Here is a 57,671-nt window from a genome sequence, read left to right as displayed (position 1 = left end):
GGTTTTCTAGAAGCGAGCCGCCAATACTTTGAAAGTAAACGGGACGAAACGGATAACAAAAAAAGCTGATATTAAGATGACGTTTCATCTTCAGTTTTATTTAAATAATCCACGCCATGCTGCTCAAGATAGCCGCGCATAAGTTGACGTACAACTTGGGAAGGGGTTAAGTCCTGTGATGCACACAGTTGCTCAAACGCTTTCTTTTTTCGTGGATCAAGCAAAACAGTGAAGCGAGCAGTTTTAGATTCCATGTTTGTTTCCGTCAGCTGGATATTATAATTTGATTATAATATCCAGCCTAAAAGAAAGGAAGAGCATCCGCATACGGAAAGCTTCAATCCCCTTCCAATCACCCATCAAAAATAGATATCCAGCGGCATAACAGCACAACCCCCCAGCCTCAAGACAAAACAGCAGCATCCGCTTCCATGCCGCGTGCAAACGCCATACTCTAAACTAGAAAAAATCCACCCGCTGCGACATTTTGTCTCGCCTTACTTAACCTGCTCTAGGGTATAATAGGCACATGGCTAATCATCGCGAAAACCTCTTACAGCTTTCTTATATACGTTCAGTCACACTGTTTGGTCAGTGTCTTGCTGTTATCTTTGCTATTTATGGCTTACATGCCGATTTGAACGTATGGAAAATCAGCTCCACCTTAGGCACCTTAGCTTTTCTTAATTTAATCACTTATGCGCGACTCTTCTCCCCGTGGCCTGTAACGGAGCCCGAATTTTTCACCCAACTGATCGCAGAGATGTCCCTCTATGGCGCACTGCTATTCCATATGGGGGGCGCAACCAACCCCTTTATTTTTCTCTTATTAGTCCCACTGATTATCGCATCAGCCACCCTTTCAAAACGCTATGTTTGGCTGATTGCTGTGATGATTGTCGCTATATACAGCTCACTCTTGTTCTACTACGAGCCTATTCTAAAGCTCAGTAACAGCCACCAGCATCGTATTATGGAGCTGTTTGATATACACATTGTGGGGATGTGGATTAACTTTTTACTCACCGTGTTAGTTATTACTTACTTCATTGTCAGAATGCGCCAATCCATGCAGCAGCAACAGGATAAACTCGAACAGGAGCGAGAAAAGCATATCCATGATCAACAGCTACTCTCCCTAGCGACAATGGCCGCAGGTACTGCCCACGAACTGGGCACCCCCCTAAGTACGATGCAAGTATTACTAAAAGAGTTGGAACATGAGCACCAGCACACGCCCGACCTGTTAGAAGACCTCCAGCTGCTATATCAACAAACCGAAGTCTGTGCGACACGCCTCAAGCAGATGACTCAAAGTGTTAAAGAGGAGCATTCGACAACCCAATGGCTGCCCGCCACTGAGCTGATCGAAGAAACACTTGAGCAGCTGATGGTACAACGTCCAGATGTTAGTCAAACCTATACCGTGATGGGACTCGGGGAACCGCCTTACTTAAGCTGTACAACCTCGCTCAAGCAATCGCTGCTAAATCTAATCAATAATGCAGCAGACGCTAACCCCAAAGACTTACAGATTGAACTGGACTGGGATCAACAACAAACCTATTTCCGTATCCATGATTGGGGGCCCGGCATAAGCCTTGAGCAAAGCGACAATCTAGGCAAACCCTTTATCACCACAAAAGGAAAAGGCCTAGGAATAGGCTTATTTTTAACCGCGACAACACTGGCACGCTATGATGGCGATGTCCGGCTCTATAACCACCCTGAAGGCGGTACCTTAACCGAAGTAACGCTACCAATAAGGCAAAAAAATGACTGAACGCTTCCTTATTGTTGATGATGACCCAACATTTACTCGCGTACTATCACGGGCCATGACCCGACGGGGGTTTGAGGTTCAAGTGGCACGTAGTGCCGAAGATACGCAGCTACTGATCGAAAACTGGATACCCGATCTAGCCACTGTCGACCTAAAAATGGAGGGTAACTCTGGCCTCAGCCTTATCCCCCATTTGAAGGAAAAGAATGCGGATATGCATATTCTAATGCTAACGGGCTATGCCAGTATCGCAACCGCAGTAGAGGCGATTAAATTAGGTGCGACACAGTATCTGCCCAAACCGGCTGACGCCGATCAGATCTTAGCCGCACTCAACCAAGTCGATGCCGACGCAGAGATCGACGTAAGCGAGCAGCCGATGTCGGTTAACCGTTTAGAATGGGAACATATTCAAAAAGTACTTAATGAGCATGAAGGGAATATATCGGCCACAGCAAGGGCCTTAGGGATGCACCGTCGAACATTACAAAGAAAGCTCGCTAAGCGCCCCGTTAAACGTTAGCAGCCCCTATTATTGATCATCGATATACGTTTTAGCATCAAAGCCTCTCACCCAGTCGGGATGAAACACCAACATACCTGTGAGAATAATCCCATTCATTAGCCCCTCGGGGAACATAATGAGCGGCAGGTAACGTACATACTCTAAGATAATTTTATCGAAACTGTATACGCCATCCAGAACCAAAATACTGCTTGCCGCAAGCCCAGCACCCGCCGATGACAAACCTGCACCAAAAAAACCACACACAAAGAGAAAGACAAAAAAGTTTTTACTCAGCTTTTTATCCACAAACCATTGGATTAAACAGGTAATAGCGACAGGACAAAGCACCGAGCATGTACCACTGAGAAACAGGCTATCCCAACTCTCTTTACCTATGATTGCCATACCCAAGAGCGCCACTGTGCCCGACAGAATTGCTAAATCCCAACCAAAGACAAGCGTCATCATCGTCACACCCAGAAAATGAATGCCTAACCCCGGTGAAATACCCGCACGCATGGACCACAACACAACAAGCAACACTGTCGCGCCACCTAACATGTGCTGCAAGGTTTTGTTATGTAAAAAGACGTTCCAAGGTGTGTTGCGCAACGCAAAGCATACAGCGAGAAGGTAAATGACACCCCCGAAGATCAGCCAAGGCGTCGTTATTAATCCATCAGTAAAACTCATAATACGTCTTCATCTTAGTGTATTGAAGGGACTCTAAAGCATCAAACTCAGTAGTAACGCATCCTCTCGCTCATCCGGAGAGCTGGGTACAGGGTAGTAATTTTTACGCCGCCCCTCTTCAACAAAGCCAAAACGCTGGTAAAGGGATCGAGCAGCCGTATTGGACTCCCTAACCTCTAACATTAATCGCTCGACAGCCTGCCCTTTCAGTAACGGTAAACACGCGGTGATAAGCTGGCCAGCCAGCCCTGCGCCTCGACATTCAGGCATAATCCCTATCTGTAATAGTTCCGCCTCATCCAACACGGTACTGATAAAGATAAATCCTACCAACTTAGGTGTAAAAACGCCTAAGGATATCCCGCGAGGATGTGCTAACTGCCGCACGATCTGCGCCTGTGACCAGTCTCCGCAATCCTTTAACTGAACAAGATCCGAGAGATCCCCAGCAGTCAGCGGCCTACAGTCCACCATCACCCTATGACAGCGCCGTTAGTAGGGGCTGCATGTCGGTCCAAATTTGCTTTTTGATACCCGGCAACTGCATCGCTTCCGTTAAACTGTGACTCGCAATCGCTTTAACCCCCGAACGCAACTCAAAACAGATACCTTTAAGCTGTTCCAGTGGTTCTTGACGTTCCATCGCCATCTGCACCGCCGCCTCGCCAAACAACAACACGGCTTTAATCGGGTAAGCCTGTAACTCTTTCGATAACTTATGCTGAACAGCGATAGAAGCCTGCTTATAGCCCTGATCTAAGGTTTTACTCGCAAACATCGGCCAAGGCAGCATAAACGCAGGGCCCTGTTCACCTTCAATGCCTAATGCGCTAGCGATCGCTTTCGCTAATGCTTGATAGTTATCGCCAAAATGCCCCCCCTGCGGAGGTACACTGTCCACCACCAAAAGCTCACCGACCCGTAAAAAAGCTAATTTAAAGCGTGGAGGCTCAAGGTTAGCCTCAACACTCGGCTCTGCCACGGCGTCATCAACAGACTCAGCGCTGAGCGGTGGCGATAACGAAGAAGGCTCTGCCACAGGTGACAAGGGCGCTGGTTCTACTTTCGGTGTTGATGCAGGTTCTGCCCCTAAACCCAACGCGGCACGCGCTTGCGACATACTTTGTTGCGCTGTCGCTCGGGCAGCGGGAGTTGTAGGGGCACTTTTGGATAGAGGTGATACGGAGGGGCCGGATGCCGCCAAAGCAGACCGCGCACTTGCGGCACGATCTGACTCAAAAGGGATCTCCGGTGCAGGGTATCTAAAATCAGAAACCCAAGCAGCCGATTCTGCCGCGCCCGGTAATACAGCACAAGGCAGCCAACTAGAAACCCCTAGCGCTTCTAGATATTGATGACGCAGCTGCTCTTGTTCCATATTAACGACCCCTTCACGAATCATTAAACCTGTGGATGTGCTTTCTGAATATTAGCATCGAGCATATTCAGCGCATGAATGTACGCCTTTGCCGATGCAATAATAATATCCGTATCTGCACCTAAACCATTCACTATACGCCCACCCTTCTCCAAACGAACCGTCACCTCACCTTGAGAGTCCGTCCCTTCAGTCACCGCATTAACAGAGTAGATCTGCAAGCTAGCGCCGGAGTTGGCAATAGATTCGATCGCTTTAAACGTTGCATCTACGGGACCGCTGCCATCCGCTTCTGCTGTTTGTTCTTGATCATCAATCTGCATCACGATTTTAGCCATCGGCGTTTCACCCGTCTGAGAGGTGACCGATAAGCTACTCAGCTTAAATAGCTCACTGCTTGCTGATGCGCGGGTATCACTCACTAACGCCACTAAATCTTCATCAAAGATCTCATGCTTTTTATCCGCGAGTTCTTTAAAACGAGAAAACGCATTGTTGAGTTCAAGGTCCGATGACAGTGACGTGCCTAGCTCTTCTAAACGGCTCCGAAATGCAGCCCGTCCTGAATGTTTACCCAACACCATGCGGTTGGTATGCCAGCCCACATCCTGCGCCGTCATAATCTCGTAAGTCTCACGATGCTTCAGCACACCATCTTGGTGAATACCGGATTCATGGGCAAACGCATTGGCACCGACAATCGCTTTGTTCGGCTGTACAGGAAAGCCTGTCACACTAGACACTAAACGCGACGCGGGCACAATCTGGGTTGTATCTATATTGCTCGACACGCCGAGCGAGTCTTTACGTGTACGGATCGCCATGACTACTTCTTCAAGCGACGCGTTACCTGCACGCTCACCTAAACCGTTAATCGTACACTCTACCTGACGCGCACCCGCGCCCACCGCAGCAAGCGAGTTAGCCACAGCCAAGCCTAAATCATTATGGCAATGTACAGAGAAAACCGCTTTATCCGCATTTGGAATACGTTGAATCAACTGACTAATCGTATTCGCAAACTCACCTGGCACCGCGTATCCCACAGTATCGGGAATATTAATAGTACGGGCACCCGCATCAATCACTTTCTCAATGATCTGACACATAAAGTCCAGCTCAGAGCGGCTGGCATCTTCTAATGAAAATTCCACATCATCGATCAAATTACGTGCGCGTGTCACAGCCTTAACCGCTTGCTCGACCACCTGATCAGCACTCATCTGAAGCTTATACTTCATATGAATCGGCGAGGTAGCGATAAACGTATGGATACGCCCCATCGCAGCATTTTTCAGCGCTTCACCTGCACGATCTATATCTGCATCTAAGGCACGGGATAGTGAACAGATACGGCTTTCAGTCACCGCATCCGCGATCGCTTTAACCGACTCAAAGTCACCCGGGCTAGCAATAGCAAAACCCGCCTCGATCACATCCACCCGCATTTTCTCTAACTGCTTTGCAATACGCAGTTTTTCATCACGGGTCATGGAGGCGCCAGGGCTTTGCTCACCATCACGCAAGGTTGTATCAAAAATTATTACACGATTATCATTATTCATCAGGAGCGCTCCAAACCAACTCACTAGCGATCAATACTACTATTATCACTGCTCACTAAATTCTTTACAAAAACTGGACAAAAATAGGTATGAGAGAACTATACTCAAAGTTCCAATAAATAGTTTTCAATAGATAAAACTCTCTATTTAATGGGAATAGTAATCTGCGTTGTAATACTCTTTTGATAGCCTATGACTGGGCTATAAAAGTAGGGATTTGCGTGGTTATCCAGTGACCACCACTATAGCGCCAGAGCTATGTTTTGCAACCAAAGTTTGTCTCTTCATACAACAAAAGAAGATCATCATGGATAAAGAATTTGATCGCCCAATAGACCGAAAAGGAACCGCTAGCCAAAAGTGGGAAAAGTACGGTGATAGCGACATTTTACCGATGTGGGTTGCCGATACCGACTTTATGTCCCCCCCTTGTGTACTTGATGCGCTGAAAGAGCGTATAGATCACGGCATTTTTGGTTACACCGTTGTACCTAGCGAATTAAACCAACTCGTTATTCATCGCATGCAAACGCTCTACCAGTGGGATGTAGATGCGGACGCCATCATCTGGCTACCCGGATTAGTATGCGGACTTAACCTTGCCTGTCGCGCTGTAGGTAAAAGCGGTGATACGGTCATTTCCCCCAAACCGATCTACCCTCCATTTATGTCATCACCGCGACTCTCAGATAGGGAGGTCTGCACCGTTCCGCTTAAACAGGTGGATCAGCGTTTTATTATTGACCTCAACGTACTTGAGAACAGCATTACTGATCACACCCGCCTACTGCTTTTTTGCAATCCCCATAACCCCGGTGGCGCGGTTTACAAGCGAGAGGAGCTTGAAGCCCTAGCGGCCCTTATCCTCAAACATGATCTTTATGTCTGCTCAGATGAGATCCATTGCGACCTGATTTTAGAGCCCGGCTTAAAACATACGCCGCTTGCCTCTCTAGGTGAGGAGATTGCGCTACGCACCATTACGCTTATGGCCCCCAGCAAAACATATAATATTGCGGGACTTGGCTGCTCATTTGCGATCATCAAAGACAAAAAACTACGCCAACAATTCATGAACGTCCGTAAAGGCATCGTTCCCGATGTAAACTTGCTCGGCTATACGGCAACGATGGCCGCCTATAAGGATGGGGATGAGTGGAACAAAAAACAGCTCGACTACCTACGTAGCAACCGTGACTACTTGCAGCAAGAAATCAACTTAATCCCTGGGCTTAAACTGCTCCCGATTGAAGCGACCTACCTTGCGTGGATCGATATATCCGGTGCAAAACTAACCAACCCTGCCCACTTCTTTGAACAAGCCGGTGTCGGCATGTCACCCGGTCGAGATTTTGGTGATGGAAACTATATGCGCTTAAACTTCGGCTGCCCAAGAAGCACCCTTGAAGAAGCGGTACACCGTATCAAAACCGCCTTACTCAATGAACTACCCGCGTAAAGCGACTGAAGTAATAACGCGTAACAAACACCCAATGGAGACAACTCTCTATTGGGTGCGTTACCCAGCACACTAACCGATTAACACACTATGCCCGCGTATGATCAAAGGGGATCACCTCTGCAATAGACGTGGCATCCGAAGCGAGCATTAACAAACGATCAACCCCTAAGGCAACACCGGCACAATCAGGCAGTCCAGCGGCAAGGGCATCTACGAGTCGATCATCTAAAGGGCGTTGCGGAAGCCCTAAACTACCTCGCTGCGCTTGATCTGCCCGCAAACGCCGCGCTTGCTCTTGATGATCCGTCAGCTCATGGTAACCATTAGCTAACTCGACCCCCTTAATAAACAACTCAAAACGCGCCGCCACCTGCTCGCCTGCCCCATTCAACCTAACCTTCGCCAACGCGGCCTGTGAGGCGGGGTAATCGGTCACAAAAATTGCATCAACGTGGGCCAACTGCGGTTCAATCACATGGGAGAGCAAAAGATTTAACCATGTGTCAGGGTCATCATCCTCTAACTCAATATCCACATGTTTTTTAGTTTCAGCCACCAATTCAGCAAGCTCGACCTGCTCTGGTCTAAATCCTAAATAACGCATAAACAGGTCAGAATAGGTCACACGCTCAATAGACGTTAGGCCTAATACCGGCTGCACTAAGGCTTCCACCTCATCCATTAACTGCTGATCATCATACCCAGGCTGATACCACTCAAGCATCGTGAATTCAGGGTTATGACGACGGCCACACTCGCCATTTCGGAAGACCTTACCCATCTGATAGATCGCCCCACTCCCCGCCGCAAGTAGGCGCTTCATGGCATACTCTGGCGATGTTTGCAGGTAATACTTCTGAGTATCAATCCCTACTACAGGGCTATAATCCAGCTCAAAACTATCAATAAACGGGTCACTCACTGCACACTGGGACATCACAGGTGTATCAACTTCCAACACATTTAACTGTTGGAAAAAGTGACGGATATACGCAAACAACGCTGCCCGCTGGGTTAAACGTTCAATCGTTGCCGATGGCTGCCAATCACTCATCTTTATTTACCCATTACCAAAAAAGCCATTACCAACCACACCGCACCAACAAAAACGGCAGCCTAAGCTGCCGTTTCCATTAATCACTCGCCATACTATGCACGGGAAACATATTCACCCGTACGTGTATCAATTTTTAGCACTTCGCCTTGGTTGATAAACAACGGCACACGTACAATCGCACCTGTCGCCAACGTAGCTGGCTTAGAGCCCCCTTGCGCAGTATCACCTTTAAGACCTGGGTCTGTCTCAACCACTTCCAACTCAACAAAGTTCGCTGGCATAACAGCAATCGGATTACCGTTAAACAAGGTTACCGTGACGGAATCCTGCTCTTTTAACCATGGTTTAGCATCAGAGACCGCGTTTTCATCCGCACCCACCTGCTCAAACGTATTTGGATCCATAAAGTACCAAAGCTCGCCATCGTAGTATGAATACTCCATTGTCGTATCCATAACATCTGCTGCTTCAACACTTTCGCCCGATTTGAAAGTACGTTCCCAAATACGACCTGACATCAAGTTACGCAACTTAACACGTGTAAATGCTTGTCCCTTACCCGGCTTTACAAATTCAACGTCAACCATTGAACATGGATCACCATCGATCATTACTTTCATACCGTTCTTGAACTGGTTAGAAGAAAAATTCGCCATAATGTCCTACGCATCTCTTATAATTTGCTATTCAACTAACAACATCGCTGTCAGCAGTAAAATTGACAGACATTCTACTAGAAAGGAGAATGCGAGCAACTTCCAGCTGCCATTCTGCCGAAAAACACTATGAATTCTTTCCAAAAGACGGCCAAAATCAACAAAATACCGCTTCAAAGTGACAAAAACGCCTCGTGGCAGCAGCTATTAAGCCATACAATTAACTCCCCACAAGCCTTGATTGAACGGCTCGAATTACCCAACAGTTTTCTTCAAGGTGCCCTCGATGGCGCAAATGAGTTTGCCCTTAAAGTACCTGAGCCCTATTTAGAAAAAATAAAAAAAGGCGACCCTGCTGACCCTTTACTACGACAGATCCTCCCGCTAGATGCAGAGCTAGACACAATCCCGGGCTACGTTACCGATCCTTTAGCCGAGATGGGTGCCAACCACCGGGATGGACTTATCCACAAGTACAAAGGCCGGGTACTTCTGATTATTAGTGGCGCTTGTGCAATCAATTGCCGCTACTGCTTTCGCCGTCACTTTCCGTACCAAGAAAACCGTTTAGGCCCCGACCAATGGCAAGGCATACTGGATTATCTCACTGCAGACCCAAGTATCAGCGAAGTGATTTTCTCTGGAGGCGATCCGCTCGCCACATCGGATGAACGCTTAATTCGCATGATTAAAGACCTTGAAGCCATCCCCCATTTAAAGCGTTTACGGATCCACACACGCCTGCCGATTGTGATCCCACAACGCATAACGACCGCGCTAACATCAATTTTAAAAGCCTGTCGATTTAATACGGTGATGGTACTCCACGCCAATCACCCCAATGAGTTAGATGCGCAGACCGGCGCCGTCGTCGCTGAACTAAAACAAGCCAATGTCACCGTATTAAACCAAGCCGTCTTACTAAAAGGCGTCAACGACAGCGTTGAAACCTTACAACAACTCAGCGAAACGCTTTTTCACTATGGCATTTTACCCTATTACCTTTTTACCTTAGACCCCGTACAAGGCGCGGCACACTTCAACGTCAGCGATGACACCGCATTAGATCTATTTGAACAGCTCCAAAATCTATTACCGGGGTATTTACTGCCTAAATTAGCCCGAGAGGTCCCTGCTAAAGGGTCTAAGACGCTCCTAAAACGCTAATATCACCCTCCTCCCCTAATGAAACCTTTTCATCTTTAAAAAATACCCCTTTTAAAACAACAGAAACGGCCGATAACGATCATCTCAGGTGCAAAAAGGTGACGTTATGCGTATTTCCGCTTCAGATATTTCGTTTGACACGCAGAGTGACAAACTCACACACACCCATGTGACAGAGGAGCTGACTGAAGGTTACGTTCCCTCAGGAAGCACGTTCAGCAAAGAAAACCTCATAGCAGGAACCCACACTGAGCACTCAAAAACCGACAAGGTCCACGACAGCAGCACAGAGAAGCCCACCTATTCCGACCTTAGGAAAAAACTGGCACAAGACAACACCGGTAAATACTCCCTCGACCAACTCCTCAACAACGTCAGCAAACGCAGTAACACAAACCTGTTTGAGCTCACCCCTGAAGACAAGTTAAAGATCATGCTCCTTAAAAAGATCTACGAAAGTTTGACTGGAAAAACCTTCCATGTCGGCATTCTAGACCTCGCCTCATCAAACAGCAGCTCAACTCAGGCAAACCCGGCCATCGCCTTAGCCAACGAAAGCGGTGCATTAGCATACGGCCTTGATTACCGTTACGAAGAAACAATCGAGCAACAGGAGCGTCTTCAGTTTCAAGCCCAAGGCCAAGTCAGAACCGCTGACGGCAACGTGATAGATTTAGATCTTGAGCTCAATCTCAGCCGTTCGGTTAGCGAAAGCCAACATTTCCGGATACGCATGGGCGCTGCGCTTAAAGACCCTCTTGTCATCAATTTCTCAGGACAAGCAGCTGAACTCACCTCACAGCAGATCAGCTTCGACATAGATATGGATGGCGAAACGGAGCTAATACACCAACTTTCAGAACAAAGTGGTTACATCGCCCTCGACCGAAACGGAAATGAACAGATCGACGATGGCAGTGAACTGTTTGGCGCTGCCACGGGTAATGGGTTCGACGAATTAGCCGCTTATGATGATGACGGTAACGGCTTTATCGATGAAAACGATGCGGTGTGGGATAACCTGAGAATCTGGGTCCAACAGGATGATGGCAGCAGCAGTCTGTTCACCTTAGCTGAAAAAGGCGTAGGCGCACTCTATCTCGGTTATGAAACCACAGAGTGGGAACTCACAGCCGGCCCCAACAGCAACGAAATCGCAGGGCAGGTAAGAGCGACAGGGCTGTTTTTAACGGAACAAGGGGAAACCGGCACCCTGCAACAGGTTGATCTTGTTATATAAAGATGTAAATAGGTTACAACTTAGCTTGACGCTACCCACGGGGTTTAATAGCATGCTTTAGTATATAAAAAGATAATGTATACACATCATGGACGATTTTATGTCAAATACCCCTCAAGCTTCTTCCAAGAGCTACGCTATCGCGGTTTCGCTCTCTGCTATCTTCGGCGTATTAGGTATACATCACTTCTATTTAGGTCGATATATCGAAGGCATTATCGATTTCAGTCTCGCGGTTTTAACCATGTATTTTTATTTACACGGCGAAATACTCTGGGCTGTTGCGTTCTTCGCTATCGACACGCTTCACACATTTATTATTACCATCATGCTCCTAACTGGATCATTTAAAGACGGCCACGGAAAGTACGTTTGCTACCCAGGCCAAACGCTAAAAACCCCCTTTCAAGGATAAGACAAATGACTGAACCAACAACAGTAAACGCAGCCCCTCAAGTAATTATTAGTGAAAAAGGATTTGTACCTACGTTACTACTTTGCTTTTTCTTAGGCGTATTAGGTGTTCACCGCTTCTATGTCGGTAAAATTGGTACAGGCATACTTATGCTGCTGACATTGGGTGGGTTAGGCATCTGGTCACTTGTGGACTTCATCATGATCGCTGTTGGATCTTTCAAAGATAAAAACGGTCATACGATCAAGCCAGCATAATACAACTCGGCGCTACGTGTTTTATAGCGCACGTAACGCCGAACCTCTCTCGATTACAAATCTACTTGCTTCGGCACGGTTCGGCCTTCATACCAATTTTCCTTATCGATCCGCGCATTAATCGTATCAATCCGGTGCTGTAGTTTTGGGTGACTCAGCAACCATGTCGGCAGCTTGTCAGTGTCCTCTTTCGCTTCATACTCCTCCTGCATAATCGTGAAAAACGTCGTCGCGCCCGCAACATGTCCATAATGACGCTGCAACGTATCTAACGCGGCTAAATCAGCACTTTCCTCCTGCCCCCGACTAAACACCAACATGCCCAACTCCGAACCTGTATTAAAAATAGTGCCGGGATCACCCGCAAAAAAGCTATAGGCCACCTGTAAAGCAAGACCACGGCTGACGCTCACAATAGGATCTCTATGTTTTACGTGGGCGATCTCGTGGGCCAGTACCATTGAGAGTGCATTTTCATTGGGCATCGCCTCCACCAACCCACGTAAAACAAAAATATTGCACCCTAAGGTTGCAAACGCGTTGATCTCTGGCGTATCGAGGTAATGTACGTTGATACGTACAGGCTCATCAAATCCGCTTTTAGCAGTGAGGTCATCCACTATCGTTTGCAAATACCGCTCTACACGCTGCTGCTCCGCATCAAGCGTATTATATTTTTCAAATAGCGCTTCATAAGGTTTAACAAAACGCGTTTCTGCACTCAAAGGTACATGAATAAGTAAACGATCAGCGAACCAGATCAGGGCAGCAACCGCCACAACAAACAGCGTGACACCGATAACCAACCAACGCATAAAGGCTTTAACCTGCTGGTCATGGCTGTCGGGAAATTGGTAATTATTGGGTGCGCTATCAGGCATAAGAAAATCCTTTTAAATGTGCAGGCGAATCATAGAGAGCGCGCCATATTACCACTCCCTAAAGCAGATCGCCCATCTCCCTCATACCTTAGGCATAGGCGGCATAGGAAACGCAGCAACCGAGCCCTTAGCTTCCGTAATTTTTGCAACCCCTTCGCGCTCAACTTCATCGATACGAACAATGGCATTTTGCGGAATAAAAGAGCGTTTCACCCCACTAAATTTTGTTTTTAGTTTCTCTTCACCGGGATCAACGACCAAGCCAGAACGGTTACCAAAGACAAAGCCCTCGACTTCGACAAATCCCCAAAGATCACTTTGATAAACATGTTTAACATACAGCTCAAACACCTGATCCTGATTGACAAACATGACACGATAAAGACGATCATCCTTAGCCATTGAATACCTTTTATTATGAATTTCTCTAAAAACGGAACGAAAAAACCACTCACTATAAAGATAGATAAGGCCAACACTCACTTTTTCAAGTCCGTATCCAGCGCTCGCCATAAAAGCAGCCCACAAAAAAAGCCTGTCCCTAAGGCCGCTCTTAACTGTTCATTATCTGGCCGCTTCAGTATAATCCCGGTCCTTTGACAGGCTGAATGCTGTAAACGCACTCAGTTAATGAAACACGCTAGATACAGGTGAACAATGGCGAAGAAGCTATTTATTAAGACTCACGGTTGCCAGATGAACGAATACGACTCTGCGCGTATGGCTGACCTTCTGGGAGAAAGTCATGAGCTCGAGTTAACAGAAGATGCTAATGAGGCAGACGTTCTGTTGCTTAACACCTGTTCTATTCGTGAAAAAGCACAAGAAAAAGTGTTCCATCAACTGGGACGCTGGCGCAAATTGAAAGCAAAAAACCCTGATATCAAAATCGGGATTGGCGGTTGTGTTGCCAGCCAAGAAGGGAAAAGCATACTCAAGCGTGCGCCCTATGTGGACATGATTTTTGGACCACAAACCTTGCACCGCCTGCCTGAGATGATCAATGAGTCCAATGCCGGCGGCGTTGGTATTGTGGATGTTTCATTCCCTGAGATCGAAAAATTCGACCACCTTCCTGCCCCTAAGGTAGAAGGCGCCGAAGCGTTTGTTTCCGTAATGGAAGGCTGCTCCAAATACTGCACATTTTGTGTTGTACCTTACACCCGTGGTGAAGAGGTTAGCCGCCCACTGGATGATGTTATTACCGAATGCGTCGAACTTGCAGAGCAAGGGGTACGAGAAGTTAACTTACTCGGGCAAAACGTCAACGCTTACCGTGGCGATACCCACGATGGCGATAGCGCCGATTTAGCCGAGCTTATCCGCTGCGTAGCGGCTGTTGATGGCATCGACCGTATCCGTTTCACCACCAGCCATCCGGTGGAATTTACGGATAGCCTTATCGAAGCCTATGCCGAGGTACCGGAGCTCGTTAGCTTCCTTCACCTTCCCGTTCAAAGCGGATCCGATAAAATTTTAATGGCGATGAAACGTGGCCATACCGCGCTAGAATATAAATCGAAAATACGCCGTATCCGCAAAGCCCGCCCAGATATTGAGATATCCTCTGACTTTATTATCGGTTTCCCCAATGAAACGGATGCCGACTTTGAAGCAACCATGAAACTGATTGAAGATATAGGCTTTGATAACAGCTACAGTTTTATCTACAGCCGCCGCCCAGGCACACCAGCGTCAGATCTACCAGATAACATCGATGACGAAACAAAAAAACAGCGTTTAAAAATTCTACAAACACGTATTGTACAAAACGCACAGCAGATCAGCCGTAAAATGGTGGGTACGGCACAACGTATCCTCGTCAACGGCTACTCTAAAAAAGACCCTGGGCTACTATCCGGCAGAACAGAAAACAACCGTGTCGTCAATTTCCGTTGTGACAACCCTGATTTAATTGGCCACTTTGCCGATGTAAATATCCTCGACGCGTACGCTAACTCACTGGTCGGTGAACTCATCTGCTCGGAACTGGACGATAACTTCCCACAAAAGGCGGGCTTAGCTTGAGCACTGCACAATCGATCAAACTTACACTTGAACCTGAGAATGCTGCCTTTTTGGCGAACCTGTGCGGACCGTTTAATGAACACATTAAACTGTTAGAGAAACGTTTAGGTGTTGAGATCCGCAACCACGGCAACCATTTCCAATTATTAGGCGATATCGACATTATCCAAACGGTTTCGGGCATGCTTAAAAGCCTTTATAACGAAGCGGTCCAAGATAAACGTTTATCACCTGAGCAAATACACCTACTGATTCAGCAAAGCGGCATAGATCAGGTTACGAGTAACCCAACAGTGACGGATATCGATATCAGTATCCGTACCAAAAAAGTGTTAATTCGTCCCCGTGGAGAGAACCAGCAAGGCTATGTCCGTTCTATTTTGCAGCACGATATTAACTTTGGTATCGGCCCCGCAGGTACAGGCAAAACCTATTTAGCCGTAGCCTGCGCGGTTGATGCTTTAGAGCGTGAAGAGGTTGACCGTATCCTCTTAGTTCGCCCTGCCGTTGAAGCGGGTGAAAAACTAGGTTTTCTACCGGGCGATCTAAGTCAAAAAGTCGATCCTTATTTACGCCCTTTATACGATGCACTCTACGAGATGCTAGGGTTTGAGCGCGTAGGCAAACTGATTGAACGCAATGTGATTGAAGTCGCACCTTTAGCATTTATGCGAGGCCGTACGCTCAACAACTCATTTGTGATTCTAGATGAGAGCCAAAACACCACACGAGAACAGATGAAAATGTTTCTCACCCGAATTGGGTTTGGCACAACCGCTGTGATCACCGGTGATATAACCCAAGTTGATCTCCCTAAAGGCACACGCTCAGGCTTAATACACGCCATGCACGTGCTAGACGGTGTAAAAGGTATAGGCTTTACCCAGTTCACCGCGAAAGATGTTGTACGCCACCCACTTGTTCAACATATAGTGCGTGCGTATGACCGTTTTGAAAAGCAAGACAGTACTCAGGATAAACGTCTATGAGTTTTGATTGCGACATACAGTATGAAACGGCGGGTGAACTACCCACCGAAGCCCAATTTAACGCATGGGTCCATGCCGCCTTATCGACACAGCTCAGCGAAGGCGAACTTTGTATTCGGGTGGTCACACCAGACGAGAGTCAAACGCTCAACCATACCTACCGAGGCAAAGATAAGCCCACAAATGTGCTATCGTTCCCGTTTGAGGTACCAGAAGGCATCCCGCTGCAGCTACTAGGTGATCTAGTTATCTGTGCCGATATCGTCAAGCAAGAAGCGGAAGAACAGAAAAAGGCGCTATTCGACCACTGGGCCCACATGGTTGTTCACGGCTGCTTGCATCTTATCGGTTTCGATCATATAAATGATGAAGAAGCGGAAGAGATGGAAGATCTCGAAAGAAAAATACTTGCCAGCATAGATATTGCTGATCCCTACCGGGAAGAAAACTAACTAAGGACGAATAGACACACCATGAGCGAAGATCGATCGGGACAAAATAAAGGCTGGTTCGACAAACTAACCCACGCATTTAGCGATGAACCCAGAAGCCGAGAAGACCTGTTAACCGATTTACGTCAGGCCTCTGATGACAACCTGCTAGATAGCGAAGCACTCACCATTATGGAAGGGGCGATGCAAGTGGCTGACATGCAAGTACGTGATGTCATGATTCCACGCTCGCAGATGGTAGTCGTTGAAGCGGATCAAACACCAAAAGAGTTTTTACCGATTATCATCTCCAGTGCCCATTCACGCTTCCCCGTGATTGGAGAAACACCGGATGAAGTGCAAGGTATTTTACTGGCGAAAGATCTGCTGCCTTTAATACTCGAAGGCAACTTAGAACAGTTTGATCTAAAAAGTAAGCTCCGTAACGTGACCTTTATACCGGAGTCAAAACGCCTTAATGTGCTGCTGAAAGAGTTTCGCGTTACCCGCAATCACATGGCGGTTGTCATGGATGAATATGGTGGTGTATCTGGCTTAATCACCATCGAAGACGTGCTTGAACAGATTGTTGGCGAAATCGAAGATGAACATGATAGCGAAGAGGATGATGGCAACATCAAACCTTTCGATGACAACGCATTTATTGTAAAAGCTTTAACACCGGTTGATGATTTTAATGACTACTTCTCTATCTCTTTCCCCGATGAAGAGTTTGATACCATTGGCGGTATCGTCACTCAACAGTTCGGCCACCTGCCGAAAAAAGATGAGTCGGTACAGATAGACGGTTTCCACTTTAAAATCCTATCCGCCGATACACGCCGCATTCGGTTACTTCAGGTTTCCAGAGAAGAGTAAACATGATGCCTCTGCAATTTATCTTATGTTTAATTGCAGGGGCATTGATTGCCCCTAGCCTTGCCCCTTTTGACATCCCCTACCTTGCACTTGCCCCGCCGGCACTGCTTTACTTACTCAGCTATCAAAAAAATACCACTCAGGGCGCCTTATTGGGCTGGGCCTTCGGTCTTGGTTTTTTTGGCAGCGGCGTATCTTGGGTTTTTGTCAGCATATCAGAGCACAGTCAAACCCCCCTGCCCTTAGCTGTTGGCTTAACAACACTCTTTGTCGCCGCTTTAGCTTTACTGTTTAGCGTGCAGCTCTACCTGTGGAAAAAGCTTTTTTCCGCACGGATGCCTGTACTCAGTTTTATCGGCTTATGGATACTATTTGAGTGGGTTCGAAGCTGGCTTTTTACCGGCTTCCCTTGGTTATATTTAGGCAATGCTTCCTTAGATACCCCTTACCAAAACCTTCTTCCCATCGGCGGAGTCTGGCTCGCTAGTAGCGCTATTTTAATCACCGCCTTAGCGATTGCCGAGCTAATTAGGTCACGCAGCCTTCTTCCCTTACTTATAGCGCCTCTCCCTTTAATTGGCTGCTACTTATTACCCCCCTTGTGGACTGAACCTAGCGAAAACAGCTTATCCGTCGCGATTGTTCAACCCAACATCGCACAAGCGATCAAATGGAATCAGGGCTACCGTGAAGACATATTGACTCAATATGAAACGCTCACCCGCAATCATCTTGATGCTCAGCTGGTGCTTTGGCCTGAAACCGCCATCCCTGCCCTGTTTCGTTACGCCGCAGCACCTTTGGCTGAACTGCTCAATGACCTCGATAGCAGTGGCACAACGCTCATCAGCGGCTTACCCAGCGCCATACCCGATAGCGAACACCCTAAGGGTTACCTTATCCATAACAGCTTAGCCATACTCACCAATGGCAGCGGGGTTTACCATAAACAACGGTTAGTGCCCTTTGGTGAATACGTACCAATGGAAAAAAGCATTCGGGGTTTATTTGATTTTTTCAACCTACCGATGTCTAGCTTCTCATTACCAACGTCACAGCAACCGCTGCTCAGTGTTGGCCAGACAAAACTCAGCGCCGCAATCTGTTATGAAATCGCCTACCCTGAGTTAGTCCGCACCTCATCGAGTGACGCGGATATGTTACTCACAGTATCGAATGACACCTGGTTTGGTCGCTCTATTGCGCCAGCACAACACCTCCAGATCGCCCGCGTACGGGCAGTAGAAAATGGGCGCTGGGTGATTCGAGGCACGAACAATGGCATCACCGCACTCATCAACGCACAAGGCGCAATCGTACAGCAGTTGCCACAGTTTCAATCAGGGGTATTACGCGGTACCGCGCAAGGTATGCAGGGGCAAACACCCTATCAGCAATATGGGGCGCTGCCTGTTTTATTACTTGCCCTAATCCTCACGCTGATCCCTTTAGGTCAGCGCAGAAAACGAGACAGCCGAGAGCGCTACCCTAACTTTAGGTAAGCGCCACCCTACTGTCTAATTACTTAGGCCAGGGAGCTGAAACGCGCTTAAAGTACACGTTCCCACAATCGTTACACGGCTTAATTTTTTCCGTTTTATACAGATTAAATTGAGTACCACAATTTAAGCATTCAAGGGTACCGACCGTCGCCAGCTCGCCCGCCATATATTGTTCATCCGTATGATCTAAACGCTCTCGAAGCGCCTCTTGCCCTATACGGGTTTGATCGGCAATCAACTTCAGCTGCTCAATCAGCGTCTGCTCCAGCACATTCAGATCAAAACCTAACCATGCAGCTAAACCTTCGCCGGTTTCATTCGCGTAATACCCTAGTTTTTTCAGGTCTCTCGCTAAATAAGCCTTAAGCAGATCAAGCTCATCCCGCGTCATCTCCTCCGCGGCCAGTTCAAGTTCAACAGCATCATGGATCTTCTCTTGTAAAAGATCCCAAGAACCCGCTTCGGTATTTTCAAGGTCTTTTGTAAGGCGTAATAAGACCCTATCGTAGTCCTCAGAAGCTAATTTCTTTTGGTTATCATTATTTTGCGACATAAAACCACCTCGTTATGAGCGGAAACTCTGTTTGCTTACCTGTATATATTGTATGCTATACGCCAATAAGCAAACTTTTATTAACCGGCATCAAGAGATGCCGGTTTTTCTATCAAAGGCATCACGATTTACGAACATGAACGAACAATACCGCCCACAAAAGATTGAGCCACAGGTCCAGCAACATTGGAAAGATAACGATAGCTTTAAGTGCGAAGAGGATCAGCAGAAAGAAAAGTTCTACTGCTTATCCATGTTTCCGTACCCAAGCGGTCGACTCCATATGGGGCATGTTCGTAACTACACTATCGGCGATGTAGTTTCCCGTTACCAGCGTATGCAAGGTAAAAATGTTCTCCAGCCTATGGGTTGGGATGCATTTGGCCTGCCCGCTGAAAACGCAGCGATGAAAAATAACGTAGCGCCGGCTAAATGGACCTACGAAAATATCGATTACATGCGTAATCAACTCCAATTGATGGGGTTTGGTTATGACTGGAACCGTGAACTCGCCACATGCCATCCTGAATACTACCGTTGGGAACAATGGTTCTTTACTAAGTTGATGGATAAAGGCCTCGTTTACAAAAAAGAAGCTGAAGTAAACTGGGACCCCGTCGACCAAACCGTACTCGCCAACGAGCAGGTTATCGATGGCCGAGGCTGGCGTTCAGGTGCTTTAGTTGAGCGTAAAAAGATCCCCCAATGGTTCCTTAAAATTACAGACTATGCTGACCAGCTACTCTCTGATCTAGATAAACTAGATGAGTGGCCGGAGCAAGTTCGCACGATGCAGAAAAACTGGATCGGGCGCTCAGAAGGTGTTGAACTCACCTTTGATGTAGCTGACTACGGTCCGCTAGAGGTATTCACAACACGCCCTGATACATTGATGGGGGTAACCTACGTTGCCGTGGCAGCCCAGCATCCGCTTGCACAGCAGGCCGCGAAAAATAATCCTGACCTTGCTGCATTTATCGACGAGTGTAAAAACATTAAGGTTGCCGAAGCAGATATGGCAACCATGGAAAAGAAAGGGATGGCGTTAGGTATCAACGCTATACACCCGCTAACGGGCAAAGAAGTCCCTGTATGGACCGCTAACTTTGTCCTAATGGATTACGGTTCAGGCGCAGTCATGTCTGTACCCGGCCATGATCAACGGGACTGGGAGTTTGCAACAAAATATGGACTAGAGATCAAACAAGTGATCCGTCCATTAGATGATTCCCCCGTCGATCTGAGCGTTGAAGCCTACACAGAAAAAGGCGCGTTGGTTAACTCTGGCAGCTATGATGATTTAGACTTTGAAGTGGCCTTTAAAGCCATCGCAGCGGACCTCGAAGCCAAAAACAAAGGGAAAGTCACTGTCAACTTCCGTTTACGTGACTGGGGCGTATCTCGCCAACGTTACTGGGGTGCACCCATCCCCGTCATCAACTGCACACGTTGTGGCGCGCTACCGGTCCCTGAAGAACAGCTACCCGTCGTACTACCAACGGATGTTGAGTTTGATGGCAGCGGCTCGCCGATCAAAAAAATGGAAAGTTTCATCAACACCACCTGCCCAAGCTGTGGCGGTCCGGCAGAACGTGAAACTGATACATTTGATACGTTTATGGAATCCTCATGGTATTACGCGCGCTACGCTTCACGCGGCAGCGAAAACGCCATGCTCGAACCGGAAAAAGCTAACTACTGGCTGCCTGTTGATCAGTACATTGGCGGTATAGAACACGCCATTCTTCACTTATTATATTCACGCTTCTTCCATAAGCTGATGCGTGATGAAGGCTTAGTCGATAGTGATGAACCGTTCAAACGCCTACTTTGCCAAGGCATGGTATTAGCGGATAGCTTCTACTATGAAGACGATAAAGGCGGACAAGTTTGGATTGCACCTAACGAGGTTGACATTGAAACCGATGAGAAAGGCCGCATTACCAACGCCACCCATCGCGCAACAGGCAAAGCGTTAAAGCATGACGGCATGTCTAAAATGTCAAAATCAAAAAACAACGGTATCGATCCTCAAATAATGATCGATAAATACGGTGCTGACACTGTCCGTTTGTTTATGATGTTTGCTGCACCGCCAGAGCAATCATTAGAGTGGTCTGACACCGGTGTAGAAGGGGCTCATCGCTTCCTTAAACGCCTATGGAAACAGGTTCATGACCATCTAAATGTAGGTGGATCATCAGCAGCTATCGATAAAGATAGCCTGACCGATGTGCAGAAAGAGCTTCGTCGAAAAGTCCATTCGACTATCCAAAAAGTAAGTGACGATATGGAGCGCCGCCAAACGTTCAATACAGCGATTGCCGCGGTAATGGAGCTTTCCAATACCATCGCTAAATTCGTTGATATTAGCGAACAAGGCCGCGCAGTTATGCAAGAGGCGCTTGAAGCAGCCGTATTGCTACTGTCACCTATTGTGCCTCACATTAGCCATCAGCTATGGCAAGAACTAGGTCATACTGAAGCACTGACCGCCCCATGGCCGACGGTTGATGAGTCTGCTCTTGTCCAAGATACTGTTCAGCTTGTTATCCAAGTCAACGGTAAAGTCAGAGCTAAAATAAACGTCGCTGCTGATGCAGATGAAGATGTTGTTTTGCACACTGCGCTAGCGGATGAAAACGTACAAAAACATATGGTAAATAAAACAATTCGTAAAAAGATTGTTGTACCGGGTCGCTTAGTTAATATTGTTGTAGGCTAAAACCAAGTCGCCGGTTAAGGAGTAAAGATGATTAAACAGTGGAAAGCAGGAACAGGGAAACTCATTTTAATAGTGACGCTGTTCAGCCTTATATCAGCATGTGGTTTCCACCTTCGGGGAATACAGGATGTATCTGAAGATAAAAAACTGGTCATACTGACGCCCGGCAATACTGATAATCAATTACTCCGTAGCCTGCGACGTAACATGAAATTTAACGGTATTACTGAAGCAGCCAATGCTAACTATCAGATCCGTTTATCAAATTTCCGTTATAAGCGACGTGCCGCCACCATTAGTAGCAGTGCCGACGTAGATGAGTATGAGATCTCGGTTGAGGTATCCATGCTGATCTTAGATAGGCAGGGGCAACCACTAACGCAGAACATTAAGATCCAGCGTGACCGAATCTATACTTATGACAAAGATGCCGCCGCGGCCAGTTCAGAGCAAGAAGAACTGCTGCGTGGAGAGCTATACGACTCCATTGCCCAAACCATCTTACGTCGTTATTTAGCCAGTAATAACACGCAACAATGAAGCTACGCCCTGAGCAACTGAGTGCCCAGCTAAAAAAAAGCTTATCGCCGGTCTATTTTATTACCGGTGATGAGCCGCTTATTTTAGAAGAAAGCACCGACCTGCTCCGCCACCATATTCAACAACAGGGCTTCAATGAACGCGAAGTACTCCATGTGGATGGCAGCTTTAGTTGGGAATACTTACTAGAATGCGCCAACGCCCTCTCCCTTTTTGCCGAAAAAAAGATTATCGAGTTACGGCTGGGCAGCCAAAAGCTCAACAAAAAATCCAGTGACATTCTACAAAGCTACCTCAGCAATCCTGCACCCGACAATATTCTCTTAATCACTGCCGACAAATTAGACGGTGGAGCGAAAAAGAGTGCCTGGTTCAAAGCGATTGATAACTGTGGCGTGATTGTCGAGATATGGCCCGTAGAAGCGACCCAACTCCCCAACTGGATAAGACAGCGGGCAGCGCAAACTGACCTGCAACTCAACGAAGAAGCGATCCAACTCTTATGTGACCGCATTGAGGGCAACTTACTCGCGGCGAAACAAGAGATTAGTAAGCTAAGCTTGCTGTTTCCACATCAAGTCGTGACCGCTGATGATGTGATCGCTTCCGTATCCGATAGTTCTCGATATGATATTTACGGCTTAACCGATGCCGCCTTAAATGGACAAGCCGCCCGCTGCTGCAAAATATTACAAGTCCTTAGACAAGATGGCACCGAGCCCCCTATTGTGCTCTGGGCTTTATCAAAAGAGCTCCGTAGCTTATCGGCGATTCAACAAGCCCAGCAAAGCGGGCAGTCTTTTGATACGGTTTGCCAACGGGAAAGAATTTGGGGCAAGCGCAAGCCCTTAGCACGGCAAGCTGCACAACGTATTTCAACGGTACAAATCAATCTCGCCTTACAACAGTGTGCCGAGGTCGATAAGATTGTTAAAGGCCTCGCTAATGGCGACGCTTGGCTTCTGCTGTCCGCCATATCCCTTGCGCTTGCAGGACAACCTCTCACCCTACTAAACCCAGCATCTTACGCATAAGCCAGCACAGCCCTAACCGCGGCCCACGACTCAGCTAGCCCAAAATCAATATGTTAGCTATGATAACAATAAACATTTAAGGCCCATTATCGCCCATGCACTCAACCTTTTTTAGATCAGCACTACTGTTATCAGCCCTACTCCTCAGCGGCTGTGAAGAAACGCCCCCAGAAAGAATGAAAACAGGTGAAGAGATCTATAGCTATTACTGCAAAAGCTGTCATGAGCAGAAAGGGCCCGGCGCAGAGATGGAAAGGTATTCAGGTACAACGGCACCTAAACCTTACAAAGTGATGCTGATGATTAAGTTCGATAAAAGCACCACCAAACACCACACGACAACATTCAATCAATTGTCAGACGAACAAGCTGAAGCGGTGTCTGAATACAGCGTAAGCCTTATTGAAAAGCAGCTACAAAAATAAATACCGGTGATCACATATAGGGCTGATAATATGCCTGTATGCGTTTTAGGTCACTGTCGTAATCACCCGTGGTATGAAACACACCTAAAATGCCACCACACTTATGCTTATAATCGATAAACCCAAGCACAACCGGCACGTTTGCCCCGTGGGCTATATGGTAAAACCCTGACTTCCAATGGGAAACGTGCGAACGGGTGCCCTCCGGCGCCATCATTATTTTTAGATCCGAATAGAGCGTAAACTTTTCCACGGTTGCTTCAACCATGTTCTTCGTTTTAGCACGATCAACCGGAATACCGCCCATCCAGCGCATCAAAGAACCAAAAGGGAATTTAAAAATCGTGGCCTTACCGACCCAATGTAAAGGCATCTTCAGCGCAAAAGCGATCATAAGCGAAAACGGCATATCCCAATTAGTCGTATGGGGCGCAGCAATTAACACACACTGCCTCACCTCTTTAGGAAACACCCCTTCAACCTTCCAGCCACAGAGTTTTAAGACCATGATAGATAGGAGCCGCAAAAGCGAACTAATCACAGGGGTTGTAAACATTGTGTTAAGCCACATCCAAAACACGCCTCTATTTTATGAAAGAGATAGATTCATATACTAAGAATAATGAAGGATTTTAAGCGTTTTGTCTGTAAACCCTTGGCAGGTTAAGTGGGGCGCTAACATTTCCAGCTCACACCCCTGTGCCAGCCCCCTAAAGTAAGAGGCAGCCGTTACGATCAAACCAAACAGTGCACCACATCCGTCGCCAATTTTATATTGTCATGCAGTGGACAGCGTTCACACACCTCATTTAGAAACACCTGCTTCTCGGCCTCCGTCAGGTCCGCATCAATAGCCGCTTCAACCCGAATCTGCTGAAACCCTGTACGGTCATCAGTTGGCTTACCCAGTAGACCCATAGAGTTAAGATCAGCTTCCACTTTAATGCTCATCCCCCTAAGGTTAATTTTTTGCTGGCCCGCAGCAATCTGACCAATACTGCCGATACACCCCGCTAAGGAAAACAAAAAATATTCCAAAGGCGTGGGCCCCTCGTTACCACCCCCATTCGCCTTTGGCTGGTCAATCACAACATGATGTTCACGAATATCTGCGCTGATTGCACAACCAGAACCCATATTTGCCGTAACCGTGATTGTTTTTACACTCATCAACGCGCTCCTAGAAAACAATTAAATTAGATATATCTAATACAATAGATTCATCCATATAAAAAACAATGGCTAAGATCAAAAAGGCGTTATCTATTTTGGTTACGAAAACATAAGAGACAAGATCAAGACGGTGTTCATTCGACGTGATAGTGATGGATTTGCTCGGGCTGATCGACGCTACAGCAAAAAGCACAGGCATAAAAAAGCAGCCAACAGGGGCTGCTTTAATGGATTGATCACACGCGCGTTTAAGCGATTAGCTTACTTTCTCGCCTTTCGCCTGTAAGTCAGCATGGTATGAGGAGCGCACCAGTGGGCCGCAAGCTGCGTGAGAAAAACCAAGCTCTTTCGCAATACGTGCAAACTCATCAAATTCGGCAGGCGTCACGTAGCGTTCTAGCTTAAGGTGATTACCACTCGGTTGTAGATACTGGCCTATCGTCAGCATATCCACATCATGGGCACGAAGATCTTTCAGTACGTCGATAATCTCTTCATTCGTTTCACCGATACCCACCATTAACCCTGATTTTGTTCTTACATTTGGGTTTTTCGCTTTGTATTTTTTCAGCAAACGTAACGACCACTCATAATCAGAACCGGGACGTACCGCTTTATACAGGCGCGGCACCGTTTCCATATTATGGTTTAAAACATCGGGCGGGGTTTCAGACAAAATATCAATAGCCACATCCATACGACCGCGGAAATCGGGCACCAAGATCTCCATTTCAATCGTCGGCACCTGTTTACGGGTTTCACGTACGCAATCGGCAAAATGCTGAGCACCGCCATCACGCAGGTCATCACGGTCAACGGAGGTCACCACAACATAGCGCAGCCCCATATCAGCGATAGCATCCGCCAACTCTTTAGGCTCATTCTTATCCAGTTGATTAGGGCGACCATGGGCCACATCACAGAAAGGACAACGACGTGTACAGATATCTCCCATGATCATGAAGGTCGCAGTGCCATGGCTAAAGCACTCGCCTAGGTTAGGGCAACTTGCTTCTTCACATACGGACGCTAATTTATGCTTTCTGAGCTTGTCTTTAATACGCTTTACTTCAGCATTGGAGCCCATCCTAACGCGTAGCCACTCAGGCTTACGTAGCATCTCGTCTCTCTCAGTTGGGATCACCTTTACTGGGATGCGATCGACTTTATCAGCGCCACGTAATTTGACGCCTTGCTCTACTCGTTTTTTCGCCGTAACTTTATTATTTTCAGACATTTAGACTCAATCCAGAGTGGTTTTTCGGGTGACTTCTGAATACCCGAGTTTACTAATCAAATGGTTAAGTAAGCACTGGCTTGCTTGGGCCTGATCAAGGCCCTCTACCAACATACCTAACTGTGTCATTTCCATGCCCGCGTATCCACATGGATTTATTCTTAAAAAAGGCTCTAAGTCCATCGCGAGGTTCAATGCAAGACCATGAAACGAACAGCCACGCCGAACTCTCAAACCCAGCGAAGCGATCTTTCTATCATCAACATAAACCCCAGGCGCATCCGGCTTGGCATACGCTTTAACCTGAAAGTCATTCAGTGTGTTGACAACGGCATCTTCCATTATCGTCACCAACTCACGTACGCCAACTTTTTTACGCTTAAGATTAAGCATTAAGTAGACGATCGCTTGCCCAGGACCGTGATACGTCACTTGACCACCACGATCAACTTGCACAACCGGGATATCACCCGGATTTAAAAGATGCTCCTGCTTACCCGCTTGCCCCTGTGTAAACACAGGCTCATGCTGTAAAGACCAAATCTCATCGACGGCGTCTGCGTCACGCTCATTAGTAAATGCCTGCATACGTAACCACGTAGGCTCGTAAGGCAATAAACCAAGATCCCGTACAATTAGCTGATCTGACAGCATCAAATCACCATTTTTACGCGATCAGAAGCAATTAATGCTTCATGCAGTGCGGCCAACTGCTCCACACCTTGAGCGGTAATCGTAAATCGTACTGATTGGAACGTACCGTTACGACTGTCTTGTATAGTGACAGAGGTAAAGTCGAAATCAGGCACATGGACCTGAACAATATCAATCACGAACTCACGAAAATCATCATCGTTCCGGCCAACCACCTTAATAGGGTAGTCAGGGCACGGAAATTCAATTTTAGGGGGTTCCTGCTGCTTAACTGTCATTATAAATACCACTGATCACTAACATTCACTCACCCCTCATCAACTTACGTTGAAAAGCAGCAAAGAATTCAAACATTTTCTGCCATATAGGCCCCGGATGACCGTCACCAATCACCTGCCCATCAACTTCCACCACCGGCACAACACCACGCGTTGAGCTAGACACCCAAACTTCGTCTGCAGAAAGAAGCTGTTCATAATCTATATCGACTTCTTGAAACTGAATCGCATGCTTATCTGCTAACTCAAGCACCAGCTCACGGGTAATGCCCCCCAAAATCTCCGAACTGCGCTTAGGCGTATAAAGCACACCACGCTTCACTAAGAACAGGTTGCAGGCGGAACCTTCCGTAAGCTTATCGTTACGTGAAAATAGGGCTTCTTGAACGCCTTCATCTTTTGCTTGCTGCAATACCAAAATATTCGGTAACAAACAGGTCGATTTGATATCACAACGGTGCCAGCGTAGATCTTCTGTGACGATCGCTTTTAGTGGAACAACACTCTCCGCGCCCTCACCCCAGACATCTTTTATCGGCGTACAACAAGCAAAAACCGTTGGTTCTAATGAATCATCATAAGCATGGCTTCGTTTACCCGCATTCCCACGGGTCACTTGTAGGTAAACCGATAAGTTACCGCCGCCATTTTTCCGAACAAGCGTATCTAGAATCTCATTCCAGTTACCCTCGTTTTTAATCCGCACCGCGCGTAAACTGTGGTTCAAACGCTCTAAATGCGCTTGCAGCCGAAAGCCCACACCCTGATAGAAAGGGATAACCTCATACACACTATCGCCAAACAGAAAACCACGATCAAAGACCGAGACCTTTGCTTCATCTGCCGGTAAAAACTCGCCATTGAGATAGACTATATTCATATTACCTAAACGCAAACACCCGCATCTATGTTAGAAGCACTGGCAAAAGTAGTAAACTTTCGCTTCGGCTTTTACTATAAATGCGGGCGTCCGTGCAATTTTTAAAGGGCTAGCGTCTAATTCTTACCCAATTAGACTGGTAAAGAACAACAAGATCGCGTGCCAGATACGCTTCAATAAGCCCGCTTCAGGAATCGCTTCCATCGCCACTAACGGCACTTCAGTAACGAGTTCACCATCTAAGGTAACACGGACTTTACCAAGTTCTTGACCTTGAGCAATCGGTGCGGTGACAACACGATCAACGTCCATTGTCGCTTGTAACTTATCAGCCTGACCACGTGGAATAGTAACCGACAGTGATTCAGCAATGCCCATCCGTAGCTGGTCTTGCGTCCCTGACCACACTTTCGTTGTGTTCAAGACCACATTACTTTTATACAGCTGATGTGTACGGTAATAACGGAACGCATAAGATAATAACTTCTGGCTCTCACGTGCACGCGCCTCTTCATCTGAGGTACCCAGTACAACGGAGATTAAACGCATACCATCACGTTTTGCCGACGCAACCAAGCAATAGCCCGCCGCATCCGTATGACCCGTTTTTAATCCATCAACGGTTTTATCACGCCAAAGCAGTTTATTACGGTTAGGCTGACGGATTTTATTATAGGTAAAATACTTCTCTGAATAGATACCGTAATGCTCAGGGAAATCTTGAATAATCGCTTTAGCCAATAACGCTAAGTCAAACGCAGACGATTCATGACCTTCAGCCGGTAATCCTGTCGCGTTCATAAAGTTAGTATTACGCATACCTAAAAGTTTAGCGTGTTGATTCATTAGATCAGCAAACGCCGCTTCACTGCCCGCAATATGTTCTGCGGCAGCAACAGACGCATCGTTACCCGATTGAATAACGATCCCCTTCATCAGGTCACCCAAGCGAACTTGCGTTCCCTCACGAATAAACATGCGCGAACCTTGTGTACGCCACGCTTTCTCGCTGATTAAGACTAAGTCTTCTGTGCTTACATTGCCTTTATTCAGTTCGTACTCAAGGATATAAGCCGTCATCATTTTAGTCAGGCTGGCCGGTGCAAATCGCTCATTCTCGTTTTTAGCCGCGATAATCTTGCCTGTATCCGCATCGATAACAAGGTATGCCGTGGCAGCAATCTGCGGCTCCGCTGGAATTAAGCTCGCCCCGTGTGCCACATTGACGATAGCAACCGTCAAAAACAGCAGTCTTAATACTTTTGAAATTTGACTAGAAAACACCTTTTTAAACCCAACCTTATTAAACATGTTCATCCAAAAACGATTAAAGAAACCTACGCAATTTCACTGTTTATTATCTACTACAACAGACAAAATCACCTAAGTTTCAGAATTACTTTAAGTCCACTCAACGCCGCAGGTAACTGTACTTAAGCTATTAAGGGAAGTCCACCAAGCGAGGGGTTGCATAGCCCATTTGTTCGACCTGTTGAGTTAAATCTGTCAGCGATGTTGTACTCTTTAAAGGGCCTATTTGAACCCGATGCAACACAACACCCTGACTATTAGTAACGGGACGAATAATCACCGCTAACTCTTTAAGCAAAGGCCTTAGCTGGCTTTCCACATACTCGGCCGACGCACGACTAGAATACGCGCCTACCTGTAAATACTTTCCAGCCACGGACGTCTGCTGCTCAGCCACCGGCGTGGCGATAACCGCACCCGTGTTTTGCCATGCACGCGGATCAATGGCTTCAATTTTCACATGCGCAGTACCTTTGCTTAACATATCAAGCTTGGACGCAGCCGCATAAGAAAGATCGATCAAACGGTCATCATGGAAAGGGCCTCGATCATTCACTCTCACGATAACTTGGCGGCCATTAGCCAGATTGGTGACACGTAGATAAGTAGGCAACGGCAAACTTTTATGGGCCGCTGACATCTTATACATATCATACACCTCACCATTAGAGGTTTGGTGACCGTGGAATTTACGACCATACCAAGACGCTGTCCCGGTTGCGATATACCCCAGAGAACTCGACATCACAGAGTACTGTTTGCCTAATACCGTATAAGGACTCTTATTTCCTCCTCGGCTTTTAGACTCGATGCGTGGCACAGCATCCTTCACATGGGACACATCAACCGGCGCGTCCGGCGCTTTATCGTGCCTCATTGAGTAGCGGCCACTATTTTCACTCGTTGAGGAGCAACCCGCCAGCAATCCAATCAACCCAAAAACAAGGAGCTTTTTATACATAATTAACTCTACTTCTTATTTTTTACTGTAGATTCGACCGGAGTGGCCTTTTCATATGCCATTTTCACCTGCTCACTTAAACGATAGACCGCCATCGCATATAGCTTGCTGTGATTATAACGCGTGATAACGTAGAAATTATGCAGCCCTAACCAATACTGCTCATCCTCACCCATCTCTAAACGCATCAAAATCGCTTTACCTTCGGGTGGAAGTGTCAGTTCAGGCTCAACGCCTCGCTGCTGCCAATCAGCAATCGTGAGCTCTGGAATCAACCCTGCACGGCCTTGGCTAAACCAAGACTCATCCGTTGGCTTGTTAAATGAAACTCCGCTAATGACAGGCTCGCCCGCAGCCCACCCGTGTTTAGCAAAATAGTTAGCAACACTACCGATCGCATCGGTTTTATTGTTCCAAATATCCCGTTTACCATCATTATCAAAATCGACAGCAAAACTACGATAGCTGGATGGAATAAACTGCCCAAAGCCCATTGCCCCGGCATAAGATCCCTTATGCGCAGTAATATCGGTGCCTTCCTCTTTCACAAGACGAAGATACTCTTTTAATTGGCCAAGAAAAAATTCACTGCGTCGCGGGTAATCAAAGCCTAAGGTTGCCACCGCATCTAACACACGATAACTCCCCATAATGCGGCCATAACGTGTTTCAACACCAATGATTGAGACAATCACCTCGGCAGGCACACCATAAGTTTGCTCAGCACGGGTCAACGCTTCCTGATTTTCCTGCCAGAACTGGACACCCTGCTTAATGCGTTTATCTTGTATAAAGATCTTACGGTATTCGCCCCATGTTAAGCTTTTTTCAGCCGGACGGGAGATCGCTTTTAAGATTGACTGCTGGCGTTTGGCCTCGCCTAACACCTCTTTTAAATAGGCTTCACTAAAGCCTTCCGCGCTCATCTCAGCAATAAACTCTTTGGCTTGTGGATAATCCACATATGAACCAGTCAGAGGGGGTTCAACCAATGTTTCTTCTACTGCGGGTTTAACCGGCTTAGCCTGCTTCACCGTAGGCTTCGATACCGGCTGACTTGGTTTTACCGCCGAACTGTCCACGTCTTTTTTTACACTTTCCTTTTCTGTCGCAGCAGCGGATGGCTCTGTTGAAGTAGCACAACCATTAAGAAAAAGACTGACCGACACAATAACCGTAAATAATAAAGACTGATTCACTCTACACTCCCAAAAACAATAGACACACGATAAACACATCAATACCCGATGCTCACACCAACCCGCTTAGGCTCATACACCTAGACAACCTTATTTTAGAAGCATGGTTCTATAACTATAGACCGACATAATCATCCCAAAGCCCGCCATCAGCGTAACAATAGATGTACCACCATAGCTAACCATAGGAAGCGGCACCCCCACAACAGGTAACAAGCCACTCACCATACCTATATTGACAAAAACATAAACAAAGAAGGTTAAAATTAGACTACCTGCCAACAAACGACCAAAACTATCAGGCGCTCTTGCCGCAATAACCAGCCCGCGCGCAATGATCAGCAGGTATAACGTTAATAATATGAGTACGCCAATGAGGCCAAGTTCCTCAGCAACCACCGCTATAATAAAATCGGTATGTGATTCAGGTAAAAAATCGAGCTGTGATTGCGTGCCACTCAGCCAGCCCTTACCGTCAATGCCCCCTGAACCAATCGCTGTTTTCGACTGAATAATATTCCAACCGGACCCTAACGGATCGCTTTCGGGGTCAAGAAAGGTCAAGACTCGCTGCCGCTGATAATCTTTCATCACCGCCCATAAGCCAGGCAGTGCAGCCGCCCCGATCCCTACAGCAATCAGGATATAACGCCATAAGATGCCTGAGAGTAAAAGAACAAACACACCCGATAGTGCAATCAGTAAGGAGGTGCCAAGGTCAGGCTGCTTCATAATCAATACGGTTGGCACACCGATCAGCGCCAAACTAATAAAAACATGTTTAAAGCTCGGCGGTAGCGGCCGATGCGCGAGATAATAGGCAACGGTTAGCGGCAATATAAGCTTCATAATCTCTGAGGGCTGAAACCTAAAGCCTGGGAGCGCAATCCACCGCTGCGCACCTTTTGCCCCAACCCCAAAGAGCATGACACATACCAGTAACGCGACCCCGATAACATAAAGCCAAAGTGCCCAACGGCCAAAAAATCGCGGTGTCAGCTGGGCTAGAAAAACCATCACCACAAAGCCCGCACACATACGTATCGCTTGGCGGGTGACATACCCCATATCTTGGCCCGAGGCGCTATAAAGCACAAACAAACCAAAACCACAGAGTAAAAACAGCAGCAAAAGCAGCCAGCCATCTAAACGGGTGTAACTCCAAAGACTCGGGCGTTGACGAAGGTGATCATGCGCTTCTGGCATATAGCGCTCAAATTCACGATTACTTATCATCCTTAGCCTCAACTAATGGATCCGTACCGAGGAGGTACGCATCAAGAATCTTACGCGCAATAGGCGCTGCCGTACTTGAACCGCCACCACCGTTCTCAACAATCACAGCGATCGCAATTTTAGGGTCTTCCACTGGCGCAAATGCAACAAACAACGCATGGTCGCGATGAATCTCTGCTAATTTATCAGCGTCATACACGGCATCCTGTTTAATGCCGACCACCTGCGCAGTCCCCGTTTTACCGGCAATTTCATAACTAGAATTAGCACCCGCGCGTCGGGCTGTACCCCGTTTAGAGTGCATCACGTCACGCATGCCTTTAATAATGTCATTCCAATGCTTATCTTTATTAAGCACCACATCCGCTGGCGGTAGTTTGCCACCCGAAAAATCGGGTTTCTCTAACACTTCGGCACCGGCATCATTAATGATCTTTGTGCCTTTTAACATCCGCGGCGCAATCCACTCACCTCGGTTAGCAATAACCGCCATCGCTGTCGCTAACTGTAAAGGCGTAGCCACAAAGAACCCCTGCCCGATACTCATATTTAACGAGTCACCGGTATACCAAGAGGTTTTACGTGATTTTTTCTTCCACTCTTTAGACGGTAATATCGCGCCAAGCGCTTCAGGCAGGTCCAAACTGGTAACGTGACCAAAGCCAAACATACCTAAGTATTTTGACATAGGGTCGACCCCCATTTTATGGGACACATCATAGAACCAAGTATCACACGACTGGGCGATCGCATCATACATATTGACCCGACCATGCCCGACCTTTTTCCAATCTCGGTATTTACGACCACCGTGGGTTAACGAGTACCAACCGGGATCAAAAATTGTATAACTTGGGGTGACAATGCCGCTATCAATCGCGGATAGAGCAATGATCGGCTTGATGGTGGAGCCGGGCGGGTAACGACCACGGATAGCACGGTTAAACAGTGGAAGGTCCGGTGATTCCCGTAACGCATTATAATTTTTCGACGAGATACCGGTCACAAACATATTAGGATCATATGCGGGAGTAGACACCAAGGTCAAAATCCCGCCTGTTTTAGGGTCGATCGCCACAACGGACGCGCGTCGCCCCTCCAACAACTTTTCGGTAATCTGCTGTAAGCGCAGATCCAGATGTAAAACAATGTCACTACCTGGACGCGGATCACTCCGCTCCAATACGCGCATGACACGGCCACGGGCGTTAGTTTCTACTTTCTGAAAGCCCACTTCACCATGTAGCTTGTCTTCGTAAAACTTCTCAATCCCCAGCTTGCCGATGTAATGGGTTGCGGCATAGTTGGTGGGATCCACACGGCCCAGCTCTTTCTCATTAATACGCCCAACATAACCCATCGCATGAACCAGCGAAGCGCCATAAGGGTAATAACGTATTAATTCGGCCTCGACACGAACGCCGGGCAAACGGTGATAGTTTACTGAGATTTTGGCAATTTCATCTTCCGTTAAACGGAAACGAACGGGAATCGATTCAAAAGGTCTGCGGCGTTGATATAAGCGCTTTTTAAAACTTTCAATTTCACGCTCAGTCAACGGAATGAGGGATTGCAACTCAGCCAAAGTGGCATCAAGGTCGCTAACCTCCTCTTTTAAGATCGTAACACTGTAACTTGGCCGATTATCGGCCAGCAGCACACCATTGCGGTCATAAATCAGCCCCCGTGTAGGCGGTACGGGCTGCAACTGTACGCGGTTAGCTTCCGACATCGCCGCATAGCGGTCATGCTCTATCACTTGCAAGTAATAGAGCCGTACCACCAGCACACATAACATCACAATCACAACAAAAAATGCCAGTACGGCACGCGCTTTAAACGTGCGACTCTCTTTTGAGTGGTCTTTTAGGCGCTCTGCTGCCATATCCGTTAGTGCTTCTTCATATCGATACGTTAAACAATCTTATTTATGATAAGGATGACCTTGAATGACAGTCCAAGCACGATAAAGTTGCTCAGCTAGCATCACACGGACCAATGGGTGGGGTAAGGTTAACGCAGACAGTGACCATTTTTGATCCGCTATCGCGGAACAACGGCTATCTAAGCCATCAGGACCACCGATTAACAAACTAATGTTACGTCCATCCATACGCCAATCTTCAACTTGTGCCGCGAGTTGCTCAGTTGACCAGTTTTTCCCTAAGACTTCTAAAGCGATAACACGGTCCCCTTTGGGGATCGCCGCAAGCATTTGGTCGCCCTCCTGCTTTTTGGCTTTCGCCACGTCACTGCTTTTGCCTCGATGTCCTAAAGGCAACTCAATCATCTCTAATTGAAAGTCATTAGGTAGGCGCTTCTCATACTCGCGATAGCCTTCATTTACCCATGAAGGCATCTTTCCACCAACAGCTATGATCCGAATTTTCATAAAAAGTTTTATGCGTCTTTTTCAACGCCCCATAGGCGTTCTAAATCATAGAAATCACGCGCATCCGGCATCATGATATGTACAACCACATCGCCTAAGTCGACCAGTATCCAATCACTGACACTTTGGCCTTCAGAGCCTAAAGGCAAAAGACCGGCCGCTTTAATTTGAATACCCACTTCTTCCGCAATCGCCCCCACGTGACGTTTAGAGGTACCACTCGCAATAACCATATAATCGGTAACGGTGGAGCGGCCTCGCACATCAAGATCAACGATCTCTTTTGCTTTCATATCTTCTAGGGCGTTATGAACAATCTCAATTATTTTTTCAGTTTGCATTATTTCGCTTCAATTAGTTAAACCGTACAGACGGTTGTCTTGGATATAGTGCCAAACTTGATCTGGAAACAGATAACGCGGGGAATGCCCCTGCGCTATAGTTTGGCGAATCTGGGTAGCTGAAACCCCAATGGGGGTCAACTCGTGGAAAAGCACAAACCCAGCAGGCGTTGACAGAACTTGCTGTAAATTCTCAGCTTGGTGCTTTTCAGTAAACATCGTTAATTCATCACACTGCGGCATACTATAACCGGGCCGCTTAACCACAATCAGGTGGGCAAAATCAGTAAAGCGTTGCCATTCATGCCAATGGGGCAACGTCTGATATGCATCCATCCCCATAATCATGCAGATCGGCACATCGGCACCGAGCTCACTACGGATCGATTCTAACGTATGTAATGAATACGATGGATTTTTGGACTTAATTTCTCGGTCATCTGCCGCCAACGCAGGCTCATCGGCAACCGCCAATTCTACCATTTTTAGGCGTTGCTCTGCGCTTCTACCTGGGGTTGCGCGATGGACAGGGTCTTTTGAAGGTATTAAACACACCTTCTCAACACCCATCCACTGTTGTAGCTCTAACGCAGTCCTTAAGTGGCCGTTATGGATAGGGTCAAACGTCCCCCCCATAAACACATAAGCATTAACCGTCATACACTCATTACTGCCTAATATGCCCATCACCCAGAACAACATACTTTTCTGAGGTCAAACCATTCAGGCCAACAGGGCCACGCGCATGAATTTTATCGGTCGAGATGCCAATTTCAGCGCCTAAACCATATTCAAAACCGTCAGCAAAACGGGTGGAAGCATTCACCATCACTGAACTTGAATCCACTTCACGTAAAAACGCACGTGATTTTGTATAGTTTTCAGTAATAATCGAATCGGTATGGTGTGAGCCATAACGATTAATATGGGTGATCGCTTCATCCATCGAGTCGACCAATTTAATCGACAAGATAGGGGCTAAATATTCAGTTTCCCAATCCGCTTCAGTCGCTTTATTAATCAGCGGTAGTAACGCACGCGTCCGTTCACAGCCTCTTAGTTCGACACCCGCAGCTTGATAGCGTTCAGATAGTTCTGACAAGAGTTCAGGTGCAATGGCGCTATGCACTAACAGGGTTTCCATTGTATTACAGGTGCCATAACGGTGAGTTTTTGCATTCAACGCAACATTCACCGCTTTACCCGCATCCGCTTGATCATCTATATACACATGACAGATACCATCAAGGTGTTTAATTACCGCCACCTTAGCATCACGCGAAACACGTTCGATAAGCCCTTTGCCGCCTCGAGGTACAATGACATCCACATATTCGGGCATTGTAATCATCTGACCCACCGCTTCTCGATCCGTCGTTTCAACCACTTGGACTGCATTTTCAGGTAAGCCTGCGACCTTTAAACCTTGTTTTATGCAGCGAGCGACAGCCTGATTAGAGTTAATCGCTTCAGATCCCCCGCGCAAAATGGTCGCATTACCCGATTTAAGGCACAGACTCGCAGCCTCTACCGTTACATTAGGACGGGATTCATAAATAATACCGATCACACCTAAAGGCACGCGCATCTTACCGACTTGGATACCACTCGGTAGATATTTAAGATCATTAATCGCGCCAACAGGGTCAGGCAGTGTAGCCACTTGGCGAAGACCTTCGATCATTGTATCGATTCGTGCGTCCGTTAGTTCTAAACGATCTAACATCGCCGAATCTAAACCGTTATTACGGCCATTATCTAGATCTATAGCATTCGCCGCATGCAGTTCCGGTCGGCTACTGTCGATCGCATCAGCCATTGCCAACAATGCCTGATTCTTCAAGCGGGTATCTGCCTTTGCAACTAAGCGAGCCGCAGCACGTGCGTTTTCGCCTAATTCGATCATGTATTCTTGTACGTTCATCGCCGTCCTTCCTATCAATAAGCCCAGTATTATACCCGCCATACAACGTGCGGTCATGGTCAGAATGCAATTGATATTCACACTCGCCGTAATGAACTGTTATTATCTGACTTTCGATCTCTTTTGAGCTAATTTTGCCCTGTGACCTTTAGTCGATTCAATAAAAACCGTTCAACACAAAACCTTTTGGTTATTGTCGGCTTAATTCTATTTTCCGGGTTAATTCTCGGCATCACGTTTATGCAGTTTTCCACGGCTAGACAAGCCGATACTGAAACCCAAAACCTCGGCAAAGCACTCGCACAAAATAGCGATATTTTAATTCGCCCCTTGCTCCTCTCGAATGATCGCGTCAGCCTAAACTACCTGCTAAATGAGCTACAGCAGATACCTTATATCAAAGGGCTACAAGTCACCGATCCATCCGGTGTCGTCATTGCCAGAGCGGGTGATGTCAGCGACATCAAGCTACAACAACGCTTAATTCAACAAGAAAAAACCATCGCCACCGTCACGTTATGGCTAACACCCGAGCCTCTGGAGGCCATTCTACGCAGTCAATTTTGGCCTCTACTCTTATTGGCTTGCGCCATTGCCGCACTTACATTATTGGCGATCTGGCTCTTTGGCCGCACGACTAATACCGACAATCAAGACGAAGAGACGGAAAACAACCCAACACCCGATCGTCTATCCGGTTTAACCTTCTCAGAATCGCTGGCTATACAGAGTGAAACCTTCACCTTCGACAGCCCAGAGCCCTCTCAACCTGCGCCAACCCATGAGACAACGACTAAACCAATCCCAGCGGAAGCAGCAGACAATACACCGTCTGAGCCCACGCCAGCGGTCAGCAACAATAATGAGCCTGATACTGATACCGACTACGACAGCTCAATCGATGAATTGAATCAAGGTGATCAATTACACACCAATGCGTTAGTCGACCTGCTCAAACCGGAGCCAAACAATGCACCCAAAATGCCGAAGTTTGAGCATCATCCACAAGAGTTAGAGCACACCGAACAAACCGATACAGCCGATGAGTTCTCGGTTGAAGAGGAGCCGATCAACAAGGCTCCGGCCCCTGACACCAACACAATAAAAACAGAGAATCCACTCTTCAAAAGTGCCGACGCTGAAGCCGCACGCGGACGGAAAGAGATACAACTGGGCCTCTACTCGTTTGAAGATGAACTGGAACTCTTTTTAGCGCCCCAAGATGCGATCTACCTTTTTTATATTGATAGTACGACCGCCAGCTCAGACAATATGCATCCAGACGAGAAAGCGACCTTACTGAATGTTTACCTTCACTTGGCGAAACAGGTCGCGCGTATTTATAACGGTGAAGCTGAGCAACTCGATAATCAGGATATCTTACTGCGCTTTGAGTTAAGAGATGACAAAGACAGCCACGGCATTAACGCACTCTGTGCAGCCATGCTCTTTAGCCTGCTGTACAAAGGGTTCAATCAGGCGCGAATTAAAGGTTTCCAGCCGGTGTTAAGCTTACAGATGTCGCTCTCTCGTGGACACTACGACAAATACACATTAGTAAAAGAGGAAGCTCACTTCCTTACTCGAACCACCAATAGTAATGAGCTGATTAGCCATACAGCGCTTACTGAAGCCCCGCTCCTAAAACGCGCACTCCTACAGCAGGCTGATATTCGTCGTGAAGATGAAGACAAAGTATTACTGTTAAAGGTCACGCCTAAGCATCAAGCGCTGCTGCAAAAACAAGCGAACCACCTACTCACCAAAATCTTTAAAAAATCATAATCCCAGATAGGTTTACTTAACAAACCGTTTTTTAAACTCAGTCGGGGTCTGGCCGGTAATTTTAGTAAACGTTTTTCTAAACGCACTTAAATCTTCATACCCGACCTCCGCCGCGATCTTCTCAAACGAGGTTGTGCTTGTTTCAATAATCTCACACGCTTTCTGAATTCTAAGACGCTGCAAATATTGGGTCGGCTTTAGCCCGGTCGCTTTCACAAAGCGGCGTAAAAAGGTTCGCCCAGTTAGATGGGATTGATCCGCCAACTGCTGAATAACAACGGTCTGCTGAAAGTTACGCTGTAAGTGATGTTGCGCTTTAATAATAGCCTCATCACCATGGTCAAGTTTTGGCGAAAAACTCTGGTAATAGCTTTGCTCTCGCGGACCCGTGTCCACAATCAGAAACTTACCCAACTGGCGCATAATCTTAGAATTAGTAAACTGCGCGACCAACTCCAAACCTAAGTCGATCCAGCTCATTAAGCCGCCCGCCGTAATAATATCCGTATCGTTTATGAGCAGTTTATTCGTATTAAGCTCAACCGCCGGAAATCGCTTCGCAAAATCATCCGCTAACGCCCAGTGCGTCGTCACCTTACGGCCATCTAACAAACCGGTTTCAGCCAATACAAATGCACCAGCACAGACCGAGCAGATGATCGCTCCATTTTTATGCTGCTGCTTTAACCACGCCAGCAGTGCGGGTTGAGGTTTTGAATAGTAGCTATCATCTAAACAGGGCGGTAAAACAATGACATTAAGCGGCTTAAACACCCCCTGATCACCCTCCTTAAGCTGCTGGCTATCACACATTGAGGTGTTAAATACATCACCTAGCTCGTGCTGTCGGCAGATCTGATTCGCAAGATAAAACTGCTCAGCAATCCCTTGAACCGCCGAAAGCAATGCGCCAGGATAATGCACTATACCTATCTCAACCTGCTTTATTGTCATATTCAACCTCTTTTATGCCAATTTCGCCCTCAGTATATGGTTTAAAATCATCGAATAATAGGGATCGAGGATCTAACCATCGTTCCACACTTAGAATTCAATTAGCCACATAAATTGATAGGAAAGTTTTTATGACAACGTTAACGACTATTCGCGATCTTGCCGGTCTTGGACATGAAGCAAGCTCAGTGCAGGAATCCGCCCTAATTATCATTGATGCGCAAAATACGTACTGTGAAGGGGTCATGAAGTTAGAGGGCGTAGAAGCCGCATTAGTTGAATGCAGAAAGCTTTTAGAGCGTTTCCGTCAAGCGGGCCGACCTATTTTTCATATTAGACATGATGCTGGCCCCGGCACACCTTACGACGTTACAGCGCCGATTGGCCAAATTGCTGATGTCGTTGCACCGATTGACGGCGAAGCGGTTATCACGAAGAACTACCCAAACTCCTTTGCACAAACGGAGCTAGAGGAACTGCTGCAGAAAGCCGGCGTTAAAAACCTAATCTTAGCCGGGTTTATGTCTCATATGTGCGTAAACTCCACGGCCCGCGCCGCTTTCACCTTGGGCTACAACCCTACAGTCGTAGCCTCTGCAACAGCAACACGCGCACTACCATCAAAAGTAACAGGGAAAGATGTTCCCGCTGCACAGATCCATGAGGCAGCTTTAGCGGCCCTATCCGATCTACCCTCAGCGGTTGTGCCAGCCGTCAGCGATGTTCCTGATTAAGGGATGCCTGACTAAGCTATTCCTGACTAAATAGGCATGCATAAGCACACCTGAGTAAGTCATGACACAGAGAGCGTAAGAGCGAGTCCACAGGGCAGGCTCTTACGCTTGATGTTCGCCCACCTCACTGCCCAGCAGCGCAATTATAATAAGCGACATTGAGTGTTGTTGAATCCAGCAGTTGTTTAAGCCCAGCTTTTAAACGCATCGTATCCGAAGCCCCTTCAGGCGTTAAACGATAGCGTTTTGTCATCGTCGCCTGAACCGGCGTCACACTGTCCCTACCCGGCACAACAAAATCAGCCCAACAGTTTACCTGCACATCCGTTTGCTGACCCGTTTTACTTTGCACCGCAAACGTCACATCTAAATAACACAGAGAGCCTCCCGTAATCATCGAGCGTCCCTCACAGACGGGCTGCGCAGCCGATACGTTAATAGCAAACGCGCTCTCAGCCACCGTATCGGGGGTCAAGGTTTGGGGCTGAATATAGCGGTTATACACCCAGCCCTTAACATTCGCCTTATGGCTATCTAAATAGAAGATCTCTGACCAATCTCCCTCGCGGCGAGTTTCCAGTACTAACTGGTGCTGCGGGGCTTTGGTGATAATATGTCCACTATGGCTCGGCCCTTGCCGAACATTTAGTGAGTCCACCATCACCATATAAAAATCCACCGCCATAGCGCTGTTTGCTATGAGAACAAGACAACCGCCCAGCACGCATTTAAGCCATCGCACTTAATCCACAGCCTCCGCTGATTCCGTTTCTGCACGTTCAACATCTAAACTATCCACACGCTGATAACCCCGTGGAAGTTTATTGCCTCGACGGCCACGCTCCCCTCGGTAGTGTTCAATATCGGAAGGTTTCAGTTTTAAATGCTGTCGACCTGCATGCACAAGTAAAGTGTCATCCGCCGATAAGATCGCAATGGCAACCACCAGCTCCTCTCGGCTGGCCGCGCGCGCAGAAGGAATATTAATAATCTTATTCCCTTTACCTTTGACTAATTCAGGTAGCTCCGCCACAGGGAAGACTAAGAGACGCCCCTCATTCGTGACCGCAGCCAATAAGTTAGCTGAGGTATCATTCACCAGCGTCGGCGCTAAGATCTGAGCATTTTTAGGCAGCGTGAGTGCCGCTTTACCATTTTTAGTTTTACTGGTGAGGTCACTAATCTTAGTAATAAAGCCGTAACCCGCATCGGATGCCATTAAGACCTTATCGCTGTCTTTACCCGCGATGGCCGCATCGATAGTCGAGCCTTTTGGCAAAGTAATACGGCCAGTAATCGGCTCACCCTGCCCCCGGGCAGACGGTAGATTATGTGTATCAACCGTGAAACTTCGTCCCGTTGTATCAAAAAGAATCGTCGGCTGGTTCGTTCGGCCTTTGCACTCAAGTTTAAAGGCATCACCGGATTTATAATTTAAACCCGCGCCATCAATATCATGGCCTTTGGCTGCACGCACCCAGCCCTGTTTAGAGATAACGACCGTTACAGGATCGGAAGTAAGTAGGTCTTTCTCACTGAACGCTTGCGCTTCTTCGCGTGAAACAATCGGTGAACGGCGGTCGTCACCATAGATCTCTGCCGCTTCTTTTAACTCTTGCTTAATCAGCTTACGCATCTTGCTGTCAGAACCGAGGATCGCCTCTAGCTTTTGACGCTCTTCATCTAACTCGTTTTGCTCTGACTGGATCTTAAACTCTTCCAGCTTAGCTAAATGACGTAGTTTTAAATCGAGAATCGCATCCGCTTGAACTTCGGTCAGCCCAAAACGCTTAACCAGCTCGGCCTTTGGATGGTCTTCGTGACGGATAATGGCGATAACCTCATCAATATTGAGGTAAGCCACCATTAAACCTTCAAGGATATGCAACCGATCCAACACTTTCTCTAAGCGGTGCTGCAAACGTTTCCGTACTATATTGGTTCGCCAGCCTAACCACTCCACCAAAATCTGGCGCAGGTTTTTAACTTGCGGCTTACCATCAACACCAATCATGTTCATATTGACACGGTAGGTGCGCTCTAAGTCTGTTGAGGCAAACAGGTGTGCCATCAACTGCTCAACATCAACACGGTTAGAGCGAGGAATAATCACAAGCCGTGTTGGGTTCTCATGATCGGATTCATCACGTAGATCGCTGACCATCGGCAGTTTTTTCTGCTGCATCTGCGCCGCAATCTGTTCCAGAATTTTAGCGCCAGACACTTGATGGGGTAGCGCGGTGATAACAATTTCACCCTGCTCTTTCATATACACAGCACGCATACGCACGGAGCCTCGCCCCGTTTCGTAGATCTGTTTAAGATCGCGACGGGCCGTAATAATCTCTGCATCGGTGGGCATATCAGGCCCAGGCACAAACTCACAAAGCTCATCCAGATCGGCACGCGGGTGATCCAATAGATGGATACAGGCCCGGGTAACTTCATTCAGGTTATGAGGCAGAATGTCAGTCGCCATACCGACAGCGATACCGGTAGTACCATTGAGTAACACGTTCGGCAGACGGGCCGGTAGAATCATCGGCTCCTGCATTGTGCCATCAAAGTTAGGGGCCCAATCGACTGTTCCCTGTGCCACTTCAGCTAACAACACTTCAGCGTAAGGGGATAAACGTGATTCGGTATAACGCATGGCCGCGAACGACTTAGGATCATCTTGTGACCCCCAGTTTCCCTGACCATCAACTAAGGGGTAGCGATAACTAAAGGGCTGCGCCATCAACACCATCGCTTCGTAACAGGCAGAATCACCATGGGGGTGAAACTTACCCAATACATCACCCACGGTACGGGCTGACTTTTTATATTTGGCGGTTGCCTTTAAACCCAGCTCAGACATCGCATATACAATGCGGCGCTGTACGGGTTTCATGCCATCACCAATATGGGGCAAAGCACGGTCAAGGATGACGTACATGGAGTAATCCAGATACGCCTTCTCGGTAAAGTCTTTAAGTGCTATGCGCTCATGGCCATCTTCGAACGTTGTTTGTACCGTCATATCTACGTGTTACCGCTTATCAATATCTGTTTCATTAATGAGTGGAGGTTTAAAACCCTTAAACGATTAGGTCCGTTTTAAATAGCTCCACTGGCCGTCAAGAGTAAACCTCACTGCCGGGTTTAAATATCCGCCAGATTACCCTTACTCTGCAGCCATTCTTTACGATCGCCAGAACGTTTCTTAGCGAGTAGCATATCCATCATTTCGTTGGTGCCATCACCGGGAGCTACCGTCAACTGAACTAAACGACGGGTATCCGGTGACATGGTTGTTTCTCGTAGCTGTAACGGGTTCATCTCACCCAACCCTTTGAATCGCTGTACACCAATCTTCGCGTTCTTACGCTCAGCACGAATACGTTCCATAATGCCATCACGCTCCGAATCATCGAGCGCGTAATACACCTCTTTTGCCACATCGATACGGTAAAGCGGTGGCATCGCTACATAAACATGCCCCTCGCTAACCAGATGCTTAAAGTGCCGGACAAACAGTGCACATAACAGTGTCGCGATATGCAAACCATCGGAGTCGGCATCCGCTAAGATACAGACTTTACCGTACCTTAAACCTTCCAAATCATCCGAGCCGGGCTCCACACCAATAGCAACCGATATGTCGTGAATCTCTTGGGAGCCAAGGACTTCGCTGGGATCGACTTCCCACGAGTTTAAAATCTTACCGCGCAGGGGCATAATCGCTTGGAACTCACGCTCACGCGCTTGTTTTGCGGAGCCGCCCGCCGAATCACCCTCGACCAGAAACAGCTCTGACTGCATAGTATCTGCACCCGAACAATCGGCCAATTTACCCGGCAGTGCGGGGCCTTGGGTGACTTTCTTACGGATCACTTTTTTGTTTGAGCGCATACGCTTTTGCGCATTCGCGATGATCACTTCGGCCAGTTGCTCACCCTCCTCCACATGGCGGTTAAGCCATAAGGAGAACGCATCTTTTATTGCGCCGGAAATAAAGGCCGCAATTTGACGTGTAGAGAGTCGCTCTTTTGTTTGTCCCGCAAACTGAGGGTCCTGCATTTTGGCCGATAGCACATAGCAGCACTTATCCCACACATCGTCTGCGGTGAGCTTTACCCCCCGTGGCAATAAGCTACGGAATTCACAAAACTCACGCATCGCCTCCAACAAGCCGGTACGCAGCCCATTAACGTGGGTCCCGCCTTGTGCGGTAGGGATCAGGTTTACGTAACTCTCGCAGGTCATTTCGCCACCTTCAGGTAGCCACTGCACGGCCCACTCCACCGCATCCTCTTCCCCTTGCAAGGAGCCGGAGAAGGGTTCTAACGGCAGCGATTCAAACACCTGCGTCGTCCCTTTAAGATAATCGATTAGACCATCTTCGTAGTACCACTCCTCTTTCTCACGCTTAGCACCGGTGAGATCGGTAAAGGTCACTTTTAAACCGGGACAAAGCACCGCTTTAGCCCGTAAGTTATGCTTTAAACGGGAGACACTGTATTTTGGCGAATCAAAATACTTAGGGTCGGCAAGAAAACGCACCGTTGAACCTGTATTGCGTTTGCCACAGGTATCGATAACCTCAAGCTCAGATACTTTTTCACCATCGGCAAAACCGATTCGATACACCTGCCCATCACGGCGAACTTGTACTTCCAACAGCTTTGACAAGGCATTAACAACGGATACCCCAACCCCGTGCAAACCACCGGAGTAGTTGTAGTTATCATTGTTAAATTTACCCCCTGCATGCAGCTTACAAAGAATCAACTCAACCCCGCTCACCCCCTCTTCTGGGTGGATATCGACAGGCATACCTCGACCATCATCGGTCACACTTAATGAGTTATCTTTATTAAGCACCACATCGATCTGTTTTGCATGACCCGCTAACGCCTCATCCACCGAGTTATCGATGACTTCTTGCGCCAGATGGTTTGGTCGATCCGTCTCGGTATACATCCCCGGACGACGTCTTACCGGATCTAAACCGCTTAAGACCTCAATGGAACCAGCATCATATTGCTTGGACATCAATCGTATTTCCTGTTGCTATGCTTTCTATGTATCAGGCGAAAGCTCATATAAACCATACTAAGCTTTACGCAGGCTACTTAATTTTATATTGGTTGCGCATCTGGCAGCTCAACCCGCCCTTGAGCAAACGCCAAAATCGCGGGAATCATTTTTTCAAACTGATCAAACCCGTGTGAACCTCCCGGCTGTATAAACTGCGGAGAGTCTACAAACTTATCCACAGCCTCACGGTAATCTAATGTTTCATCACCCGTCTGTGTCAGCAGTAAATATGAATCAGGTTTGCCTATCGATTCACAATTGATGGCTAACAGCTGCGCTAAATGCGCGTTGGTTAGCTCATAGGATTCACCGCTATATAAGTTCTGGTTCTCACCCAAATATTGGGGCAATAACTCAAAGGGCCGAACAGATGGATTAATTAATACCGCCCGCACATGGGGGTAATGCTCAGTCAGCCAAGTACTATAATACCCACCTAACGAGCTCCCCAGCAGGATCACCGGCTGCCGATGGTGTGCTTCAACCATAGCGGTCAGCGTTTCCATCGCAACGGCGGGCTCATAGGAGAGTGCAGGAATTAACACCTGGTCTGCACACCCCCTCTCTTGCATATAATGCAAAAACAGCTGGGCCTTCATCGACTCTGGCGAGCTATTAAAACCATGTACGTAAATAAAGATTGGCTTATTCATTTTCGTCCTCTGAACAAGAACTTACCGGAGGCAAAAGGCTGGCGCAATACCCAGCCAAACTATGATGTTAATCGAACCACATCAGATTGGATCTCTCCATCATCATACAGTTGAATTCTGCGGTAGGCAGGCCCCGTAAAACGAGGATCATCTTCTGTCGTCGCTACAGCAGAAAAGGGTTTAAATTGCGGTGCTGTTGCAGGGCTCACGAGCACGTTCACCGCCCCCCGTTGCTGTTGAACCGCATGGTGCACATGGCCACAGACAACCCCTTTGACCTGAGGACAGCTATCAACCAGTGCCCAGAAATCGTTTTTATTCCCTAACCCTATGTTATCCATCCACTCACTTTTTACCGGCACAGGGTGATGGTGCAATGCCACCAACACATGCTGATCCGAAGCGGTCTGCGCGAGCTGCTGAGCAAAAAAGGCTAACTCTTCGTTCGCAAGAGAGCCTCCGCCTTTACCATCGGGAGAGGCGGTACTATCTAACAAAATAACTCGCCAAGCGCCCTGTTCGACCACCTTGCGGTTATAACCCAACGCGGAGAAACGTGCCATCTCATCGATTAAATCATGATTACCCGGCAACCAACAGCTCGGAAAAGGCAGGCCTTGCAGGCTCAACGCTAAACGATCATACGCAGCCGGTGCATGGTGTGTAAGGTCACCCGTCAGCAGCAGAAGGTCTGCTGCTTCACCTTCAATATGCTGCATAACGTGCTGAAAACGCCGTTCAACGTTTTCCCCACGCATTAATGTGGTGGGGTCTTGCTGAAGGTGCATATCCGTGACTTGAAGTAACCTAACAGAATGCCCCCTAGCCACTGAACACGATCTCCATGAGATGGCCATACCGTAGGCACTCACTTAACCACTCGCCAAGGTACTCGTTTAACTGAAGTTTTTCATCAGGCAGGTGCATATTAGGGTTTGGATAGGGGTAAGCGCCGGACAGCTGTTTACGCCGCTGCATACAGATCACTTCGGCCACGGAGGCATCATGATAAAGACGGACCACAAGCCCCGGTGATTCTAGCCAAGGGGAGTTGGTTTCATAACGATGGCTAACTAAAACCGTTGAGGTATATTTAAAACGCTCATCAACCTTTAAACGCAGATACGCACTATGCTCAGGCCAACTCACCTGAAACTCTCGCTCATCGCAGTTGTCCAGATCCGGCAGGAGCTTCATTATGCGCACATAATTCGCCTCGCATTGGGACATCTGCCGAGTTAGGTCTGGAATATATTTACGCTTCATACGTCTCAACTTTCTTATTCATATGTGAATACGCTCACACTTCATCACACTCTGTAGGCTAACGCGACCAACGCTGGTCAAGCGCGTCTTTATTTACCTGTAACCACAGCAACGCAATCATCGCTGGCGCATTGTTAATTTTACCGCTTTTTACCCATTCAAATGCAGCCTCAACAGGTACTTTATGTACTTTGATATCTTCACCTTCCTCAGGAAGACCGTGAATACCACCAATACCTTGTGAATCCACACTAGCACAAAGCAGGTCAATATACTCACGCGTACCGCCAGAGCTTGGTACGAAGCGACTGATCTTTAACACTTCACCTAGCTGGGCTCCCGCCTCTTCTACCGACTCTCGCCGCGCCACATCCTCAGGGGTTTCGCCCTGCTCAACAATACCGGCCACCAGCTCTAATAACCAAGGCCCATCAGGGTGATCAAAAGCACCGACGCGGAACTGCTCGACTAATACCACCACCTGCCGCGGCGCATCATAAAGCAAGACACACACCGCATCGTCACGATAAAACAGCTCACGCTGAATACTAATCGTTTCGCCAGCAAAGGTTTTATGGGTCAGATGCAACTTAAACATCTTAAAAAAACCATCGTAAAGCGGTTCCTGCTTATCGACACTGAAATCTTTTTGCTGATAGGTTGGCTGCCAACCCTCAAACATAGGGTGTTCAGACATCTTTTTTACCCCTGCGGTCATTCATAGAGAAACCCACTATAACAAGCACGGGTTTCATGGCTAGATTAAGACTTATAATTGCTTAGTATATTCTTATGCTTTATTGTTATACCCATATAAACCGTCGTAACGGAGACCTTAAGATGCGCCCTTTGGCCGAAGTTTTTCCTCTTTTAGGTTGGCTAAAGCACTACCAACGCCAGACGTTTATCAGCGATCTAGTCGCCGGTATTATTGTCGCTATCTTATTAATTCCTCAAGGGATGGCTTACGCTATTCTGGCCGGGCTACCTCCCCAGTATGGTCTCTATGCCAGTATACTGCCGCTGTTTATCTATTCATTATTAGGCAGTAGTCGCTCCCTGGCGGTCGGGCCTGTCGCCATCGCCTCGCTCATGGTGAGCACATCCATCAGCCAACTGGCACCCCAAAGTGAGGCGGACTATATTAATGCCGCGATCAACCTATCTCTCTTGGTCGGCGTTATTTTACTCGTTCTACGTTGTATAAGACTGGGGGCCATTGTCAATTTTATCAGCCATTCAGTGCTAACCGGCTTTACCAGTGCAGCAGCCATTATCATCGCACTAAGCCAAGTAAAACATCTATTAGGGCTCGATCTGGCCCGTGCAGAGCGCATTGATGAAAGCCTTATGGCTATTGCCTCAAACCTACCCAACACGAATAGCATAACCGCCGTGATATCCGTGATCGCGTTTATCATTTTATGGTATTGCAAACGAACATTATGCGACCAACTCTTACGCCTCAAACTACCTCAAGGGGTCGTTGAACCGATCTGCAAAGCTGGGCCTATGTTTGCGTTACTGATCGGTTCTATCGCCGTTTGGTACTTTAGCTTTGACCAAACAGCGGCAGTCAAAACCGTCGGTATGATTCCGCAAGGGCTCCCCCATCTACACGCTCTACATATTGATGTAGATCTGTGGCGACAGTTAATGATGCCCGCACTGTTGATTGCTTTAATTGGGTTTCTCGAAAGCGTTTCCGTCGGAACCGCCCTTGCAAGTAAACGGCAGGAACGGATCAACCCCAATAAAGAGTTGGTCGCCCTTGGTATGGCGAATATTGGCTCAGCACTAAGTGGGACTTATCCCGTTGCCGGTGGATTTGGCCGTTCAATGGTTAACTATAGCGCTGGCGCGCAAACCACAATCGCCTCGATGATTAGCGCAATACTGGTCGCGATTACCGTCGCCTTTTTAACCCCGCTCTTTTACTACTTACCTAAAGCCGTCCTTGGGGCCATTATTATTATGGCGGTGATTCCGCTCATCAATATTGTCGCCTTTAAAACCTGCTGGCGCTTTAATAAAGCCGATGCCCTTACGCTGGCAGCCACCTTCTTTTTAGTACTGTTCACCGGCGTTGAGATCGGTATTTTATCGGGGATTGCGATCTCGGTAGCCCTGCTTATTTACCGATCAAGCCAACCCCATATCGCGATTGTGGGTCGCGTTGGCGACAGTGAACATTTTAGAAATATTACTCGGCATGATGTCACGACAGGAAAGAGTACATTAGCTTTGCGGGTCGACGAGAGTCTCTACTTTGCCAATACGCGCTTTGTAGAGGAGTTTATCTTGCAGCAGTGTGCCGATAACAAACAGATAAAACACATTATTCTCATCTGCACCGCCGTCAATTTTATTGATGCCAGCGCACTAGAAACCTTAGAGAATCTCATCATCAACCTACGCGATGAGGGGGTGACCTTACATCTTGCCGAGGTCAAAGGGCCCGTGATGGATCAATTGAACAGCACGCACTTTCTCACCCAGCTGGCACCCGGCAACATCTACTTTACAACAGACCAAGCGATGCGCGAGGTCGCAGGGGTATAGTCACGACTTAGGCGGTGCGTTGCCTATCCTCAACACAGGTAGCGCGCCGCTGCGAAATAAACAGCAAACTATCGGCACTGCGTTTTGCTTCTTTTTTCGCCATGGCCGCCAGCTCGGCTACCTCATGGAAGCTCTCGCATTTATACGGGTCCGGATGAACCACACCAATCGCCAAACCTAACAATGGGAAAAAGGAGCGAACACCTTTGCGGTCGGTCGACCAGATACCCTCCGTCTGAAGATCTTTAGGCAGGTAAAACGAGCGCACCTCTTGATCGAACTCCCGAATAATACGCTCACAACTTAATTGCCAATCGAGGGTGCGGAAGATCACAACAAAATCATCGCCCCCCACATGCCCAATAAAGTTCCTATCGTTATCAATAAAGCGCGTTAACAGGTCGCCCAACAAGCGGATCACTTGATCCCCTTTGGAGTAGCCATAGCAGTCATTGAAGGGTTTAAAGTTATTCAGATCAAAATAAGCCACATGGAAGTCCGCCGTGCTTTTTAACAGGGCATCCACCTCATTATTAATCGGCACATTGCCGGGCAATAAGGTTAAAGGGTTGGCATACTGGGCATTTTGAATTTTCAACGCGGTCAGACGTTTTAAAAGGTCACGCAAGTTACCCATCCCTAAGTAACAATCCTCCTCAGTGATAATAATATCCTGCTGAAGTGCACTGCTTTCCTGCCCCGTCACAAGCCTAGATACATCCACCAAGCTTAACTGACTGTCCACCAGCAACACATCCTCACATAGGATGCGTGAAACAGGCTTTTTCTCATACAGTGCGCGACCATACTGCGTAGAAAACAGCTCAAGCAGATCTGACTTTTTAACAACACCCAACGGAATCCCATCACGGATAACCGGTAAGGCGCTAACATCCGGGTTAGCACGGAACTGCTCACTAACAAATAACACGGTATCTTCTGGCGAAACCGCCGGTGTCTGACGTAACAGTGATATTGCAGATTCGCCCTGATCAACAAGGGGACTCTCGTCATTACACATAAGATCGCCGCCGCCCATAGGGGTCCAAGTAAACTGGGGTTCTGGGCTGGGGTAACCCAAGTAGAAACCTTGCCCAATACTAATCCCCAACTCCAGAAGCGTCGCAACCTCCTCCTTGCGCTCAATACCTTCGGCAATAACCTTGCAGCCGGTGGCATTACTAATATTATAAATAGCGCGCACAAACTCCCGCTTCACCGGGTCGGTATCAATATGCGACACAAAATGACGATCAATCTTCACATATTCGGGGTTTAATTCAGACCAAAGCTTTAAACCGGAATAGCCTGTCCCTAGGTCATCCACCGCCACTTGAAACCCCATATTGCGATAATACTCAACCGCATTATGGGTCAGTCCTTGCTGATCAAAGGGATGCTGTTCTGATAGCTCAATCACGATATCGGAGATAGATATGCCTAACTCTTGCAAAAGCTCCGATGTAAAACCTTCCGTATGTTCCGGCGTACCTAGCAATGAAGCACTGATATTTAAAAACAGCTTTCCGCCCGGTTTTAACTCAGCAAAACGCGCCAAAGAGCAGCGACGGGACAGCAGCTCTAAGGTGTGTAAAAGGTTATTTTCAATCGCCGTTTGAAAAAGTGCGCCGGGGGACGCCATCGCACTCCCAGCAGGGCCACGGATCAAGGCCTCATGGCCAATGACCTCACCTTTTTTCAAATCGACTATGGGCTGAAAATGTGGATAAAGAGATTCTGTCTCCAGAATCTCTAACAACAGCTTATGACGCATATCTGCGCCGACTTCATCAGTTGCACGTAACATAGGTTAATCAATCACACTATTTAAGGTAGTGCGTAGGCTAACGCCCCTATATTACATTTGAGTGAAAATGTTTAATTCCCTTTACACCGACACCCCTGCGGCAAACTGCCTTAGCAACTGAATCTCGTCAGGCCAGATCGTTTCGTCGATGGTTTCTAACACTAACGGAATGCCACGAAAACGGTCATCCTGCATAATAAAACGAAACACATCTAATCCAATCTCACCTTGGCCGAGGCTATGGTGACGATCAAGGTGGGAGTTTAATCCCCCCTTAGAATCATTTAGGTGCATCCCTTTTAAATACTGAAAGCCAACAATCTGCGCAAACTGATCAAACACCTCGGCACAGCTCTCTAGCGTGCGTATATCATAACCCGCAGCAAACATATGGCAGGTATCGATACAGACACCTACTCGCGACTTATCCTCCACTTGGTCGATAATCGCAGCCAACTGTTCAAAGCGATAACCTAAGTTACTGCCCTGCCCTGCGGTATTTTCGATCACCGCCGTAACGCCGTGGCTTTGCCCTAACGCCCAATTGATCGAATCGGCGATTTTAGCCATGCACTCAGTCTCAGAGATCGTGCGAAGATGACTGCCGGGATGAAAGTTAAGATAAACCAACCCCAGTTGTTCACAGCGCTTCAACTCATCCAGAAACGCCTCTCTAGATTTTTGTAGCGCCGCCTCATCAGGATGACCTAAATTAATGAGGTAGGAGTCATGGGGAAGGATCTGTTCAGGCTTAAAACCCGCCGCTGCACACTGCTGTTTGAATGTTTCAATCGTCTTAGGTTCAAGCGCTTTCGCCACCCAGCGACGTTGATTTTTAGTAAACAGCGCAAAGGCATTCGCGCCGATTTTCTCAGCATTTAACGGCGCATTTTGTACACCGCCCGACGCGCTCACGTGGGCACCCACGTAATAAGGTTGTTGATTCATCTAGGTTGTAACTCGACATAACAGGGTGAAAAGCTAACTAAGCTCTGTTCGAAGTTTGTCTCTAATATCCATCAGCATCTGACCAAAGGCATTCGTCGCCCGCATATCACGGCCACTGCCCCAGAAATAGTCATACTGGCTCACATCCGCAATCGCCGTATCACCGCTATCCAGTAACATTTTCGCGACCTCAGGATAGGTACGGCACTTAATATAGGTGCCACGCGTCATATAGATCAGCTTAACGTTGTCCCAGTCTTTGCGCTTTTGATGCTTTTTGCTTTTACCTAAGCTCGCCGCCTCCTTGGGACTCGGCGCTAGGCGGATCTGTTCACGGTACTCCGCATCCCCAAACTTCATCGCCTGATAGTAGTGCTCCACCGACGGCCACTCACAGCCCTCTAACTCAAAGGGATGTTTGGAGTATGAAGCCAAAGGGTTATCAGGATCGGTCCGCGTTAACGTAAAAAGTTTTTTCTCTTTTTGACCAAAAAACATGCAGGGCATCCTAATTATTCAGAAGTGATCAAAATATACCGCGTTTAGGCGGGGTAGGCACTCTTAAATGCGAGAAAGGCTGGGGTTAAAGATGGGAACAGGGACGAGGATATCACTCAATTTTAAAGCGTTTACGCTAAACGGTTTGCCCGAAAACGACATTCAAGAGAGCAGCCTAACCCGAAAATAGCCAACGCTATTTTGTCCTTGTTGCATATATTGTTAGGCCTTGATTATCTCACGCTCAATAAATACTTCTTTAGCTACGAACATACCATTTAAAGCTGCTGGAAAACCAGCATATACAGCCATTTGTATGATTACTTCAACAACTTCTTCTGGCTTGCAACCTACATTCAAAGCGCCATTAATATGAACATTTAATTGAGGTGCGCAACTACCTAGTGCGGTCAATGCCGCAACAGTTGCTAATTCTCGACTCTTTAAATCAAGCCCTGGTCGTTGATAAATATCCCCAAAAGGAAACTCAATTGTATATTTTGCTAAATCAGGCGAAATGGCAGCCAAGCTATCAATCACTTTTTGTCCGGCATCGCCATCTATTTCATTTAATTTATTGAGGCCAGACTCATAACGTTGATTATTCATTAACACTCCAATAGTCGTTTATTGTGCACATTGCACAATAATGCAACTCTACAACTTAGAGTAAACTCTAAGTCAAGTGTTAAGTTCCAACTCAATAGTTTCACTGTAATGTTTGATTTTCTCTTTTAGCTTTTTAAGGTGATACATATCTTCAGCTATTTTGTCTTCTAACATAACAGCATGATCTTCTAAAATTTTCATTCTTAGTTCAGATGTTGACGCCCCTTCACCTCTTAAATCTGCATACTTCAAAATATTTTCAAGTGGCATCCCCGTGTCTTTTAGCCGCTTTATAAATTCAACCCAGATGATATCTTTTTCTGTAAACCAACGATGGCCACTAGCGTTCCGAGAAACACCCCGTAACAAACCAATTTTTTCGTAATATCTAATCGTATAAGGCGATATCTCTGTTATTTCAGAAAACTTTTTAATATTCATACAACTCTCGAAAGTATCTACAAATCGTGGGGCACTCTGTCACTTCTCCCCTCCCCCTAAACACCAACGTAACCTTACTGCGTCCGAATGCTTTGACTTACTATAAGTCTCAACGTTATGACTGGATCAAAAATATATAATTATTTCGACAGCAAGGGGGACACGACAGCAAGGGGGACAGGGACAGCAAGGGGAGGACAGCAAGGGGGACAGGCACCCTTAAATTGACAATACCCTTACTCAATCCTAAGATCAAAGCCAAGCATTATTCATCACATCGATAAAAGGATTTACCGATGACTCGCCCTAGAAAGGAACTCGTATCCGTTAAAGATACGCCCTATTACCATATTGTTTCTCGTTGTGTTCGCCGCTCATTTTTATGTGGCTTGGATCACTCAACAGGTAAAGACTACGAACACCGTCGTCAATGGATCGAAGACCGAATACGCATTCTATCTTCACTCTTTTCCATTGATATCTGCGCCTATGCCGTAATGTCAAACCATCTTCACATTGTGATTAAACTCTGCCCTACTCAAGCACAACGCTGGTCAAATACTGAAGTTGTAACGCGCTGGTTAAGTTTATTCAAAGGCCCCTTACTGATTCAACAATGGCAAGCAGGTGAGTCTCTAAGCAACGCTCAGCTCGATACAGTGAGTGATATGATAGAAGTCTACCGGGAACGCTTAGCTAGCCTGAGTTGGTTTATGAAATGTCTAAATGAACCCATTGCTCGCCAAGCTAATCAAGAAGACAAGTGCACCGGCCACTTCTGGGAGTCTCGTTATAAATCGCAAGCCCTACTAACCGAAGAAGCATTACTGTCTTGCATGGCCTATGTAGATCTAAACCCTATACGCGCAGATATGGCTAAAACACCGGAAGATTCAAAGCATACGAGCATCAAAGAGCGCATAAATCCGAAATTCAATTTAACATCCGCGGTAGACTCTCAAAAAGCACTGCTTGCTTTGCAACATTTCCAATTCCCAGCTAAACCTCTGGCACAATTTGAAGGAAATATCCGAAACGAAGAACAGCAGGGTATTCTATTCAGCCTTGAGGATTATCTCACCTTGGTTGATATGACAGGCCGAATCCTACGCGATGACAAACGCGGTGCAATATCCGCACACTTACCACCCATACTAGAAAGGTTAGAAATAAATCAAGAAGAATGGCTGAATAACGCCACTCAGTTTGAAAGGCTTTATCACAAAAAATTCGCACGAAAACGAAGGCATAACCAAGCGGCCTGGCCTCACCCCTCTTATCTATAACCTATAAAGTATCAGCCCAATTACTGAGAGATACTGCTGTCTTAAAAACACCGAATACCTCCCAATAAACACTGAAAACCATCAATCAGCTACTTGAAGTGAAAACAAAGCCTAACTGCAAAATCTATAACGAAGAAATGAAGGGGCCTTTCTTTAAGGTGCATGTCCCTGCTTATTCGCTCCATTTGCTACGGCAACGTCATGTAACTCTTTTACTTGCTCTGACGAATCGCATGTAAAACCAATAGTGGAACCATTAGCTGCACTCATTGGCTTACCGTTTATTGGCTCAGTTACGCAGAAAATCGAATCATTATGAATATAGAAAAGCCGTGTCTGCCCCGTGTCGTTAACATTGACGACGGGGTCTTTTACACCCAGAACTCCAAGTACTGAGTTATAAAAGTTCTTTGATCTTTCAATGTCATCTGATCCAACCATTACATGACTAAACATTCCATACTCTCTTGTGTGTGCGTCTAACGCCTGAACAGCCGCGTATTTATGCGTCGGCTGGCTTGACTTGTTAAATGCATACCACTACGATAGTGCGCATAGTTAATGCGTATAACCCATATTGCGAGTTAGAGTAATGCAACCTTTAATTGATAGCAAGGCCCCAAAGAAAGCAACAAACCTAAGCATAAACAAAGAGTTACTGGCCGAGGCCCGCATATTGAAAATAAACCTATCTGCAACACTGGAGCAGGCCCTGACTGAAAAAGTACGCAAGGAACGACGAAAACAGTGGCTGGAGGATAACCAGGAAGCTATTGAAGCATGCAATGAACTTGCTGAAAAAAACGGCCTCTTTGCTGATAAGCACAGGGTGTTTTAATGAAACAGTTTGACGTTTATGTAAATACAGATAAGGACACAAATAAAACCTACCCTTATTTTGTTGATATTCAAAGTGGCCTCCTTAATACATTGAATACCAGAGTTGTGATTCCGCTAACTCCTGCCAACAAACCAGACAAGAGCTACCCTGATAATCTTTGCCCGATTATTAAAATAAAAAATAAAAATTATGCGTTACTAACTCATCAGCTTACGAGCGTTTCGGCAAATTTTCTAAAAAAGAATGAATGCACGATTATCTCAAGAAGAGATGAAATTATAGGGGCGATAGACTTTCTGGTTACTGGCATTTAACGCCGCGCTCTGCGGCAATTTTGGAGCGCAGCGGAAAAATTGTCCGACAGCAGCGCCTTGTGTACGCCCAGCATGGGCATGAACTAATGAGGTGAAAGTCCTCTGTAGGAAGGTCACCATCCATAGCGATTTATATC

The 57,671-nt window shown here is 47.1% G+C and carries 63 protein-coding genes (1 of these 63 running past the window's edge); 23 read left to right on the top strand and 40 right to left on the bottom strand.

The features are described 5' to 3' along the window. Positions 1-69 carry the 3' end of a SulP family inorganic anion transporter gene (locus A3773_RS12490; protein WP_075109562.1) on the top strand. The gene continues 1,674 nt to the left of window position 1, outside the view, so only the last 69 of its 1,743 coding nucleotides appear in the window; its start codon lies beyond the left edge, outside the window; it ends in the stop codon at positions 67-69. A 2-nt stretch (positions 70-71) separates the two neighbouring features. Here the strand turns inward: A3773_RS12490 and A3773_RS12485 are convergent, their stop codons facing one another. Beyond that, positions 72-254: a ribbon-helix-helix protein gene (locus A3773_RS12485; protein WP_067986511.1), complete on the bottom strand. Its 183-nt coding sequence runs from the start codon at positions 252-254 to the stop codon at positions 72-74. Positions 255-529: 275 nt separating this feature from the next. On the opposite strand from A3773_RS12485, the gene A3773_RS12480 reads away from it, so the two are divergent. Both A3773_RS12480 and A3773_RS12475 read left to right on the top strand, forming a co-directional pair. Beyond that, the gene (locus tag A3773_RS12480; protein ID WP_067986509.1) at positions 530-1,783 is read left to right on the top strand and encodes an ATP-binding protein; all 1,254 of its coding nucleotides are present in this window, start codon (positions 530-532) and stop codon (positions 1,781-1,783) included. Next, a complete protein-coding gene (locus A3773_RS12475) occupies positions 1,776-2,306 on the top strand; it encodes a response regulator transcription factor (RefSeq protein ID WP_067986507.1) in 531 nt (176 codons plus the stop codon). The genes A3773_RS12480 and A3773_RS12475 overlap by 8 nt, the downstream gene beginning before the upstream one ends. 9 nt (positions 2,307-2,315) lie before the next feature. On the opposite strand, the gene A3773_RS12470 is transcribed toward A3773_RS12475, so the two are convergent. The 4 genes from A3773_RS12470 to A3773_RS12455 are packed head-to-tail and all read right to left on the bottom strand — an operon-like array spanning position 2,316 to position 5,927. Continuing rightward, a complete protein-coding gene (locus tag A3773_RS12470; RefSeq protein ID WP_067986505.1) occupies positions 2,316-2,984 on the bottom strand; it encodes an energy-coupling factor ABC transporter permease in 669 nt (222 codons plus the stop codon). A 33-nt stretch (positions 2,985-3,017) separates the two neighbouring features. Beyond that, positions 3,018-3,458, bottom strand: a complete 441-nt coding sequence (rimI, locus tag A3773_RS12465) for a ribosomal protein S18-alanine N-acetyltransferase (protein ID WP_067986503.1) — start codon at positions 3,456-3,458, stop codon at positions 3,018-3,020. A gap of 4 nt (positions 3,459-3,462) precedes the next feature. After that, entirely contained in the window at positions 3,463-4,362 is a 900-nt protein-coding gene (locus A3773_RS12460) for a uracil-DNA glycosylase family protein (RefSeq protein ID WP_156473528.1), read from the bottom strand. A 23-nt stretch (positions 4,363-4,385) separates the two neighbouring features. Beyond that, entirely contained in the window at positions 4,386-5,927 is a 1,542-nt protein-coding gene (locus A3773_RS12455; protein WP_067986499.1) for a 2-isopropylmalate synthase, read from the bottom strand. Positions 5,928-6,234: 307 nt separating this feature from the next. Here A3773_RS12455 and A3773_RS12450 point away from each other — a divergent pair, with 307 nt between their 5' ends. Further along, the gene (locus A3773_RS12450) at positions 6,235-7,386 is read left to right on the top strand and encodes a MalY/PatB family protein (protein WP_067986497.1); all 1,152 of its coding nucleotides are present in this window, start codon (positions 6,235-6,237) and stop codon (positions 7,384-7,386) included. Positions 7,387-7,474: 88 nt separating this feature from the next. On the opposite strand, the gene epmA is transcribed toward A3773_RS12450, so the two are convergent. Together epmA and efp are read right to left on the bottom strand one after the other, a co-directional pair. Continuing rightward, a complete protein-coding gene (gene epmA / locus A3773_RS12445; RefSeq protein WP_197462780.1) occupies positions 7,475-8,443 on the bottom strand; it encodes an EF-P lysine aminoacylase EpmA in 969 nt (322 codons plus the stop codon). A 95-nt stretch (positions 8,444-8,538) separates the two neighbouring features. Beyond that, the gene (gene efp / locus A3773_RS12440) at positions 8,539-9,102 is read right to left on the bottom strand and encodes an elongation factor P (RefSeq protein ID WP_067986493.1); all 564 of its coding nucleotides are present in this window, start codon (positions 9,100-9,102) and stop codon (positions 8,539-8,541) included. 129 nt (positions 9,103-9,231) lie between these two features. On the opposite strand from efp, the gene epmB reads away from it, so the two are divergent. The 4 genes from epmB (at position 9,232) to A3773_RS12420 (ending at position 12,181) form a co-directional block, all read left to right on the top strand. Further along, positions 9,232-10,269 carry an EF-P beta-lysylation protein EpmB gene (gene epmB, locus A3773_RS12435; RefSeq protein WP_067986491.1) on the top strand — a complete coding sequence of 346 codons (1,038 nt, stop codon included), beginning with the start codon at positions 9,232-9,234 and terminating at the stop codon, positions 10,267-10,269. Positions 10,270-10,375: 106 nt separating this feature from the next. After that, a complete protein-coding gene (locus A3773_RS12430) occupies positions 10,376-11,509 on the top strand; it encodes an SPM autocatalytic domain-containing protein (protein WP_067986489.1) in 1,134 nt (377 codons plus the stop codon). A 100-nt stretch (positions 11,510-11,609) separates the two neighbouring features. Next, entirely contained in the window at positions 11,610-11,924 is a 315-nt protein-coding gene (locus A3773_RS12425) for a TM2 domain-containing protein (RefSeq protein ID WP_197462779.1), read from the top strand. Between the two features lie 5 nt (positions 11,925-11,929). Next, positions 11,930-12,181, top strand: coding sequence for a TM2 domain-containing protein (locus A3773_RS12420; protein ID WP_067986485.1), 252 nt, complete (start codon positions 11,930-11,932; stop codon positions 12,179-12,181). A 53-nt stretch (positions 12,182-12,234) separates the two neighbouring features. On the opposite strand, the gene A3773_RS12415 is transcribed toward A3773_RS12420, so the two are convergent. Further along, a complete protein-coding gene (locus tag A3773_RS12415) occupies positions 12,235-13,062 on the bottom strand; it encodes a M48 family metallopeptidase (protein WP_067986483.1) in 828 nt (275 codons plus the stop codon). 81 nt (positions 13,063-13,143) lie between these two features. Then, positions 13,144-13,464 (bottom strand): DUF1820 family protein, encoded by a 321-nt coding sequence (locus A3773_RS12410; RefSeq protein ID WP_067986708.1) that lies wholly within the window; start codon positions 13,462-13,464, stop codon positions 13,144-13,146. A 255-nt stretch (positions 13,465-13,719) separates the two neighbouring features. Here A3773_RS12410 and miaB point away from each other — a divergent pair, with 255 nt between their 5' ends. Genes miaB through lnt form a run of 5 tightly spaced genes read left to right on the top strand, consistent with a single transcriptional unit; the run spans position 13,720 to position 18,891 of the window. Beyond that, complete coding sequence (gene miaB, locus A3773_RS12405; protein WP_067986482.1) at positions 13,720-15,090, top strand: tRNA (N6-isopentenyl adenosine(37)-C2)-methylthiotransferase MiaB; 1,371 nt, start codon at positions 13,720-13,722, stop codon at positions 15,088-15,090. Next, positions 15,087-16,079 (top strand): PhoH family protein, encoded by a 993-nt coding sequence (locus tag A3773_RS12400; RefSeq protein ID WP_067986480.1) that lies wholly within the window; start codon positions 15,087-15,089, stop codon positions 16,077-16,079. The genes miaB and A3773_RS12400 overlap by 4 nt, the downstream gene beginning before the upstream one ends. Beyond that, positions 16,076-16,531: an rRNA maturation RNase YbeY gene (ybeY, locus tag A3773_RS12395; protein ID WP_067986478.1), complete on the top strand. Its 456-nt coding sequence runs from the start codon at positions 16,076-16,078 to the stop codon at positions 16,529-16,531. The genes A3773_RS12400 and ybeY overlap by 4 nt, the downstream gene beginning before the upstream one ends. A gap of 21 nt (positions 16,532-16,552) precedes the next feature. Continuing rightward, on the top strand, positions 16,553-17,389 hold the full coding sequence (locus A3773_RS12390) for a CorC family transporter (protein WP_067986476.1): 837 nt from the start codon (positions 16,553-16,555) through the stop codon (positions 17,387-17,389). 2 nt (positions 17,390-17,391) lie between these two features. Further along, the gene (gene lnt / locus A3773_RS12385; RefSeq protein WP_067986475.1) at positions 17,392-18,891 is read left to right on the top strand and encodes an apolipoprotein N-acyltransferase; all 1,500 of its coding nucleotides are present in this window, start codon (positions 17,392-17,394) and stop codon (positions 18,889-18,891) included. A gap of 19 nt (positions 18,892-18,910) precedes the next feature. Here the strand turns inward: lnt and A3773_RS12380 are convergent, their stop codons facing one another. Beyond that, entirely contained in the window at positions 18,911-19,444 is a 534-nt protein-coding gene (locus A3773_RS12380; protein ID WP_067986473.1) for a zinc ribbon-containing protein, read from the bottom strand. A gap of 136 nt (positions 19,445-19,580) precedes the next feature. Here A3773_RS12380 and leuS point away from each other — a divergent pair, with 136 nt between their 5' ends. The 4 genes from leuS (at position 19,581) to A3773_RS12360 (ending at position 24,168) form a co-directional block, all read left to right on the top strand. Continuing rightward, entirely contained in the window at positions 19,581-22,169 is a 2,589-nt protein-coding gene (leuS, locus tag A3773_RS12375) for a leucine--tRNA ligase (protein ID WP_067986706.1), read from the top strand. A 27-nt stretch (positions 22,170-22,196) separates the two neighbouring features. Then, positions 22,197-22,709, top strand: a complete 513-nt coding sequence (locus A3773_RS12370; protein ID WP_067986471.1) for an LPS-assembly lipoprotein LptE — start codon at positions 22,197-22,199, stop codon at positions 22,707-22,709. Then, positions 22,706-23,743, top strand: coding sequence for a DNA polymerase III subunit delta (holA, locus tag A3773_RS12365; protein WP_067986469.1), 1,038 nt, complete (start codon positions 22,706-22,708; stop codon positions 23,741-23,743). Before A3773_RS12370 ends, holA begins: the two co-directional genes overlap by 4 nt. A 95-nt stretch (positions 23,744-23,838) precedes the next feature. Next, positions 23,839-24,168, top strand: a complete 330-nt coding sequence (locus tag A3773_RS12360) for a c-type cytochrome (protein ID WP_067986467.1) — start codon at positions 23,839-23,841, stop codon at positions 24,166-24,168. Positions 24,169-24,178: 10 nt separating this feature from the next. Here A3773_RS12360 and A3773_RS12355 read toward each other — a convergent pair whose 3' ends face one another. The 16 genes from A3773_RS12355 to A3773_RS12280 form a co-directional block, all read right to left on the bottom strand. Next, positions 24,179-24,739, bottom strand: coding sequence for a lysophospholipid acyltransferase family protein (locus A3773_RS12355; protein ID WP_067986465.1), 561 nt, complete (start codon positions 24,737-24,739; stop codon positions 24,179-24,181). Positions 24,740-24,903: 164 nt separating this feature from the next. Beyond that, entirely contained in the window at positions 24,904-25,338 is a 435-nt protein-coding gene (locus tag A3773_RS12350; RefSeq protein WP_197462778.1) for an OsmC family protein, read from the bottom strand. Between the two features lie 10 nt (positions 25,339-25,348). Beyond that, positions 25,349-25,540, bottom strand: a complete 192-nt coding sequence (locus A3773_RS12345; RefSeq protein ID WP_067986462.1) for a hypothetical protein — start codon at positions 25,538-25,540, stop codon at positions 25,349-25,351. A 57-nt stretch (positions 25,541-25,597) separates the two neighbouring features. Continuing rightward, on the bottom strand, positions 25,598-26,578 hold the full coding sequence (gene lipA / locus A3773_RS12340; RefSeq protein ID WP_067986460.1) for a lipoyl synthase: 981 nt from the start codon (positions 26,576-26,578) through the stop codon (positions 25,598-25,600). A 6-nt stretch (positions 26,579-26,584) separates the two neighbouring features. Then, positions 26,585-27,232 carry a lipoyl(octanoyl) transferase LipB gene (gene lipB, locus A3773_RS12335; RefSeq protein WP_067986459.1) on the bottom strand — a complete coding sequence of 216 codons (648 nt, stop codon included), beginning with the start codon at positions 27,230-27,232 and terminating at the stop codon, positions 26,585-26,587. Continuing rightward, positions 27,232-27,510 (bottom strand): YbeD family protein, encoded by a 279-nt coding sequence (locus tag A3773_RS12330; protein ID WP_067986456.1) that lies wholly within the window; start codon positions 27,508-27,510, stop codon positions 27,232-27,234. The genes lipB and A3773_RS12330 overlap by 1 nt, the downstream gene beginning before the upstream one ends. 25 nt (positions 27,511-27,535) lie before the next feature. Then, positions 27,536-28,390, bottom strand: coding sequence for a D-amino acid aminotransferase (locus A3773_RS12325; protein ID WP_067986455.1), 855 nt, complete (start codon positions 28,388-28,390; stop codon positions 27,536-27,538). Between the two features lie 123 nt (positions 28,391-28,513). Then, positions 28,514-29,707 (bottom strand): D-alanyl-D-alanine carboxypeptidase family protein, encoded by a 1,194-nt coding sequence (locus tag A3773_RS12320; protein WP_075109561.1) that lies wholly within the window; start codon positions 29,705-29,707, stop codon positions 28,514-28,516. Positions 29,708-29,831: 124 nt separating this feature from the next. Further along, entirely contained in the window at positions 29,832-30,662 is an 831-nt protein-coding gene (locus A3773_RS12315) for a septal ring lytic transglycosylase RlpA family protein (protein WP_067986453.1), read from the bottom strand. A gap of 8 nt (positions 30,663-30,670) precedes the next feature. After that, the gene (gene mltB / locus A3773_RS12310) at positions 30,671-31,861 is read right to left on the bottom strand and encodes a lytic murein transglycosylase B (RefSeq protein WP_067986451.1); all 1,191 of its coding nucleotides are present in this window, start codon (positions 31,859-31,861) and stop codon (positions 30,671-30,673) included. Between the two features lie 90 nt (positions 31,862-31,951). Then, a complete protein-coding gene (gene rodA, locus A3773_RS12305; RefSeq protein ID WP_231902210.1) occupies positions 31,952-33,094 on the bottom strand; it encodes a rod shape-determining protein RodA in 1,143 nt (380 codons plus the stop codon). Next, positions 33,087-34,982: a penicillin-binding protein 2 gene (gene mrdA, locus A3773_RS12300; RefSeq protein ID WP_067986447.1), complete on the bottom strand. Its 1,896-nt coding sequence runs from the start codon at positions 34,980-34,982 to the stop codon at positions 33,087-33,089. The genes rodA and mrdA overlap by 8 nt, the downstream gene beginning before the upstream one ends. Positions 34,983-35,021: 39 nt before the next feature. After that, positions 35,022-35,489, bottom strand: a complete 468-nt coding sequence (rlmH, locus tag A3773_RS12295) for a 23S rRNA (pseudouridine(1915)-N(3))-methyltransferase RlmH (protein WP_067986446.1) — start codon at positions 35,487-35,489, stop codon at positions 35,022-35,024. 8 nt (positions 35,490-35,497) lie between these two features. After that, a complete protein-coding gene (gene rsfS / locus A3773_RS12290; protein WP_067986444.1) occupies positions 35,498-35,830 on the bottom strand; it encodes a ribosome silencing factor in 333 nt (110 codons plus the stop codon). A 9-nt stretch (positions 35,831-35,839) separates the two neighbouring features. Further along, positions 35,840-36,532, bottom strand: a complete 693-nt coding sequence (nadD, locus tag A3773_RS12285) for a nicotinate-nucleotide adenylyltransferase (protein ID WP_231902204.1) — start codon at positions 36,530-36,532, stop codon at positions 35,840-35,842. Beyond that, entirely contained in the window at positions 36,498-37,754 is a 1,257-nt protein-coding gene (locus A3773_RS12280; RefSeq protein ID WP_067986440.1) for a glutamate-5-semialdehyde dehydrogenase, read from the bottom strand. The genes nadD and A3773_RS12280 overlap by 35 nt, the downstream gene beginning before the upstream one ends. 240 nt (positions 37,755-37,994) lie before the next feature. On the opposite strand from A3773_RS12280, the gene A3773_RS12275 reads away from it, so the two are divergent. Beyond that, complete coding sequence (locus A3773_RS12275; RefSeq protein WP_156473526.1) at positions 37,995-39,539, top strand: hypothetical protein; 1,545 nt, start codon at positions 37,995-37,997, stop codon at positions 39,537-39,539. 12 nt (positions 39,540-39,551) lie between these two features. Here the strand turns inward: A3773_RS12275 and A3773_RS12270 are convergent, their stop codons facing one another. Beyond that, complete coding sequence (locus A3773_RS12270; protein ID WP_067986436.1) at positions 39,552-40,493, bottom strand: GlxA family transcriptional regulator; 942 nt, start codon at positions 40,491-40,493, stop codon at positions 39,552-39,554. A gap of 131 nt (positions 40,494-40,624) precedes the next feature. On the opposite strand from A3773_RS12270, the gene A3773_RS12265 reads away from it, so the two are divergent. Next, complete coding sequence (locus A3773_RS12265) at positions 40,625-41,227, top strand: cysteine hydrolase family protein (RefSeq protein WP_067986433.1); 603 nt, start codon at positions 40,625-40,627, stop codon at positions 41,225-41,227. 124 nt (positions 41,228-41,351) lie between these two features. On the opposite strand, the gene A3773_RS12260 is transcribed toward A3773_RS12265, so the two are convergent. From A3773_RS12260 to A3773_RS12230, 7 genes are all read right to left on the bottom strand, one after another. Next, positions 41,352-41,969: an SH3 domain-containing protein gene (locus A3773_RS12260; RefSeq protein ID WP_156473525.1), complete on the bottom strand. Its 618-nt coding sequence runs from the start codon at positions 41,967-41,969 to the stop codon at positions 41,352-41,354. After that, positions 41,970-44,249 (bottom strand): DNA topoisomerase IV subunit A, encoded by a 2,280-nt coding sequence (gene parC / locus A3773_RS12255; protein ID WP_067986428.1) that lies wholly within the window; start codon positions 44,247-44,249, stop codon positions 41,970-41,972. Positions 44,250-44,371: 122 nt separating this feature from the next. Further along, positions 44,372-46,264: a DNA topoisomerase IV subunit B gene (gene parE, locus A3773_RS12250; protein ID WP_067986426.1), complete on the bottom strand. Its 1,893-nt coding sequence runs from the start codon at positions 46,262-46,264 to the stop codon at positions 44,372-44,374. A gap of 86 nt (positions 46,265-46,350) precedes the next feature. Beyond that, the gene (locus A3773_RS12245) at positions 46,351-46,962 is read right to left on the bottom strand and encodes a YqiA/YcfP family alpha/beta fold hydrolase (protein ID WP_067986424.1); all 612 of its coding nucleotides are present in this window, start codon (positions 46,960-46,962) and stop codon (positions 46,351-46,353) included. Between the two features lie 59 nt (positions 46,963-47,021). Then, complete coding sequence (locus A3773_RS12240; RefSeq protein ID WP_197462777.1) at positions 47,022-47,792, bottom strand: metallophosphoesterase; 771 nt, start codon at positions 47,790-47,792, stop codon at positions 47,022-47,024. Then, complete coding sequence (locus tag A3773_RS12235; RefSeq protein WP_067986419.1) at positions 47,785-48,228, bottom strand: DUF1249 domain-containing protein; 444 nt, start codon at positions 48,226-48,228, stop codon at positions 47,785-47,787. The genes A3773_RS12240 and A3773_RS12235 overlap by 8 nt, the downstream gene beginning before the upstream one ends. A 58-nt stretch (positions 48,229-48,286) precedes the next feature. Beyond that, positions 48,287-48,925, bottom strand: coding sequence for an NUDIX domain-containing protein (locus tag A3773_RS12230; RefSeq protein WP_067986702.1), 639 nt, complete (start codon positions 48,923-48,925; stop codon positions 48,287-48,289). Positions 48,926-49,068: 143 nt separating this feature from the next. Here A3773_RS12230 and A3773_RS12225 point away from each other — a divergent pair, with 143 nt between their 5' ends. Then, positions 49,069-50,790 carry a SulP family inorganic anion transporter gene (locus tag A3773_RS12225; protein WP_067986417.1) on the top strand — a complete coding sequence of 574 codons (1,722 nt, stop codon included), beginning with the start codon at positions 49,069-49,071 and terminating at the stop codon, positions 50,788-50,790. A 7-nt stretch (positions 50,791-50,797) separates the two neighbouring features. Here A3773_RS12225 and A3773_RS12220 read toward each other — a convergent pair whose 3' ends face one another. The 5 genes from A3773_RS12220 to A3773_RS12200 form a co-directional block, all read right to left on the bottom strand. After that, complete coding sequence (locus tag A3773_RS12220) at positions 50,798-52,597, bottom strand: GGDEF domain-containing protein (RefSeq protein WP_067986415.1); 1,800 nt, start codon at positions 52,595-52,597, stop codon at positions 50,798-50,800. Positions 52,598-52,678: 81 nt separating this feature from the next. Further along, positions 52,679-53,545: a deoxyribonuclease IV gene (nfo, locus tag A3773_RS12215; protein ID WP_067986413.1), complete on the bottom strand. Its 867-nt coding sequence runs from the start codon at positions 53,543-53,545 to the stop codon at positions 52,679-52,681. A 33-nt stretch (positions 53,546-53,578) separates the two neighbouring features. Further along, positions 53,579-54,043, bottom strand: a complete 465-nt coding sequence (ybiA, locus tag A3773_RS12210) for a riboflavin biosynthesis intermediates N-glycosidase (protein ID WP_067986411.1) — start codon at positions 54,041-54,043, stop codon at positions 53,579-53,581. Between the two features lie 222 nt (positions 54,044-54,265). Continuing rightward, entirely contained in the window at positions 54,266-54,652 is a 387-nt protein-coding gene (locus A3773_RS12205; RefSeq protein WP_067986409.1) for a carboxymuconolactone decarboxylase family protein, read from the bottom strand. A 72-nt stretch (positions 54,653-54,724) separates the two neighbouring features. Beyond that, on the bottom strand, positions 54,725-55,093 hold the full coding sequence (locus A3773_RS12200) for a MerR family transcriptional regulator (RefSeq protein ID WP_067986407.1): 369 nt from the start codon (positions 55,091-55,093) through the stop codon (positions 54,725-54,727). A 296-nt stretch (positions 55,094-55,389) separates the two neighbouring features. On the opposite strand from A3773_RS12200, the gene A3773_RS12195 reads away from it, so the two are divergent. After that, entirely contained in the window at positions 55,390-56,379 is a 990-nt protein-coding gene (locus A3773_RS12195; RefSeq protein ID WP_067986405.1) for a transposase, read from the top strand. A 153-nt stretch (positions 56,380-56,532) separates the two neighbouring features. On the opposite strand, the gene A3773_RS12190 is transcribed toward A3773_RS12195, so the two are convergent. Then, positions 56,533-56,835, bottom strand: a complete 303-nt coding sequence (locus A3773_RS12190; RefSeq protein WP_082800623.1) for a VOC family protein — start codon at positions 56,833-56,835, stop codon at positions 56,533-56,535. 136 nt (positions 56,836-56,971) lie between these two features. Here A3773_RS12190 and A3773_RS12185 point away from each other — a divergent pair, with 136 nt between their 5' ends. Continuing rightward, positions 56,972-57,217: a type II toxin-antitoxin system CcdA family antitoxin gene (locus A3773_RS12185; RefSeq protein WP_067986402.1), complete on the top strand. Its 246-nt coding sequence runs from the start codon at positions 56,972-56,974 to the stop codon at positions 57,215-57,217. Further along, positions 57,217-57,534 (top strand): CcdB family protein, encoded by a 318-nt coding sequence (locus A3773_RS12180; protein ID WP_067986400.1) that lies wholly within the window; start codon positions 57,217-57,219, stop codon positions 57,532-57,534. Before A3773_RS12185 ends, A3773_RS12180 begins: the two co-directional genes overlap by 1 nt. Positions 57,535-57,671 lie beyond the last annotated feature (137 nt).

This window comes from Neptuniibacter pectenicola (assembly GCF_001597735.1).
In the GTDB taxonomy this organism is placed as follows: Bacteria; Pseudomonadota; Gammaproteobacteria; order Pseudomonadales; family Balneatricaceae; genus Neptuniibacter; species Neptuniibacter pectenicola.
This window is presented reverse-complemented; position numbering and strand designations above follow the sequence as displayed.

Bases quoted from the DNA above. Each gene is read 5' to 3' on its own strand.
- A3773_RS12485 (WP_067986511.1), bottom strand. From the start codon at position 254: ATGGAATCTAAAACTGCTCGCTTCACTGTTTTGCTTGATCCACGAAAA.
- A3773_RS12480 (WP_067986509.1), top strand. From the start codon at position 530: ATGGCTAATCATCGCGAAAACCTCTTACAGCTTTCTTATATACGTTCA.
- A3773_RS12475 (WP_067986507.1), top strand. From the start codon at position 1,776: ATGACTGAACGCTTCCTTATTGTTGATGATGACCCAACATTTACTCGC.
- A3773_RS12470 (WP_067986505.1), bottom strand. From the start codon at position 2,984: ATGAGTTTTACTGATGGATTAATAACGACGCCTTGGCTGATCTTCGGG.
- rimI (WP_067986503.1), bottom strand. From the start codon at position 3,458: ATGGTGGACTGTAGGCCGCTGACTGCTGGGGATCTCTCGGATCTTGTT.
- A3773_RS12460 (WP_156473528.1), bottom strand. From the start codon at position 4,362: ATGGAACAAGAGCAGCTGCGTCATCAATATCTAGAAGCGCTAGGGGTT.
- A3773_RS12455 (WP_067986499.1), bottom strand. From the start codon at position 5,927: ATGAATAATGATAATCGTGTAATAATTTTTGATACAACCTTGCGTGAT.
- A3773_RS12450 (WP_067986497.1), top strand. From the start codon at position 6,235: ATGGATAAAGAATTTGATCGCCCAATAGACCGAAAAGGAACCGCTAGC.
- epmA (WP_197462780.1), bottom strand. From the start codon at position 8,443: ATGAGTGATTGGCAGCCATCGGCAACGATTGAACGTTTAACCCAGCGG.
- efp (WP_067986493.1), bottom strand. From the start codon at position 9,102: ATGGCGAATTTTTCTTCTAACCAGTTCAAGAACGGTATGAAAGTAATG.
- epmB (WP_067986491.1), top strand. From the start codon at position 9,232: ATGAATTCTTTCCAAAAGACGGCCAAAATCAACAAAATACCGCTTCAA.
- A3773_RS12430 (WP_067986489.1), top strand. From the start codon at position 10,376: ATGCGTATTTCCGCTTCAGATATTTCGTTTGACACGCAGAGTGACAAA.
- A3773_RS12425 (WP_197462779.1), top strand. From the start codon at position 11,610: ATGTCAAATACCCCTCAAGCTTCTTCCAAGAGCTACGCTATCGCGGTT.
- A3773_RS12420 (WP_067986485.1), top strand. From the start codon at position 11,930: ATGACTGAACCAACAACAGTAAACGCAGCCCCTCAAGTAATTATTAGT.
- A3773_RS12415 (WP_067986483.1), bottom strand. From the start codon at position 13,062: ATGCCTGATAGCGCACCCAATAATTACCAATTTCCCGACAGCCATGAC.
- A3773_RS12410 (WP_067986708.1), bottom strand. From the start codon at position 13,464: ATGGCTAAGGATGATCGTCTTTATCGTGTCATGTTTGTCAATCAGGAT.
- miaB (WP_067986482.1), top strand. From the start codon at position 13,720: ATGGCGAAGAAGCTATTTATTAAGACTCACGGTTGCCAGATGAACGAA.
- ybeY (WP_067986478.1), top strand. From the start codon at position 16,076: ATGAGTTTTGATTGCGACATACAGTATGAAACGGCGGGTGAACTACCC.
- A3773_RS12390 (WP_067986476.1), top strand. From the start codon at position 16,553: ATGAGCGAAGATCGATCGGGACAAAATAAAGGCTGGTTCGACAAACTA.
- lnt (WP_067986475.1), top strand. From the start codon at position 17,392: ATGATGCCTCTGCAATTTATCTTATGTTTAATTGCAGGGGCATTGATT.
- A3773_RS12380 (WP_067986473.1), bottom strand. From the start codon at position 19,444: ATGTCGCAAAATAATGATAACCAAAAGAAATTAGCTTCTGAGGACTAC.
- leuS (WP_067986706.1), top strand. From the start codon at position 19,581: ATGAACGAACAATACCGCCCACAAAAGATTGAGCCACAGGTCCAGCAA.
- A3773_RS12370 (WP_067986471.1), top strand. From the start codon at position 22,197: ATGATTAAACAGTGGAAAGCAGGAACAGGGAAACTCATTTTAATAGTG.
- holA (WP_067986469.1), top strand. From the start codon at position 22,706: ATGAAGCTACGCCCTGAGCAACTGAGTGCCCAGCTAAAAAAAAGCTTA.
- A3773_RS12360 (WP_067986467.1), top strand. From the start codon at position 23,839: ATGCACTCAACCTTTTTTAGATCAGCACTACTGTTATCAGCCCTACTC.
- A3773_RS12355 (WP_067986465.1), bottom strand. From the start codon at position 24,739: ATGTGGCTTAACACAATGTTTACAACCCCTGTGATTAGTTCGCTTTTG.
- A3773_RS12350 (WP_197462778.1), bottom strand. From the start codon at position 25,338: ATGAGTGTAAAAACAATCACGGTTACGGCAAATATGGGTTCTGGTTGT.
- A3773_RS12345 (WP_067986462.1), bottom strand. From the start codon at position 25,540: ATGCCTGTGCTTTTTGCTGTAGCGTCGATCAGCCCGAGCAAATCCATC.
- lipA (WP_067986460.1), bottom strand. From the start codon at position 26,578: ATGTCTGAAAATAATAAAGTTACGGCGAAAAAACGAGTAGAGCAAGGC.
- lipB (WP_067986459.1), bottom strand. From the start codon at position 27,232: ATGCTGTCAGATCAGCTAATTGTACGGGATCTTGGTTTATTGCCTTAC.
- A3773_RS12330 (WP_067986456.1), bottom strand. From the start codon at position 27,510: ATGACAGTTAAGCAGCAGGAACCCCCTAAAATTGAATTTCCGTGCCCT.
- A3773_RS12325 (WP_067986455.1), bottom strand. From the start codon at position 28,390: ATGAATATAGTCTATCTCAATGGCGAGTTTTTACCGGCAGATGAAGCA.
- A3773_RS12320 (WP_075109561.1), bottom strand. From the start codon at position 29,707: ATGAACATGTTTAATAAGGTTGGGTTTAAAAAGGTGTTTTCTAGTCAA.
- A3773_RS12315 (WP_067986453.1), bottom strand. From the start codon at position 30,662: ATGTATAAAAAGCTCCTTGTTTTTGGGTTGATTGGATTGCTGGCGGGT.
- mrdA (WP_067986447.1), bottom strand. From the start codon at position 34,982: ATGGCAGCAGAGCGCCTAAAAGACCACTCAAAAGAGAGTCGCACGTTT.
- rlmH (WP_067986446.1), bottom strand. From the start codon at position 35,489: ATGAAAATTCGGATCATAGCTGTTGGTGGAAAGATGCCTTCATGGGTA.
- rsfS (WP_067986444.1), bottom strand. From the start codon at position 35,830: ATGCAAACTGAAAAAATAATTGAGATTGTTCATAACGCCCTAGAAGAT.
- nadD (WP_231902204.1), bottom strand. From the start codon at position 36,532: ATGTTGTTCTGGGTGATGGGCATATTAGGCAGTAATGAGTGTATGACG.
- A3773_RS12280 (WP_067986440.1), bottom strand. From the start codon at position 37,754: ATGAACGTACAAGAATACATGATCGAATTAGGCGAAAACGCACGTGCT.
- A3773_RS12275 (WP_156473526.1), top strand. From the start codon at position 37,995: ATGCAGTTTTCCACGGCTAGACAAGCCGATACTGAAACCCAAAACCTC.
- A3773_RS12270 (WP_067986436.1), bottom strand. From the start codon at position 40,493: ATGACAATAAAGCAGGTTGAGATAGGTATAGTGCATTATCCTGGCGCA.
- A3773_RS12265 (WP_067986433.1), top strand. From the start codon at position 40,625: ATGACAACGTTAACGACTATTCGCGATCTTGCCGGTCTTGGACATGAA.
- parC (WP_067986428.1), bottom strand. From the start codon at position 44,249: ATGACGGTACAAACAACGTTCGAAGATGGCCATGAGCGCATAGCACTT.
- parE (WP_067986426.1), bottom strand. From the start codon at position 46,264: ATGTCCAAGCAATATGATGCTGGTTCCATTGAGGTCTTAAGCGGTTTA.
- A3773_RS12245 (WP_067986424.1), bottom strand. From the start codon at position 46,962: ATGAATAAGCCAATCTTTATTTACGTACATGGTTTTAATAGCTCGCCA.
- A3773_RS12235 (WP_067986419.1), bottom strand. From the start codon at position 48,228: ATGAAGCGTAAATATATTCCAGACCTAACTCGGCAGATGTCCCAATGC.
- A3773_RS12230 (WP_067986702.1), bottom strand. From the start codon at position 48,925: ATGTCTGAACACCCTATGTTTGAGGGTTGGCAGCCAACCTATCAGCAA.
- A3773_RS12225 (WP_067986417.1), top strand. From the start codon at position 49,069: ATGCGCCCTTTGGCCGAAGTTTTTCCTCTTTTAGGTTGGCTAAAGCAC.
- A3773_RS12220 (WP_067986415.1), bottom strand. From the start codon at position 52,597: ATGTTACGTGCAACTGATGAAGTCGGCGCAGATATGCGTCATAAGCTG.
- nfo (WP_067986413.1), bottom strand. From the start codon at position 53,545: ATGAATCAACAACCTTATTACGTGGGTGCCCACGTGAGCGCGTCGGGC.
- ybiA (WP_067986411.1), bottom strand. From the start codon at position 54,043: ATGTTTTTTGGTCAAAAAGAGAAAAAACTTTTTACGTTAACGCGGACC.
- A3773_RS12205 (WP_067986409.1), bottom strand. From the start codon at position 54,652: ATGAATAATCAACGTTATGAGTCTGGCCTCAATAAATTAAATGAAATA.
- A3773_RS12200 (WP_067986407.1), bottom strand. From the start codon at position 55,093: ATGAATATTAAAAAGTTTTCTGAAATAACAGAGATATCGCCTTATACG.
- A3773_RS12195 (WP_067986405.1), top strand. From the start codon at position 55,390: ATGACTCGCCCTAGAAAGGAACTCGTATCCGTTAAAGATACGCCCTAT.
- A3773_RS12190 (WP_082800623.1), bottom strand. From the start codon at position 56,835: ATGTTTAGTCATGTAATGGTTGGATCAGATGACATTGAAAGATCAAAG.
- A3773_RS12185 (WP_067986402.1), top strand. From the start codon at position 56,972: ATGCAACCTTTAATTGATAGCAAGGCCCCAAAGAAAGCAACAAACCTA.
- A3773_RS12180 (WP_067986400.1), top strand. From the start codon at position 57,217: ATGAAACAGTTTGACGTTTATGTAAATACAGATAAGGACACAAATAAA.